Origin of the sequence: Thalassobius sp. Cn5-15, from assembly GCF_022347685.1 — a bacterium.
Taxonomy (GTDB): domain Bacteria; phylum Pseudomonadota; class Alphaproteobacteria; order Rhodobacterales; family Rhodobacteraceae; genus Thalassobius.
Window position 1 is genome coordinate 112884 of sequence record NZ_JAKRGF010000004.1, and the last position, 56552, is coordinate 169435.

General features: G+C 58.5%; 54 protein-coding genes and 1 pseudogene (2 of these 55 cut by a window edge). 22 read left to right on the top strand and 33 right to left on the bottom strand.

Annotated elements, in window-relative coordinates; all coding sequences use genetic code 11:
• A protein-coding gene (msrA, locus tag MHM86_RS10580; RefSeq protein ID WP_239198981.1) for a peptide-methionine (S)-S-oxide reductase MsrA crosses the window boundary here: on the top strand, positions 1 to 315 show its final stretch. The gene continues 345 nt to the left of window position 1, outside the view; the window shows 315 of its 660 coding nt (coding positions 346-660); its start codon lies off the left edge, out of view; the stop codon is at positions 313 to 315.
• Positions 316 to 439: 124 nt separating this feature from the next.
• On the opposite strand, the gene dnaJ is transcribed toward msrA, so the two are convergent.
• Positions 440 to 1594 carry a molecular chaperone DnaJ gene (gene dnaJ, locus MHM86_RS10585; protein WP_239198984.1) on the bottom strand — a complete coding sequence of 385 codons (1155 nt, stop codon included), beginning with the start codon at positions 1592 to 1594 and terminating at the stop codon, positions 440 to 442.
• A 78-nt stretch (positions 1595 to 1672) separates the two neighbouring features.
• Positions 1673 to 3601 (bottom strand): molecular chaperone DnaK, encoded by a 1929-nt coding sequence (dnaK, locus tag MHM86_RS10590; protein ID WP_239198987.1) that lies wholly within the window; start codon positions 3599 to 3601, stop codon positions 1673 to 1675.
• 231 nt (positions 3602 to 3832) lie between these two features.
• Here dnaK and MHM86_RS10595 point away from each other — a divergent pair, with 231 nt between their 5' ends.
• On the top strand, positions 3833 to 4438 hold the full coding sequence (locus tag MHM86_RS10595; protein ID WP_239198990.1) for an alpha-ketoglutarate-dependent dioxygenase AlkB: 606 nt from the start codon (positions 3833 to 3835) through the stop codon (positions 4436 to 4438).
• Between the two features lie 10 nt (positions 4439 to 4448).
• On the opposite strand, the gene MHM86_RS10600 is transcribed toward MHM86_RS10595, so the two are convergent.
• Positions 4449 to 5270 (bottom strand): ABC transporter permease, encoded by an 822-nt coding sequence (locus tag MHM86_RS10600; protein ID WP_239198993.1) that lies wholly within the window; start codon positions 5268 to 5270, stop codon positions 4449 to 4451.
• 174 nt (positions 5271 to 5444) lie between these two features.
• Here MHM86_RS10600 and cysQ point away from each other — a divergent pair, with 174 nt between their 5' ends.
• From cysQ to MHM86_RS10635, 7 genes are all read left to right on the top strand, one after another.
• Positions 5445 to 6242 (top strand): 3'(2'),5'-bisphosphate nucleotidase CysQ, encoded by a 798-nt coding sequence (gene cysQ, locus MHM86_RS10605; protein WP_239198996.1) that lies wholly within the window; start codon positions 5445 to 5447, stop codon positions 6240 to 6242.
• Complete coding sequence (locus tag MHM86_RS10610; RefSeq protein WP_239198999.1) at positions 6242 to 7501, top strand: glycosyltransferase family 2 protein; 1260 nt, start codon at positions 6242 to 6244, stop codon at positions 7499 to 7501. Before cysQ ends, MHM86_RS10610 begins: the two co-directional genes overlap by 1 nt.
• A gap of 161 nt (positions 7502 to 7662) precedes the next feature.
• Positions 7663 to 8556 (top strand): UTP--glucose-1-phosphate uridylyltransferase, encoded by an 894-nt coding sequence (locus tag MHM86_RS10615; RefSeq protein WP_239199002.1) that lies wholly within the window; start codon positions 7663 to 7665, stop codon positions 8554 to 8556.
• Positions 8557 to 8666: 110 nt separating this feature from the next.
• Positions 8667 to 9923, top strand: coding sequence for a glycosyltransferase family 1 protein (locus MHM86_RS10620; protein WP_239199005.1), 1257 nt, complete (start codon positions 8667 to 8669; stop codon positions 9921 to 9923).
• A gap of 69 nt (positions 9924 to 9992) precedes the next feature.
• On the top strand, positions 9993 to 11003 hold the full coding sequence (locus MHM86_RS10625; protein WP_239199008.1) for a glycosyltransferase family 2 protein: 1011 nt from the start codon (positions 9993 to 9995) through the stop codon (positions 11001 to 11003).
• 13 nt (positions 11004 to 11016) lie between these two features.
• Positions 11017 to 12717, top strand: coding sequence for a beta-1,6-N-acetylglucosaminyltransferase (locus tag MHM86_RS10630; RefSeq protein ID WP_239199011.1), 1701 nt, complete (start codon positions 11017 to 11019; stop codon positions 12715 to 12717).
• A 6-nt stretch (positions 12718 to 12723) separates the two neighbouring features.
• Positions 12724 to 14148 carry a nodulation protein NodH gene (locus MHM86_RS10635; protein WP_239199014.1) on the top strand — a complete coding sequence of 475 codons (1425 nt, stop codon included), beginning with the start codon at positions 12724 to 12726 and terminating at the stop codon, positions 14146 to 14148.
• Between the two features lie 41 nt (positions 14149 to 14189).
• Here the strand turns inward: MHM86_RS10635 and MHM86_RS10640 are convergent, their stop codons facing one another.
• The 8 genes from MHM86_RS10640 to MHM86_RS10675 all read right to left on the bottom strand — a co-directional run bounded on the left by MHM86_RS10640 (position 14190) and on the right by MHM86_RS10675 (position 20398).
• Positions 14190 to 14657, bottom strand: a complete 468-nt coding sequence (locus MHM86_RS10640) for a PTS sugar transporter subunit IIA (protein ID WP_239199017.1) — start codon at positions 14655 to 14657, stop codon at positions 14190 to 14192.
• Between the two features lie 44 nt (positions 14658 to 14701).
• Entirely contained in the window at positions 14702 to 15268 is a 567-nt protein-coding gene (gene hpf / locus MHM86_RS10645; protein WP_239199020.1) for a ribosome hibernation-promoting factor, HPF/YfiA family, read from the bottom strand.
• Between the two features lie 322 nt (positions 15269 to 15590).
• On the bottom strand, positions 15591 to 16349 hold the full coding sequence (gene lptB, locus MHM86_RS10650) for an LPS export ABC transporter ATP-binding protein (RefSeq protein ID WP_239199023.1): 759 nt from the start codon (positions 16347 to 16349) through the stop codon (positions 15591 to 15593).
• Between the two features lie 4 nt (positions 16350 to 16353).
• Complete coding sequence (lptA, locus tag MHM86_RS10655) at positions 16354 to 16887, bottom strand: lipopolysaccharide transport periplasmic protein LptA (RefSeq protein ID WP_239199027.1); 534 nt, start codon at positions 16885 to 16887, stop codon at positions 16354 to 16356.
• Positions 16888 to 16915: 28 nt separating this feature from the next.
• On the bottom strand, positions 16916 to 17515 hold the full coding sequence (lptC, locus tag MHM86_RS10660; protein ID WP_239199030.1) for an LPS export ABC transporter periplasmic protein LptC: 600 nt from the start codon (positions 17513 to 17515) through the stop codon (positions 16916 to 16918).
• An 18-nt stretch (positions 17516 to 17533) separates the two neighbouring features.
• On the bottom strand, positions 17534 to 18160 hold the full coding sequence (locus MHM86_RS10665) for a ribonuclease D (RefSeq protein WP_239199033.1): 627 nt from the start codon (positions 18158 to 18160) through the stop codon (positions 17534 to 17536).
• 653 nt (positions 18161 to 18813) lie between these two features.
• Positions 18814 to 19425 carry a response regulator transcription factor gene (locus MHM86_RS10670; RefSeq protein ID WP_239199036.1) on the bottom strand — a complete coding sequence of 204 codons (612 nt, stop codon included), beginning with the start codon at positions 19423 to 19425 and terminating at the stop codon, positions 18814 to 18816.
• 193 nt (positions 19426 to 19618) lie between these two features.
• On the bottom strand, positions 19619 to 20398 hold the full coding sequence (locus MHM86_RS10675) for an IclR family transcriptional regulator (RefSeq protein ID WP_239199039.1): 780 nt from the start codon (positions 20396 to 20398) through the stop codon (positions 19619 to 19621).
• A gap of 131 nt (positions 20399 to 20529) precedes the next feature.
• Here MHM86_RS10675 and MHM86_RS10680 point away from each other — a divergent pair, with 131 nt between their 5' ends.
• Positions 20530 to 22677, top strand: coding sequence for a malate synthase G (locus MHM86_RS10680; RefSeq protein ID WP_239199042.1), 2148 nt, complete (start codon positions 20530 to 20532; stop codon positions 22675 to 22677).
• Positions 22678 to 22710: 33 nt separating this feature from the next.
• Positions 22711 to 23133, top strand: coding sequence for a heme-binding protein (locus MHM86_RS10685; RefSeq protein WP_239199045.1), 423 nt, complete (start codon positions 22711 to 22713; stop codon positions 23131 to 23133).
• 160 nt (positions 23134 to 23293) lie between these two features.
• Here the strand turns inward: MHM86_RS10685 and MHM86_RS10690 are convergent, their stop codons facing one another.
• A complete protein-coding gene (locus MHM86_RS10690) occupies positions 23294 to 23845 on the bottom strand; it encodes a carboxymuconolactone decarboxylase family protein (RefSeq protein WP_239199048.1) in 552 nt (183 codons plus the stop codon).
• Positions 23846 to 24111: 266 nt separating this feature from the next.
• Here MHM86_RS10690 and MHM86_RS10695 point away from each other — a divergent pair, with 266 nt between their 5' ends.
• Positions 24112 to 24567 carry a hypothetical protein gene (locus MHM86_RS10695; protein WP_239199051.1) on the top strand — a complete coding sequence of 152 codons (456 nt, stop codon included), beginning with the start codon at positions 24112 to 24114 and terminating at the stop codon, positions 24565 to 24567.
• A gap of 13 nt (positions 24568 to 24580) precedes the next feature.
• Here the strand turns inward: MHM86_RS10695 and MHM86_RS10700 are convergent, their stop codons facing one another.
• Positions 24581 to 25096, bottom strand: a complete 516-nt coding sequence (locus MHM86_RS10700; protein ID WP_239199054.1) for a hypothetical protein — start codon at positions 25094 to 25096, stop codon at positions 24581 to 24583.
• Positions 25097 to 25303: 207 nt separating this feature from the next.
• Here MHM86_RS10700 and MHM86_RS10705 point away from each other — a divergent pair, with 207 nt between their 5' ends.
• The 5 genes and pseudogenes from MHM86_RS10705 to MHM86_RS17150 all read left to right on the top strand — a co-directional run.
• A complete protein-coding gene (locus MHM86_RS10705; RefSeq protein ID WP_239199057.1) occupies positions 25304 to 25999 on the top strand; it encodes a hypothetical protein in 696 nt (231 codons plus the stop codon).
• 110 nt (positions 26000 to 26109) lie between these two features.
• Complete coding sequence (locus tag MHM86_RS10710) at positions 26110 to 27498, top strand: O-antigen ligase (protein ID WP_239199060.1); 1389 nt, start codon at positions 26110 to 26112, stop codon at positions 27496 to 27498.
• Complete coding sequence (locus MHM86_RS10715) at positions 27495 to 28319, top strand: metallophosphoesterase (protein ID WP_239199063.1); 825 nt, start codon at positions 27495 to 27497, stop codon at positions 28317 to 28319. The genes MHM86_RS10710 and MHM86_RS10715 overlap by 4 nt, the downstream gene beginning before the upstream one ends.
• Before the next feature lie 12 nt (positions 28320 to 28331).
• Positions 28332 to 30584: a GNVR domain-containing protein gene (locus MHM86_RS10720; RefSeq protein ID WP_239199066.1), complete on the top strand. Its 2253-nt coding sequence runs from the start codon at positions 28332 to 28334 to the stop codon at positions 30582 to 30584.
• Positions 30585 to 30921: 337 nt separating this feature from the next.
• Positions 30922 to 31056 (top strand): annotated as a pseudogene (locus MHM86_RS17150) (IS3 family transposase); the annotation flags it as partial.
• Positions 31057 to 31326: 270 nt separating this feature from the next.
• On the opposite strand, the gene gyrB reads toward MHM86_RS17150, so the two are convergent.
• The 7 genes from gyrB to mutM all read right to left on the bottom strand — a co-directional run bounded on the left by gyrB (position 31327) and on the right by mutM (position 40635).
• Positions 31327 to 33744, bottom strand: a complete 2418-nt coding sequence (gyrB, locus tag MHM86_RS10725) for a DNA topoisomerase (ATP-hydrolyzing) subunit B (RefSeq protein WP_239199069.1) — start codon at positions 33742 to 33744, stop codon at positions 31327 to 31329.
• Between the two features lie 166 nt (positions 33745 to 33910).
• Positions 33911 to 35014 carry a DNA replication/repair protein RecF gene (gene recF, locus MHM86_RS10730; RefSeq protein ID WP_239199072.1) on the bottom strand — a complete coding sequence of 368 codons (1104 nt, stop codon included), beginning with the start codon at positions 35012 to 35014 and terminating at the stop codon, positions 33911 to 33913.
• A 70-nt stretch (positions 35015 to 35084) separates the two neighbouring features.
• Positions 35085 to 36203, bottom strand: a complete 1119-nt coding sequence (gene dnaN / locus MHM86_RS10735; protein ID WP_239199075.1) for a DNA polymerase III subunit beta — start codon at positions 36201 to 36203, stop codon at positions 35085 to 35087.
• Between the two features lie 211 nt (positions 36204 to 36414).
• Positions 36415 to 37878 carry a chromosomal replication initiator protein DnaA gene (gene dnaA / locus MHM86_RS10740; RefSeq protein WP_239199078.1) on the bottom strand — a complete coding sequence of 488 codons (1464 nt, stop codon included), beginning with the start codon at positions 37876 to 37878 and terminating at the stop codon, positions 36415 to 36417.
• Between the two features lie 582 nt (positions 37879 to 38460).
• Positions 38461 to 38724 carry a 30S ribosomal protein S20 gene (rpsT, locus tag MHM86_RS10745; RefSeq protein ID WP_239199081.1) on the bottom strand — a complete coding sequence of 88 codons (264 nt, stop codon included), beginning with the start codon at positions 38722 to 38724 and terminating at the stop codon, positions 38461 to 38463.
• A 218-nt stretch (positions 38725 to 38942) separates the two neighbouring features.
• Positions 38943 to 39719, bottom strand: a complete 777-nt coding sequence (locus MHM86_RS10750; protein WP_239199084.1) for an enoyl-CoA hydratase — start codon at positions 39717 to 39719, stop codon at positions 38943 to 38945.
• Positions 39720 to 39783: 64 nt separating this feature from the next.
• Positions 39784 to 40635, bottom strand: coding sequence for a bifunctional DNA-formamidopyrimidine glycosylase/DNA-(apurinic or apyrimidinic site) lyase (gene mutM / locus MHM86_RS10755; RefSeq protein ID WP_239199087.1), 852 nt, complete (start codon positions 40633 to 40635; stop codon positions 39784 to 39786).
• 85 nt (positions 40636 to 40720) lie between these two features.
• On the opposite strand from mutM, the gene ubiE reads away from it, so the two are divergent.
• Together ubiE and ubiB are read left to right on the top strand one after the other, a co-directional pair.
• Positions 40721 to 41473, top strand: coding sequence for a bifunctional demethylmenaquinone methyltransferase/2-methoxy-6-polyprenyl-1,4-benzoquinol methylase UbiE (gene ubiE, locus MHM86_RS10760; RefSeq protein WP_239199090.1), 753 nt, complete (start codon positions 40721 to 40723; stop codon positions 41471 to 41473).
• Positions 41474 to 41476: 3 nt separating this feature from the next.
• Complete coding sequence (ubiB, locus tag MHM86_RS10765) at positions 41477 to 43009, top strand: 2-polyprenylphenol 6-hydroxylase (protein ID WP_239199093.1); 1533 nt, start codon at positions 41477 to 41479, stop codon at positions 43007 to 43009.
• Here the strand turns inward: ubiB and MHM86_RS10770 are convergent.
• Together MHM86_RS10770 and MHM86_RS10775 are read right to left on the bottom strand one after the other, a co-directional pair.
• Entirely contained in the window at positions 42997 to 43899 is a 903-nt protein-coding gene (locus MHM86_RS10770) for a phosphotransferase family protein (protein ID WP_239199096.1), read from the bottom strand. The two genes, ubiB and MHM86_RS10770, sit on opposite strands and share 13 nt — an antisense overlap.
• Before the next feature lie 101 nt (positions 43900 to 44000).
• Positions 44001 to 45143 (bottom strand): alpha-D-ribose 1-methylphosphonate 5-triphosphate diphosphatase, encoded by a 1143-nt coding sequence (locus MHM86_RS10775; RefSeq protein WP_239199099.1) that lies wholly within the window; start codon positions 45141 to 45143, stop codon positions 44001 to 44003.
• 68 nt (positions 45144 to 45211) lie between these two features.
• On the opposite strand from MHM86_RS10775, the gene MHM86_RS10780 reads away from it, so the two are divergent.
• On the top strand, positions 45212 to 45907 hold the full coding sequence (locus MHM86_RS10780; protein WP_239199101.1) for a DUF1045 domain-containing protein: 696 nt from the start codon (positions 45212 to 45214) through the stop codon (positions 45905 to 45907).
• On the opposite strand, the gene phnN is transcribed toward MHM86_RS10780, so the two are convergent.
• Genes phnN through phnG form a run of 8 tightly spaced genes read right to left on the bottom strand, consistent with a single transcriptional unit; the run spans position 45889 to position 51539 of the window.
• Positions 45889 to 46446 carry a phosphonate metabolism protein/1,5-bisphosphokinase (PRPP-forming) PhnN gene (gene phnN / locus MHM86_RS10785; protein WP_239199103.1) on the bottom strand — a complete coding sequence of 186 codons (558 nt, stop codon included), beginning with the start codon at positions 46444 to 46446 and terminating at the stop codon, positions 45889 to 45891. The genes MHM86_RS10780 and phnN overlap by 19 nt on opposite strands.
• Complete coding sequence (phnL, locus tag MHM86_RS10790) at positions 46443 to 47126, bottom strand: phosphonate C-P lyase system protein PhnL (RefSeq protein ID WP_239199106.1); 684 nt, start codon at positions 47124 to 47126, stop codon at positions 46443 to 46445. Before phnL ends, phnN begins: the two co-directional genes overlap by 4 nt.
• 14 nt (positions 47127 to 47140) lie before the next feature.
• On the bottom strand, positions 47141 to 47911 hold the full coding sequence (phnK, locus tag MHM86_RS10795; protein ID WP_239199109.1) for a phosphonate C-P lyase system protein PhnK: 771 nt from the start codon (positions 47909 to 47911) through the stop codon (positions 47141 to 47143).
• Positions 47908 to 48777: an alpha-D-ribose 1-methylphosphonate 5-phosphate C-P-lyase PhnJ gene (locus MHM86_RS10800; protein ID WP_239199112.1), complete on the bottom strand. Its 870-nt coding sequence runs from the start codon at positions 48775 to 48777 to the stop codon at positions 47908 to 47910. The genes phnK and MHM86_RS10800 overlap by 4 nt, the downstream gene beginning before the upstream one ends.
• On the bottom strand, positions 48774 to 49388 hold the full coding sequence (locus MHM86_RS10805; RefSeq protein WP_239199115.1) for an HAD family phosphatase: 615 nt from the start codon (positions 49386 to 49388) through the stop codon (positions 48774 to 48776). Before MHM86_RS10805 ends, MHM86_RS10800 begins: the two co-directional genes overlap by 4 nt.
• Positions 49385 to 50479: a carbon-phosphorus lyase complex subunit PhnI gene (locus tag MHM86_RS10810; RefSeq protein WP_239199118.1), complete on the bottom strand. Its 1095-nt coding sequence runs from the start codon at positions 50477 to 50479 to the stop codon at positions 49385 to 49387. The genes MHM86_RS10805 and MHM86_RS10810 overlap by 4 nt, the downstream gene beginning before the upstream one ends.
• Positions 50479 to 51072: a phosphonate C-P lyase system protein PhnH gene (phnH, locus tag MHM86_RS10815; protein ID WP_239199121.1), complete on the bottom strand. Its 594-nt coding sequence runs from the start codon at positions 51070 to 51072 to the stop codon at positions 50479 to 50481. Before phnH ends, MHM86_RS10810 begins: the two co-directional genes overlap by 1 nt.
• The gene (phnG, locus tag MHM86_RS10820; RefSeq protein WP_239199124.1) at positions 51072 to 51539 is read right to left on the bottom strand and encodes a phosphonate C-P lyase system protein PhnG; all 468 of its coding nucleotides are present in this window, start codon (positions 51537 to 51539) and stop codon (positions 51072 to 51074) included. Before phnG ends, phnH begins: the two co-directional genes overlap by 1 nt.
• A gap of 115 nt (positions 51540 to 51654) precedes the next feature.
• Between phnG and phnF the strand changes: the two genes are divergently transcribed.
• Together phnF and MHM86_RS10830 are read left to right on the top strand one after the other, a co-directional pair.
• Positions 51655 to 52362, top strand: coding sequence for a phosphonate metabolism transcriptional regulator PhnF (phnF, locus tag MHM86_RS10825; protein ID WP_239199127.1), 708 nt, complete (start codon positions 51655 to 51657; stop codon positions 52360 to 52362).
• 105 nt (positions 52363 to 52467) lie between these two features.
• Positions 52468 to 53652, top strand: a complete 1185-nt coding sequence (locus MHM86_RS10830) for an alpha-D-ribose 1-methylphosphonate 5-triphosphate diphosphatase (RefSeq protein ID WP_239199130.1) — start codon at positions 52468 to 52470, stop codon at positions 53650 to 53652.
• Between the two features lie 164 nt (positions 53653 to 53816).
• Here the strand turns inward: MHM86_RS10830 and MHM86_RS10835 are convergent, their stop codons facing one another.
• The 3 genes from MHM86_RS10835 to phnE (MHM86_RS10845) all read right to left on the bottom strand — a co-directional run.
• Positions 53817 to 54437: a chloramphenicol acetyltransferase gene (locus MHM86_RS10835; RefSeq protein ID WP_239199133.1), complete on the bottom strand. Its 621-nt coding sequence runs from the start codon at positions 54435 to 54437 to the stop codon at positions 53817 to 53819.
• Positions 54438 to 54515: 78 nt separating this feature from the next.
• Positions 54516 to 55814, bottom strand: a complete 1299-nt coding sequence (gene phnE, locus MHM86_RS10840) for a phosphonate ABC transporter, permease protein PhnE (protein ID WP_239199136.1) — start codon at positions 55812 to 55814, stop codon at positions 54516 to 54518.
• Positions 55811 to 56552: the 3' portion of a phosphonate ABC transporter, permease protein PhnE gene (gene phnE / locus MHM86_RS10845; protein ID WP_239199139.1), read on the bottom strand. The gene runs 140 nt beyond the window's last position; only the last 742 of its 882 coding nucleotides appear in the window; its start codon lies beyond the right edge, outside the window; the stop codon is at positions 55811 to 55813. Before phnE (MHM86_RS10845) ends, phnE (MHM86_RS10840) begins: the two co-directional genes overlap by 4 nt.

The window sequence follows — 56552 nt, forward strand, 5'->3', positions numbered from 1 at the left end:
CAGTTCTGTGACCGTGGTGCCAGCTACCGCACTGCTGTGTTCGTCTCTAACCCAGCGGAAAAAGCCGCGGCAGAGAAGGCCAAGAAAGAAGCGCAATCAGCGTTGGGCCAGAAGGTTGTGACACCAATTCTGGATGCCAAGACTTTCTATGAGGCTGAAAAATACCATCAGGACTACTACAAGGGATCGAAGATTGTGATCACCCGTTTTGGTCCGCTGAAACAGGCGAAAGCTTACAAGAAATACCGCGATGCCTGCGGTCGTGACCAGCGCGTGAAAGCGCTGTGGGGTGATGCGGCACCTTTCGCCAAATAAGGCCCTAATCCAGCTGAAACACGCGGGCGTCAGATGGCTGTCGCCCGTTTTGTCGCGCATCGTTCAGCGGACAGTAAAAAGGGCGCAGTAGCGCCCTTTTAGATTTTTGCCCGTTAGACCAGGCTTAGCCCTTCATCGAATCCCAGAAGTTTTTCACCGAAGAAAAGAAGCTGGAGCTTTCAGGATTGTTGTCCTCGGACAGGTCTTCGAACTCTTTCAGCAGTTCTTTTTGGCGCGACGTCAGGTTCACTGGGGTTTCAACCGCCAGTTCGATGAACATATCGCCGGAATGGTTGCCGCGCAGGGCGGGCATGCCCTTGCCGCGCAGGCGCATCTGGCGGCCGGACTGGCTGCCACCGGGGATTTTGACGCGTGACCGACCACCGTCGATGGTAGGCACCTCTATGTCGCCCCCCAGCGCCGCTGTGGTCATCGACACCGGTACGCGGCAGAACAGGTCTGCGTCTTCGCGTTCAAAAATGCCGTGCGCTGTCACCTCGATAAAGATGTAGAGGTCGCCTGTGGGGCCACCGCGCATGCCCGCTTCACCTTCGCCAGCCAGACGGATACGGGTGCCGGTTTCCACGCCTTTGGGGATGTTCACGCTGAGCGAACGGTCCTTTTGCACGCGGCCCTGACCACCACAGCTCTTACAGGGGTTCTGGATGATCTGGCCCAGACCTGAACAGGTCGGACAGGTGCGTTCAACCGCAAAGAAGCCCTGTTGCGCACGGACCTTGCCGATGCCGGAGCAGGTCGGGCATGTCTGCGGTTCAGCGCCGCCTTCAGCGCCGGAGCCGTCACAGGAAGTACAGCTGACCGAGGTGGGCACCTTGATCGTTTTCTGCATGCCGGTGAAGGCGTCTTCGAGCGAGATGCGCAGGTTGTAGCGCAGGTCGGCGCCCCGGGTTGCGCGGGATCGGCCACCGCCGCCGCCGCCCATGCCGCCGCCGAACAGGTCATCAAAGATGTCCGAGAAAGAGCCGAAGCCTTCCTGTCCACCAAAGCCGCCGCCCATGCCGCCACCGGGACGGCCGCCGCCCCCCATGCCACCTTCGAAGGCCGCGTGACCGTAGCGGTCATAGGCAGCTTTCTTTTCGGCGTCTTTAAGGCAGTCGTAGGCTTCGTTGACCTCTTTGAACTGCGCTTCCGCGTTGGGATTATCCTTGTTGCGGTCAGGGTGCAGTTCTTTGGCCTTGCGACGGTAGGCCTTCTTCAACTCATCAGCCGAGGCCCCTTTGGAGGTGCCTAGAACGTCATAGTAATCGCGTTTTGCCATTTGGGTACTCCCTCTTGCAGAACGTCGAAGGCCGGCCCGGGTGGGCCGGCCCCGATTGTGTTCTTGGGAAAACGCGGATTAGGCGCGTTTGTCGTCGTCCAGATCCTCGAAGTCGGCGTCGACGATGTCGTCGTCACCAGTTGCAGGACCTGCGTCGCCGTCTACGTCAACGGGGCCTTCTTCGTCTTCTTCCTGCGCGGCCTTGTAGATGGCTTCGCCCAGCTTCATCGCCGATTCGGTGACGTTCTGGATGCCGGATTGCAGCTTGTCAGCCTTTACGTCGTCTTTGGCCAGATCGTCCTTCAGCGCGGCGATAGCCAGTTCGATGGCTTCAATGGTGGTCGGGTCCACTTTGTCCGAATGCTCTTCCATCGACTTTTCGGTCGACAGAATCAGGCTTTCGGCTTGGTTGCGGGCCTCTACCAGTTCACGGCGCTCTTTATCCGCTTCGGCGTTTTCTTCCGCGTCCTTGACCATCTGTTCGATGTCGTCATCCGACAGACCGCCCGAAGCTTGGATGGTGATCTGCTGCTCTTTGCCGGTGGCCTTGTCCTTGGCGCCAACGGATACGATGCCGTTTGCGTCAATGTCGAAGGTCACTTCGATCTGGGGCATGCCGCGCGGTGCGGGCGGGATATCTTCGAGGTTGAACTGACCAAGGATTTTATTGTCCGCAGCCATTTCACGTTCACCCTGGAACACGCGGATGGTCACGGCCGACTGGTTGTCTTCGGCGGTCGAGAAGACCTGCGATTTCTTGGTGGGGATGGTGGTGTTGCGGTCGATCAGACGGGTGAACACACCGCCCAAGGTTTCGATACCCAGCGACAGCGGGGTCACGTCCAGCAGAACAACGTCTTTCACGTCGCCCTGCAGAACACCGGCCTGAATGGCGGCGCCCATGGCCACAACTTCGTCAGGGTTCACACCCTTGTGCGGCTCTTTGCCGAAGAACTTGGTCACTTCTTCGATGACCTTCGGCATACGGGTCATACCACCCACCAGAACGATTTCGTCGATGTCGCCCGTGGTCAGACCAGCATCTTTCAGCGCTGCCTGACAGGGTTTGATCGAGTTTTTGATCAGGTCGGCAACCAGGCTTTCCAGTTTCGCACGGGTCAGTTTGACAACAAGGTGCAGCGGCTGGCCGGTGGAAGCATCCATCGAGATGAACGGCTGGTTGATTTCGGTCTGCTGAGCAGAGGACAGTTCGATCTTGGCTTTCTCTGCGGCTTCTTTCAGACGCTGCAGGGCCATCTTGTCCTTGGTCAGGTCGGCGCCATGCTCTTTTTTGAACTCATCCGCCAGATAGTTGACGATGCGCATGTCGAAGTCTTCACCACCCAGGAAGGTGTCACCGTTGGTGGATTTCACCTCAAACAGGCCTTCGTCGATTTCCAGAATGGTTACGTCGAAGGTACCACCACCAAGGTCGTAAACGGCGATGGTTTGGGTTTCTTCTTTGTCCAGACCATAGGCCAATGCAGCGGCGGTCGGTTCGTTGATGATGCGCAGCACTTCCAGACCGGCGATTTTGCCGGCGTCTTTGGTGGCCTGACGCTGGGCGTCGTTGAAATATGCAGGAACCGTGATCACCGCCTGAGTGACTTCTTCACCCAGATAGGATTCTGCGGTTTCTTTCATCTTGCCCAGAATGAAGGCCGAGATCTGCGAGGGCGAGTAGGTTTCGCCTTTGGCTTCGACCCAAGCATCGCCATTGCCACCGTTCACAACGGCGAAGGGCAGGTTTTTCTTGTCTTTGGCCAGATGCGTGTCATCTGCACGACGACCGATCAGGCGCTTTACGCCAAACACGGTGTTGGCGGCGTTGGTGACGGCCTGGCGTTTCGCCGGCTGGCCCACCAGACGTTCGTCGTCGGTGAAGGCGACGATTGACGGGGTGGTGCGAGCACCTTCCGCGTTTTCAATTACTTTCGGTTGCGAACCGTCCATCAGCGCAACACAGCTGTTGGTGGTTCCAAGGTCGATACCGATAACTTTCGACATTTTTGATCCCTTTTCACGTCAAGGCGATTGCACGAGGCGAAGACCCGTTGCGGCGTCCTGCCCCGATCTGGTTTGTGTGCCGGACAACTTGGATGGCCAAGGTGGTCCTACACGCTTCTCGGCGTATATAGGGAGGGTGGCGGCACCCTGCAAGCACTGCAAAAGGAGGGAATCGGTGATTCTGACGGGATTTTTTAACCATCTGATGCTGCAGCCGTGTGCGTGGGCGTTATGACCGTCCCTGTCAGCCTGCGCGGTGTCCAGATTTATCAAGGGCTGCTCACGCCAGAGGTGCAGGCGAATCTGGTCGAAGATCTGCGTGCCTGCGCCCGGCAGGCGCCGTTTTTCACCCCTGTGACTGCCTCGGGCAAAGCGATGTCTGTGCGGTTGACGTCTGCGGGGCGCATGGGGTGGGTCAGTGACCGGCGTGGCTATCGCTATGAACGCCGCCATCCATCCGGTGCCGTATGGCCCGCGATCCCTGAGACAGTTCTGGGTCTGTGGCGCGATTTGGTCAGTCGGGATCGTGACCCCGATTGCTGTTTGATCAACTACTACGGTGAAGGCACCAGAATGGGCCTGCATCAAGACCGTGATGAGGCGGATTTTCACTGGCCGGTTCTGTCCATATCGCTGGGAGACGAGGGGCTGTTTCGTGTTGGCAATACGACACGAGGCGGCAAGACCGACTCGGTCTGGTTGCGGTCTGGTGATGTGTTGCTGATGGGCGGTGAGGCGCGGCTGGTCTATCATGGCGTCGACCGGATCCGGTTTGGATCCAGCCGTCTGTTGCCACAGGGCGGGCGCATCAATTTGACCTGTCGGGTGGTGACCTGAGGCGTGCGATTTAGCGTCGTGCGCCCCAACTGATCGAGGAATGGCGTCTTGTATAAAATTCGCCAATCAGACCCAGCATCAGGATCACGCCATATACGATCAGCGCATATTTGATCGATGAATAGCGCGGCGTGTAGTTGATAAATACAAAGCCGCGCGCCTGATCAATTGCGTGGAATAGCGGATTCCAATCAAACATTGCCAGCATGAAACCGGGCAGGGTGTTGGCCAAGAACATCTTGCCCGATGCGATCATGTTGGCGCGCTGGTAGACCAGCGTGATAATTTGCACTGGCCCGGGGAACCACGGTTTCAGTGCCAACAGCACTGTGCCAATTGCCATGCCGCCAAACCACGCGAGCAGTAGCATGCCAAAGGCGCCTGCAGCATCCTCAATCACGAACCGGTTAAAGCCCATGTAATAGATGAATAGAATCAGTGTCAGCGCCAACACTTGCAAATATAGGGCGCTAAGGGCTGAGGACAGGATCGCGATGATTGTATTCATCGGCGCATGTAGCATCATTGGCGATGTCGGCCCCTCTGACCCTGCCACCGCGCCCAGCGTTTTGGTGTGGGTCATGTAAAGGAAGATGCCGGACATCAAATACAGCAGGAAATCGCCCCGCACCGCCGAGCTGCGCAGCCCGAGGATTGAGAACATCAGGAAAAAGGCGAACACCATGATCGCAAGCTGCAAAAGGTTTACAAGAATCGACAGCACAGCATTGCCGTGGGTGTTGCGCACTTTGCGCGCAATCGAATGGTACGTGAGCCCCGCCATGGTGGTGGCGGCCTCAAGGCTGTTTTCCTTGCGACTGTTGTAAAACATTTCAGCGACTGCTCCCGCGGCTTGCGGTCATTAGAACGGACAAACCTTGCCGTTTCGTTAGCCTGAGATCATAAGAGGGTGGCAAATTTATGGCAACATCTGCCCCTGTCGCATAACCTCACAGCTGTGAGAGGCGTGATATTGTGGGCAGGTCCGGCGTGAAAGGGTGAAAGCTTGGACTATCAGAAACTGACCGAAGTGATGCGCAAACTGGCGCTGGAAGCGGGTGATAAGATCATGGAGATCTACAACTCCGACAGTTTCGAAGTGAAGGTGAAATCCGACGAAAGCCCGGTGACCGAAGCGGATGAGGCTGCCGATGCGCTTATTTCGGCCGGTTTGCGGGCGGCGTTTCCTGATGTCCTTTTGGTCACTGAGGAACAAGCCGACAGTCACAGCCAGCGTGCGGACACTTTTCTGATCGTGGACCCGTTGGACGGGACCAAGGAGTTTGTGCACCGTCGTGGCGATTTCACCGTCAACATCGCCTATGTTGAAAACGGCGTGCCGACCCGCGGCGTGGTTTACGCTCCGGCCCGTAACCGCATGTTCTATACGCTGGCGGATGGTGCTGCGGTGGAGGAAACCGGCGCCTTGGCCAAGGATCAGATCGGTGAAACCGCCCCAATCCGCGTGTCGGATGCAGACAACACCGCGCTGCTGGTTGTGGCGTCAAAATCGCACCGGGATCAGGCCACCGATGACTACATCAACAAATACAGTGTTGCGGATAGCAAAAGCGCGGGGTCGTCGCTGAAGTTCTGTCTGGTCGCCTCTGGTGAGGCGGATATCTATCCCCGTGTTGGTCGCACAATGGAATGGGATACAGCCGCCGGCCACGCGGTTCTGCATGGCGCAGGCGGCAAGGTTGTGCGTTTTGATGACCATAGCCCGTTGACCTACGGCAAGGCTGACTATGCCAACCCGTTTTTCATCGCCTATGCCCCCAGCGTTGAGCTGAAAGAGGCGTAATGCCTATCGCCACGGCCTCATTTGATCCAGATGCAGCGGTCATTTCGACCTCTGTCATTGTGGTCAGTCGGGGCCGTGGCGCGGATCTGCAGCGCTGTCTTTCGGGACTCAGCCGGCTTTGTTACAGCGCCTATGAGGTGGTGGTTGTCACGGACCCCGAAGGTGAGGCGGCGATTGACGCGGCGGGCCTGCGGGACGAGGTGAAGCTGGTCCCCTTTGATACCCCCAATATTTCTGCCGCGCGCAACCTCGGAATTGGGATTGCTGCCGGTGATGTTGTGGCCTTCATCGACGATGATGCGGTGCCGGAACCTATGTGGCTGGCCCATCTGATTGCGCCTTTTGCAGATGATCAGGTGGCCGCCACTGGCGGTTATGTGCGCGGCCGCAATGGCATTAGCTATCAATGGCGCGCGCGTACGGTCGATACGCAGGGTGTTGCGCATGCGCTGGAGGTTGCGGGCGATGCCCCGCAGCGGATCAACCCGCCTGCAGGCCATGCGATCAAGACCGAGGGCACCAATATGGCGGTGCGCCGCGACTGGTTGCTGCGGTTAGGTGGGTTTGATGAGGCGTTTCAATTCTATCTGGATGAAACCGATCTGAACCGGCGGCTGATGTTGGCCGGCGGGGTAACCGTTCTGGTGCCGCTGGCTGAGGTACATCATGCCTATGCGTCCAGCCCGCGCCGTCGACCGAATCGCGCGGTAACTGATCTGTTTGATGTAGGCGCTAGTACGGCGGTGTTTCTGCGCAAACATGATGCGGATTGTGATCCTGCCGCCGCGCTGGCGTGGTTGCGTCAGGAGCAATGGGATCGCTTGCAACGACAGGTATGGCGGCGGTTGATCAAGCGATCTGATATGGTCGATGTGCTGTCCTCGCTAGAGGCGGGGTTGCAGGACGGCCAGGTACGGGATTTTGATCTGTCGCCTGACTGGCCCGCACCGCAAGAGGCTTTTCGACCCTTTGCATCCCGCGCAAATGGTCAGCACGTCGTTCTGTCTGGCTGGATCTGGGCGCGTCGCCGTCTGATGCGGCAGGCCACCGATTCGGTGAAGGCTGGCGCGACCGTCTCTCTCTATCTGTTCAGTCCTGACAGTCGCTATCACCGGCTTGGTTATCATCTGCCCGGTATCTGGTTGCAGCGTGGTGGATTGTTCGGTCGCAGCGTCCGCAGCCAAAGACTGGTACGGTTCTGGCGAGTCAAAGACCGTGTCGCAGCGGAAATTAACCGTTTGTTTAGAATTCGGTTCTAAGACGGCCGGCGTTTCTTAATTGGTTTAGGGTCGTCTGCTGTGTTCCTTGGCGGGAATGTGTGCGACAGAGCGGTATGGAGCCGTTCTCGGCGGCAATTTCCCCGAAGTCCTTTATTTTCAGATTTGGCGCAGGTATGAAAAGCCTAGCTTAAGAGGTACTTATGACACGTAAAATCACCAAGGCCATTTTTCCGGTCGCCGGTCTGGGAACACGCTTCCTTCCTGCCACAAAATCCGTTCCCAAAGAAATCATGACATTGGTGGACCGCCCCCTGATTCAATACGCCATCGATGAGGCGCGGGCAGCGGGAATCGAAGAGTTCATCTTTGTGACCTCGCGTGGAAAATCTGCGCTGGAGGATTATTTTGACCATTCTCATCAGCTGCAGGCAGATCTTGCTGCCAAGGGGAAGGATGACCTGCTGGAAATCCTGAAATCCACGAACATGGACAGCGGACAGATTGCTTACCTGCGACAGCACAAGGCGCTGGGCCTTGGACACGCTGTTTGGTGCGCTCGGCGCCTGATCCATGACGAACCCTTTGCGGTGATCTTGCCGGATGACGTGATCGCAGCCGAAAAGCCCTGTCTGAAACAGATGGTTGAGGCATACGAGGAAACCGGTGGTTCTATGGTCGCGACGATGGAAGTGCCACGCGAAAAGGCCAATGCCTATGGCGTGCTGGACGTCGCCAATGATATGGGTGCGGTGGTTGAGGCCAAGGGCATGGTTGAAAAACCGCCACTGGGGACTGAGCCGTCGAACCTCGCTGTGATCGGCCGTTACATCCTGCACCCGAACGTGCTGAATTCGCTCGACAAACAGGAAACCGGTGCAGGCGGTGAGATTCAGCTGACCGACGCCATCGCCAAGGAAATTGGTACCGATCGTGGCGTCTATGGCTACCGTTTCAATGGGCAGCGTTTCGACTGTGGGTCCAAGGCGGGTTTCCTGCAGGCGACTGTTTCTTTCGGCCTGGCACGGGATGAGTTGAAAGATGACCTGCGTGAGTATCTGCATGAGGTGCTGGCGGTTGATAAGGCTGCGCAGTAAGCGCATCACAAAAGCAAATCCTTGTATTTGCTGTGACAAATGATGAACATGGCCCGGCATTGTCCGGGCCTTTTTCGTGGTATTTCAACCGCCCGGTGCTAAGGATGTGTATGCCTGAACAAACCCGTCATACATCAGCCTATGTGCTGGATATCACCCGCAGCCTGCGGCGGGTGGGGCGGTTGCCGACGGGTGTGGATCGGGTGGAGCATGCCTATATCCGCTGGATGTTGGCGCAGCCGCAGCCGGTCTTCGCTTTGGCGCGCACGCGTTTGGGCTATGTGTTGTTGGGCCGTGCAGGGCTGCAGGGGATCTGGGATCGGATCGATGGGCGTGTGCCCTGGGGGCGTGCGCGCCCTTTGTCCCTGTTCGGGCGTAGTGATCCGGCAAGGCGACGTGGTGAAAGCGATCTGCGGCGATTGGCGATTGCCCGCAGTGTTCCGCGGCGGTTGCTTAGGATGCTGGCCGCGCATCTGCCGCAGGGGACGACCTATCTGAATCTTGGTCATTCCAATCTGACCCCGCGGGTGTTGGGGGCCCTGCGAGATCAGAACGCGCGGGTGGTGGTGATGCTGCATGATTTGATCCCACTTAGCCATCCTGACACGCAGCGGCCACAGCTGCGGGCGCAGTTTGCCGCGATGGTGGATCGGGTCCAGCAGGGTGCCGATCTGATCCTGTGCAATTCTGCCGCAACAGAGGCGGAGGTGACCGCGCACATGGCTGCCCATGGTGCCGCTCTCGGCACGGTGCCACAAACGTTGGTCGCGCCCCTTGGCCTTGATCTGGCGGCGCAAACTGCGACGCAGCCAGTCACTATGCCTGCGGGTTTCGACCCGAGCCTGCCCTTTGTGATGACCCTTGGGACCATTGAGCCGCGCAAAAACCATGCGATTCTGCTGGATGTCTGGGATCAGCTTTTGGCCGACAAGGTGTCGCTGCAGCTGGTGATTTGCGGCCAGCGTGGTTGGTTGAATGAGGCGGTATTTCAGCGATTGGACCAGTGGAAGGCGCGCGGCACGGGGGTGTTTGAAATCGCGGGCCTCAGCGACGGGCAGCTGGCAGAGTTGATGGGGCGGGCGGAGGCGCTGGTCTTTCCCTCCCTCGCTGAAGGTTATGGTCTGCCTGTCCTAGAGGCACGGGCGCGGGGATGTCCGGTGATTTGCAGTGATTTAGCTGTATTTCGCGAACACCTTGGAAACAATGCCGTTTACCTGCCTGCGAATGATGCCTATTCTTGGATAATAACGATGACCGAACTGGCACAGGCAGCACAGGCTTCCCCGCATCAGGCGCGCGCTGAACTGGCACGATTTGTGCCACCCAGATGGCAGCAGCATTTTGATCTGGTGGCGCAGTATCTGTAGGCCACGTCCAAAGTTCGGTCGCAGGTGCACAGTTTGGGTCGTGTATGATCCGCGTTGGGGGAGAGGCCATTGGGTGTCTGGACGGCATATCGGTTGAGGGTGAAGCGGCAGCGCTATTTGGGGCGTGCCATCCGCAAACGGCATGAGCTGTCTTCGGTGGTGAACCGTACCAAGGCGATCAAGCCAGGTGATATCCTGTTGTTCTGCACCCAGCGCAACGAGGCGATTCGCTTGCCGTATTTCCTGCAATATTACCGCGATATGGGGGTCAATCATTTCATCTTTGTCGACAACGACAGTGATGATGGGTCGATTTCCTATCTTCAGGATCAGCCGGACGTGTCGCTGTGGCATACCCGCGCCAGCTACAAGCGGTCGCGTTTTGGGGTAGATTGGTTGAACTGGCTGCAATGCAAATACGGCCATGGCCACTGGACGCTGGTGGTCGATCCAGACGAATTCCTCGTCTACCCGTTCTGTGACACCCGCCCGCTCAGGGCGCTGACGGATTGGCTGGACGCTTCCTCAATCCGGTCGTTTAGCGCGATGATTTTGGATATGTACCCCAAAGGCCGCATTGATCAGCAGCCTTATAGTGCCGGTCAGAATCCGCTGGAGATTGCCAATTGGTTTGACAGCGGCAACTACGCGCTGGAACGCAACTGGAAATTTGGCAACTTGTGGATACAAGGCGGACCGCGCCAGCGCGTTTTTTTTCCCGACGCGCCAGAACAGGCGCCTGCGTTGAACAAGATCCCGTTGGTTAAGTGGGATCGGCGCTATGTTTATATGAGTTCAACCCACATGTTGCTGCCACGCGGTCTGAACGCGGTCTATGACGAATGGGGCGGCGAAAAAGCCAGCGGCGCACTACTGCACACCAAGTTTCTGGACACCTTCAACGACAAGGCCAAAGAAGAGCTGGAGCGCAAACAACATTACTCTGGCTCGGTCGAATACAAAGCTTATGCCGCCACGCTGGATGAAAACCCGGATCTGTGGTGCAAGTGGTCAGAGAAATACATCAACTGGCGCCAGCTAGAGATTTTGGGCCTGATGTCCAAAGGCAACTGGGCGTGAGAGGGGCCAAGCGATGAGCAGTGTTGGGGTTCTCATGCTGGTGCACACCGCGCTGGGCCGCGCCGAACAGGTGGCGCGGCACTGGTCTGCGGCGGGCTGTCCGGTGGTGATCCATGTGGATGGCAACGTGGGCCAAGGCACTTACCGGCGTTTCGTCGATGCGCTGTCGGATCTGCCGGACGTGAAGTTCAGCCCGCGCCATCGCTGCGAATGGGGCACTTGGGGATTGGTTGCCGCAACGCAAAGCGCCAGTGAGATGATGCTGGATCACTATGGTGAGGTGCGCCATGTCTATCTGGCTTCCGGGTCTTGTCTGCCGCTACGTCCGGTTGAAGAACTGATCGATTATCTTGCCGATCGCCCGATGACTGATTTCATTGAAAGTGCGACCACCGCAGATGTGCCCTGGACCGTTGGCGGTCTGGATGAGGAACGGTTCAACTTCTCCTTTCCGTTCAGCTGGAAACGGCAGCGGTATCTGTTTGATCGTTGGGTGAACTTGCAACGGTTGGCAGGGCGCAAACGGGCGATGCCCAATGGCATTATCCCGCATATGGGCAGTCAGTGGTGGTGCCTGACGCGATCCACCCTGTCGGCGATCCTGGCCGACCCAGATCGTGAACTTTATGACAGCTTCTTCAAACGGGTCTGGATCCCCGATGAAAGCTATTTTCAGTCACTCGCCCGCCTGCATGGCAGCCAGATCGAAAGCCGCTCGTTAACCCTGTCGAAGTTCGATTTTCAAGGCAAACCACATATATTCTACGACGATCACCTGCAGCTGTTGCGTCGATCTGACTGTTTTGTCGCGCGCAAGATCTGGCCGCATGCGGATCGCCTGTATGACAGTTTCCTTGGTGATCCCACCAATATGGTGACGGGTGCTGAACCCAACCCGGGCAAGATTGACCGGATTTTTGCCAAGGCGGTAGACCGCCGGACCCGTGGGCGTCCGGGCCTCTATATGCAGTCGCGCTTCCCTCATGATGGTTGGGAAAACGGTGTGACCTCTTCACGCTATTCGGTGTTTCAGGGGTTTGGCGATCTGTTTGAGGGTTTCGACCAATGGTTGACACGGGCGGTGGATGTTCGGATGCACGGTCACCTGTTTGGCCAAGAGCGGGTGGAATATGCCGACGGGCAGACGGTGATGAACGGTGCGCTCAGTGACAGTGCGGCGGTGCGGGATTACAACCCGCAGGCCTTTCTCACCAATCTGATTTGGAATTCCCGCGGCGAGCGGCAGTGTTTCCATTTCAGCCCGCGCGACGCGCAGGACATCGGCTGGATCTTTGCCAAGGATCCGAATGCGCAGGTCTCGGTCATTTCGGGCGCATGGGCGGTGCCATTGTTCCTGTCTAATCGCAGCTTTTCCGACCTGCGCCGCGAGGCCGCCGCGCTGCAGAAGATCGAGGCGGAACATCTGAAAATCCTGCGGTCACCCTATGCCACCGCACGGATCCGTATCTGGACTATGGCTGAATTTATTGAGGCGCCATTAGAGCCGCTGCAAACCATTATCGATGAGATCGGCACCCGCCCCGGTCCCCGTCTGGCCGATGCGCCCAAGATGGTGGACCTGACGGGCTTCGGTCAGTTTTTGCAAAACCTCAAAAATCAGGGGATGCACCCCTATCTGATGGGGGATTTTGCCGTAGAGCGGGGGCTGAATGGCAACAAACGTCCCAAACGCAAACCATATTTGGCACGATAGGTAGTGATGAGCGACAGGTTTGATTATTTTGTTGTGTTTGCGGAAATGCGCACCGGCTCCAATTTTTTGGAGGCGAACCTGAACGCCTTCCCGTCGCTGACTTGTCATGGTGAGGCGTTCAATCCCCATTTCATCGGTTACCCGAACAAGACCGAGATTTTGGGCGTCACGCAGGATATGCGCGATGATGATCCGCAGCGTCTGCTGGACACGATCCGCCAACACAGCGATGGGATGGGCGGCTTTCGATATTTCCACGATCATGATCCACGCATTCTGGACGCAATGCTTGACGATCCGCGCTGCGCCAAGATTGTGCTGACCCGCAACCCAGTCGAAAGCTACGTCAGTTGGAAAATCGCGCAGGCCACCGGCCAGTGGAAACTGACCAATGAGACCAAGCGCCGTGACAGCAAGGCTGTGTTTGATAAGGCTGAATTTGAAACCCATCTGGCCGATTTGCAGGCGTTTCAGGTCATGCTCTTAAACCGGTTGCAGGCGGCGGGGCAGACGGCATTTTATGTCGCCTATGAGGATCTGCAGGATCTGGATGTGACCAACGGTCTGGCCCGCTGGCTGGGGCAGGAGGATCAGCTGGAAGAGCTGGACGGTAAGCTGAAGAAGCAGAACCCCGCCCCGCTATCCCAGAAGGTGGAGAATTACCCGGAGATGGAGGCCGCGCTGTCCCATCTGGATCAGTTCAACCTGACCCGCACCCCGAATTTTGAACCGCGCCGTGGTGCTGTGGTTCCGTCCTACGTGGCAGCCAAGGACGCGTCGCTGTTGTTCATGCCGCTGCGCAATGGCTGTGACGATGCGGTCCGGCGCTGGATGGCGGCGCTGGATGATGTGGGCGCGGGGCAGTTGCAGGACGGTTTTTCGCAGAAAACGCTGCGGATGTGGAAGAAGGACCATGCAGGTTTCCGCAGCTTCTCGGTGCTGCGGCATCCGGTGGCGCGGGTGCATGATGCGTTTTGTTCGCGCATTCTGGCCACTGGCCGCGGCACCTACCCCAAGATCCGCAAGACGCTGAACCGCCGCTTTGATTTGGGCCTGCCTGATGAGGTGGACGCACAATATGATGCGCAGGCGCACCGCGCAGCCTTCCTTGGGTTCCTTGACTTCCTCAAGATGAATATGGCGGGCCAGACCGCGATCCGTGTGGATGCCACATGGTGTAGTCAAAGTCAGACTTTGCAGGGATTTGCCGATATCGCCCAGCCGGACATGATCCTGCGCGAAGATGAATTGGCGGATATGCTGCCGGTTCTGGCGGCGGCTGCCGGCCGCCTGGAGGCGCCAGAGTATGCCCGTCCGCCAGAGATGTCCCCAATCGGGTTAGAAGCGATTTATAACGCCGATCTGGAGGCACGCGTGGCCGCGATTTATCAAAAGGATTACGTCAGCTTCGGCTTCACTAGCTGGGCCTGATCGCAACTGCTGAACAACTCTATGTGGGTCTATGGGAGGCTTCAGGCCGCCTGTTGGCCGCCTTGTTCTGCGGTCAGGATAGTATGTAGCGTTGCCGGATCGGCATTGGCCCGCAATTTGGTGCACAGCGCCGCCTCGCGCAGCGAACGCGACACCAACGCCAGCGCTTTCAGGTGTTCAACACCCGCATCTTCGGGGGCGAAGAGGGCAAAGATCACGTCAACCGGCTGACGGTCTACCGCTTCGAAATCGATCGGCTTTTCCAGCAGCACGAATACACCGACCACGCGGTCGATGTCGGCGATGCGTGCGTGGGGCAGGGCCACACCGTGGCCCACGCCCGTTGGTCCCAGGGTTTCGCGCTCCAAGAGCGCTTCAACCGCAGCTTCGGGATTGATACCGTAGGCTGACGCGGCCAGATCACCCAGATCATGCAACAGTCGTTTCTTACTGGAGGTCGCGCCAATAACCTTGACGGCCTCCGCTTTCAGGATGGTCGAAAGTTCCATGTGTGTCTTCAGCGCTCCGCTGGACGGGGGGGCCCGACCTGTGATTACTGAGGATCAATCCAGCCTATATTGCCGTCTTCGCGACGATAGACCACGTTCACCCCATCTTTACCCTCATTCCGGAAAACAAGAACCGGTGCTCCGGCCAATTCCATCTGCATGACCGCTTCACCGACGGACAAGGATGGGATCTTGGTTTCCATCTCTGCGACGATGATCGGCTGCAGATCCGCAGGTTCCGAGTCAGTTTCGTCGGCCTCAGATGCGAGGATATAGGACGAAGCTCCGAATTGTTCAACAGGTTCCGAGCGCACGCTGTGGTGGTCTTTCAGTCGACGCTTGTAGCGGCGTAGCTGTTTTTCCATCTTGTCACAGCATTTTTCAAAGGCAGCGTAGATTTCATGGTCGTGGGCTTTGGCCTGCGCTGTCAGGCCGGTGGACAGATGCACGGTTGCTTCGCAAACGTATTCGTTTGCCGACTTGGAGAAGATGACATTGGCGTCCGTAGGACGTTCTGCATATTTCTGTACAGCGGCCCCCAGGCCATCCTGCACGTGGGTTTGCAGCGCGTTGCCGATATCAATCTGTTTTCCAGTGATTTGATAGCGCATCAGGTCTCCTTTTCGTGACACTCCACCAATAAAAACACAGCCAGTCCCGTCAGACGGGATCGGTGCGGTTAAATGGGGAGGTGGGATTGTAAAATGGCCGAAACTCGCACGTCGGATCGACGCAGGGTCAAGTGCAAGGATGTGGCCTGCGTGCGGACGGGTCTTGTTGCCAAGACCGACCGTTTCAAAGCTGCACATGCAAGAGTCGCCATACCCCAATCGAACCCCTTTGTTGCGCCGGTGTCAATCAATCTGTGCAAGTTTTTTGAACTGACTTGCACAGCCAGCAAGCGACTGTAAGATGGGTTCGCTGATCAGAGGATTAGGAAATTTTGAAGTTGTCGCCCAGATAGACGCGGCGCACGTTTTCGTTTTCCACCACTTCCTCCGGCGTGCCGGACATCAGTACCTTACCGTCATGCAGAATGTAGGCGCGGTCTACGATTTCCAGTGTTTCGCGGACATTGTGATCTGTGATCAACACGCCGATCCCGCGTTTTTTCAGATCCGCCACCAGATGGCGGATATCGCCGACGCTGATCGGGTCCACACCGGCGAAGGGTTCATCCAGCAGCAGGTATTTCGGGTTTGCCGCCAGACAGCGGGCAATCTCTACCCGTCGGCGTTCACCGCCTGATAGCGCCAGCGCAGGCGCGCGGCGCAGGTGTTCGATTGAAAATTCTGACAGTAGTTCTTCCAGCCGTTCACGGCGCTTGTGGCGGCTTTTCTCCGCGATATCGAGGATCGAGGCGATGTTGTCCTCAACGCTCAGTCCACGGAAAATCGACATCTCCTGCGGTAGGTAACCAATGCCCAGTTTGGCGCGGCGATACATCGGCAGGCCGGTGACATCGCGCCCGTCGATCTTCACATGGCCACCTTCCGGGTAGACCAGACCGGCGATGGAATAAAACGTTGTGGATTTGCCGCAGCCGTTCGGACCCAGCAGGGCGACAACCTCACCCCGGTTCAACGACATGGAAAAATCGCGGATCACCACGCGGGTTTTGTAACTTTTGCGCAGGTTCTCAACGCTCAGCCCCTGACTGCCTTCGGTCAGGGTTAGGTCCGGGGTCGCCATGTCGTCAGTTCCCTGTCTGCAGGGTGGTGCGCACACGGCCGCCTGCGGTTGCAGTGCCGGTGGTCAGATTGATGGTCACCTTTTCGCCGGTGATCACATTGTCGCCTTGGGCCAGCAGAACCTTACCGGTCAGCACCACAAGGCCTGTGTCGATGTTATAGTCGGCAGCCTGCGCCTCTGCCGCGTCTGGACCGCTGGCCAGCGTTACGCCGCCTGTGGCCTTCAGGGAGGCGATTTTCTGGCTGTCCTCTTTGTAGACTACCCGCACATTGGCAGCGGACAGCATCATGTCGCCCTGTTCGATGACGACATTGCCACTGAAAATCGCGGTGCCATCTGCCTGATTGACCGATAGGCTGTCAGCAGCCACCGATACTGGCGTGTCCGCCGAGGGGCGGGTGCTGCCAAAGGCCAGTTCCTGACCTGCGCCCTGGGCCACGGCTTGCGCACCCCATGGCACCATAGCGGCCAGCGTCATTGCCGTTGCGGTCAGCAGCGAAAGGGTCTTGGATCGGGGCAATATGGTACGGATCATCATCGTCTTGGTCCTATTGGGGGCCAAAGGTTCAGGGCTGATATATCAGCTTTACGCCATTTGTGAAAAGCAAATGGACATCACCGGTTTGTGTGTCCTGCGATAACTCCATCCGGCCTGCGTCCAGCGTTCCGGCGGGGCCTTGGGCGGTGACTGGACCGGGCGTATGGGCTGAAACGGCGGCCATGTCGCTGGTCAGTGCATCGGTTTCGATGTGATAGCCAGTGGAGCTGTAGATCATCACGTCGCCAGCCATTTGCGCCACCTGATCGCGGGTGTTCAGCGTGCCAGAGTGAGCGGAGAAGGTGACGCGCGTGCCGCTGGTCAGGTTAATCTGTGCCCGCAATGCCTTGGCCTGCGCCATGTGTGGGATCACCGGATCAGGCTGGGCGGTATCCGCGGCAAAGGTGATCAGATCGCCAGATGTGCTGGCACCGGCAAAGCGCGGGTTTGACACGACTTCGGCACTGGCACGTTCCTGTAGATCGTTCAGTGCAAAAGGCAGATCGCCTGACGGGCCGCGCCTGTCGGAAAGCAGAAACAGCGTTGACAATAGTCCCAGCGCCGCCAGCGGTAGCAGGATCTTCGCCAAGACGACAAAGCGGGAATAAAGTCCGTTATGTGTTGCCATCCGCCAACGCCCTTTGGGTTAGTGCGAAAAGATATCGACGTCAGACCAGCCGGCCAGATCCAGCTGGGCGCGGGTGGGTAGGAAATCAAAACAGGACTGCGCCAAGGCGCTGCGGCCCTCACGCTCCAGCATACGGTCCAGTTCGGCCTTTAGGCGGTGCAGGTACAAAACGTCAGAGGCAGCATAATCCAACTGCGCTTTGGTCAGCTCCGATGCGCCCCAGTCGCTGCTTTGCTGCTGTTTGGAGATGTCTTGTTGTAGCAGCTCCTGCAGCAAGTTTTTCAGCCCATGACGGTCGGTGTAGGTACGAACCAGTTTGCTGGCGATCTTGGTGCAGTAAACTGGTGCGGCCAGCGTGTTAAAGGCGTTGTACATTGCCGCAATGTCAAACCGGCCGTAGTGAAACAGTTTCACCACATCAGGGTTTTCCAAAAGCGCGCAGAGATTCGGCGCAGCTGCCTTGCCCTTCCCGATCTGATCCTGACTGATCTGCACGATATGCGCATGCCCGTCGCCGCCCGACAGTTGCACCACGCACAGTCGATCGCGATGCGGGTTAAGCCCCATGGTTTCGCAGTCGATGGCCACCATCGGGCCAAGGTCCAGCCCATCGGGCAGGTCATTGTGGTAAAGGTGGTTGGTCATGCGGGTCTTTCGGGCCATAGAATCAGCGGTGCCGTCATCAGGATATGTGCGCTATACCCTTGCGGTTCTAGGGCCCTCAGCCCGATTTGCCAAGTTTGCCCCCCACATCTGCCTGCGGGGAATCGCCTAAAAGTATGAGAATACGGCCCAGATCGAACGGTCTAGACCAAATTGACGAGAATTAGGCCTTTTCTGCGTTGATCCACGCTTCTGTTAAGGGTTTGGAAATACTTTGAAATTACAAGGTGTCTGTAACTTTCGGAAAATGCGCCACTTACCAAAGTATGTATGCACATACCAATACCCAGATACCCAAGTTGGGCGGTCTTCGGGTAAAAACAATACCAAGGTACTGGTGATGAGTTCCAAAGTTGTAAGTAACCTGTATCTAGTTCTGTAACGAGTAATCAGGAGCGCGAGAGTTAGAAAACACACTAGGCAGTCAACCGTTGTTTTCGATGTCCCCCCCCTCGCTCGCGCTCCTTTTAAACAGTTTGTTTTCTCTCCTGATCAAGTCCAAACCCCGGTCCACATGACCGGGGTTTCTTGTTGCGGCGCGCGCATGCTGGGAGCGTTTATCCGTATCTACAAACCATAGAAAAAGCCCCGAACGCGCGTTCGGGGCCGCTCAGAAGCTAAAAAATTTCAAAGCCTTACAGCAGCCCGTGATCACGTGCCAGCAGTGCCGCCTGTGTGCGGTTTTGCACGTTTAGCTTCTTGTTGATCAGGGTCACGAACTGTTTCACTGTGGTTTCGCGGATGCCCAGCTCATAGGCGATGCTTTTGTTCGTCTTGCCTGTGGCAATTTCGCGTAGGATCTCTGTCTCTCGCCGTGAGAGCTGTTCGAAGAACGGGTTCTGCCCCCCCTCCGCGCCTTCGGCAAATTCATCGGGCATATGTTTGCCGCCCATCGCCAGATATTTCAGCGTCTGGACGAAGTAGTTGGCCGATACCGATTTGGCGATCACGCCAACAGCACCCAGGCGGAAGGCTTCGCGCGCCTCAGTTGCGGGGATCTGGCCGGACATCAGCGCCACATGTTTTACATTCTCTGCCTCTAACACCTGTTTCAGGCCCAAGAGGCCGTTCATGCCGGGCATCTGGTAATCCAGTACGACAAGGTCGTAGTCATGGCCGCTGTTCAGCAGCTGCATCGCCGCAGGCAGCGTAGCGGCCTTGTCGACCGCAACAGTGTCATCCTGACACAGATAGGTTGCGATCATCTCGATAAGTAGCAGATGATCATCAGCAAGAAGGATACGCATGATCTGTCAAACCTGCCTTTCCGGCTACCATAGAACTTAATAAAACTGCGTTTAGTATAGTCTGGCACGACCTTTGCAGGAAGCGGCGCGAGTCAGGTCATTGGGCGAATGCGGCCCGAAAAAGGTGGGGCGTGTCCCGTCAAACGGGTGGCTGTGCCCCATAAAGATGGGTGATTTTTTGTGATCTGCCGAGTCACTCGGGCGGACGGCCACCCAGTACCGTGGTCAGTTCTGTCGCCAATCGCTTCACCGTTTCGCCTGTTTCCGCCACCTTCTGCGGGGTCATCCGCGCGGCAAGGCCAGAAACGGAGATGGCGCAGGCCGGATCGCCTGCAGGCCCCCAGACCACGGCGGCGACACAGCGCAGGCCGATCACAAACTCTTCATCATCCAGTGCATAGCCACGGCTGCGAATGCGCTTAATCTCATCATGCACCGCCGCTGGATCGGTCAGCGATCGTTTGGTCATTGCCCGCAGCCCGTGGCGGTCGATCACGCGGTTGATGGCGTCATCTTCCCATGTCGCGATGATCGCCTTGCCCATGCCGGAACAGATTACCGGCACCCGCCCGCCGGGGGGGGATATTGTGCGCTTTACCTCGCGGCTTTCCACCTGGCTGAGGGTGATCACCTCCCCATCCTCAATCACGCCGAGGTTGGCGGTTTCCCGCGTCGCATCGCGTAGACGGCGCAGGAAGGGCAGGGCGGGAGCAACGAAACTGCGCTGTTTGGTGTAGGCGGATCCCACAGCAAAGGCGCGCTGCCCGACATGCCAGCGATTGGAGGCGGCATCGGAATAGACAAAACCGCTGTGCTCCAGCGTGGTCAACAACCGGTGCACGGTCGACGGTGCAAGTCCTGTGGTTCGCGCCAGGTCGGTCAGGCGTGCGCCACCCGGCACCTTTGACACCTGCGTCAGCAGATCCAGCGCCCGCTGCACGGACTGCACGCCGTTGGTCTGTCGGTCTGTCACTGGCTTTCTCCCTTTGAGCTAGCGCATCCTCAAGCGCTATTTTTCCACGATGTGGAAAAAATTTCCGATAGGCAAGACGACTCGGCCCTCGGGGGGTAGGAAAGGCGTAAAGATCATGAGGAGTGATAGAGATGACCACTTATGTGGCCCGCGCTGGGTTGGATGTGGCTGCTGAATTGGCAGACCTGATGGAAAACGAAGTCTTCCCGGGACTAGGTCTTGAGGCGGATGTGGTTTGGTCCGGCTACGCTGCGATGCTGGCCGACATGGTTCCTGAAAACCGCCGCTTGTTGGCTGTGCGTGCTGAAATGCAGTCGAAAATCGATGCTTATCTGCTGGAGCGTAAGGGCCAACCGTGGGAGGCGGCCGAGTATGAAGCGTTTCTGCGTGACATTGGCTACCTTCTGGACGAAGGCGAAGCGTTCGAAATCGATACCGGCAATGTAGATCCTGAAATTGCCACCATCGCTGGCCCGCAGCTGGTTGTTCCGGTGATGAACGCTCGTTTCGCGCTGAACGCCGCGAACGCGCGGTGGGGTTCGCTCTATGATGCGCTTTACGGCACTGATGCGCTGCCCGGCGTGCCCGAAGGCAAAGGCTACGACCCCAAGCGCGGTGCACAGGCTGTTGCGTGGTCGGCAGACTTCCTCGACAAATCGGTGCCGCTGGCCAAAGGCAGCCATGCCGATGTCACCGCCTACCGTCGTGACGGCGCTGCACTGGTGGCAGAGGTCGCTGGTGAAACCGTTGGTTTCGCCGATGCCGGCGCATTTGTTGGCTACAGCGAAGAGGGTGACAAAGCGTCCTACGTTCTGGTCAACAACGGCATGCACATTGAGCTGCTGATCGATCCCGGCCATCCGGTTGGCGCAGCGCATGCAGCTGGCCTGCGAGACGTGGTACTGGAAAGCGCGCTGACCGCGATTCAGGATTGCGAAGACTCGGTCGCTGCAGTGGACGCCGAAGACAAGGTCACGATCTACAGAAACTGGCTGGGCCTGATGAAAGGCGATCTGTCAGAGACTTTCACCAAAGGCGGTCAGGAAATGACCCGAAGCCTGAACGGTGATAAGATTCTGGTTGGCCCCGAAGGTGGCGAGGTTGTCTTGCCCGGCCGCGCGGTTCTGCTGGTCCGTAACGTTGGTCACCTGATGACCACCGATGCTGTCAAACTGAACGGCGAAGAAACCCCCGAAGGCATGTTGGACGCGCTGTGCACGGTTGCCTGCGCCATGCACGACCTGCAGAAAACCGAAGGTCCGCGCAATTCACGCGCTGGCTCGGTTTATATCGTGAAGCCCAAGATGCACGGCCCCGAAGAGGTGGCCTTTGCCAACACCATGTATGGCCGTGTTGAGGAAATTTTGGGTCTGGCGGCCAACACTGTCAAGCTGGGCGTCATGGATGAAGAACGCCGCACTTCGGCCAACCTGCGCGAATGTATCCGTCAGGTGAAAGAGCGTCTGGTGTTCATCAACACAGGCTTCCTTGATCGGACCGGCGATGAAATCCATACCTCGATGCATGCAGGTGCCTTCATCCCGAAGGATGAGATGAAAACCGCACTGTGGCTGATCACCTATGAAAACGGCAATGTAGATGCAGGTCTGGCGACGGGCATGCAGGGTCAGGGCCAGATTGGCAAAGGCATGTGGGCGAAGCCTGACATGATGGACGAAATGCTGGGTGCCAAAATCGGTCACCCGAAATCCGGCGCCAACACCGCTTGGGTTCCGTCGCCGACCGCGGCAACGCTGCACGCCACACATTATCATCAGGTTGATGTTTTCGCGGTACAGGACGATATGAAATCGCGTGAGGCTGCCAGCCTGACCGATCTGCTGACTCCGCCGCTTCTGGCGGGTCGCAATCTGACCGACGAAGAAGTGCGCCGTGATCTGGACAACAACTGTCAGGGTATCCTTGGCTACGTTGTGCGTTGGGTTGATCAGGGTGTTGGCTGTTCCAAAGTGCCGGACATCAACGATGTGGGCCTGATGGAAGATCGCGCGACCTTGCGTATCTCGTCTCAGTATCTGGCCAACTGGCTGCTGCACGGTCTGGTGACCGAAGAGCAAGTGATGGATAGCCTGAAGCGCATGGCGCTGGAAGTGGATCGCCAGAATGTTGGTGACACGGCCTACAGGCCGATGGCACCGGGCTATGACGGTGTGGCCTTTGCCGCCGCTTGTGATCTGATCTTCAAGGGTGTGGAGCAACCCTCGGGTTACACCGAGCCAGTCTTGCATGCCCGCCGCCGCGAAGCCAAAGCGCAATAAGCGGCAAAACGAAGTGGTAAGGACATACAGACAATGATGACTGTACAACGACTGGACATCTCGGACGCCCGTATCTTGATTGCGGGCGCACGGGCCAAGGCCGAAGAGATCGGCGTGCCTATGTGCATCGCCATCACCGATGACGGCGGTAACCTGATCGCCTTTGAACGCATGGACGGTGGCAAGGTGACCTCGACCCATATTGCGATCGATAAATCCTACACCGCCTCGGGTGCCAAAAAAGCGACCCACGAATATGGCGAGGTTAGCCAGCCGGGCAAACCGGCCTATGGAATTGCCTCGGCTATCGGTGGCCGTCTGATGGTGGTGGGCGGTGGCTTGCCGGTGATTGTAGATGGCGCTGTTGTTGGCGGCATCGGCATCTCTTCAGGTACACCAGGCCAGGATCAGGAAGTCGCACAGGCCGGTATCGACGCCTTTCTGGCGCAGCTTTGATCTGACGTTTCGTGATTGAGAAATAGAAAACGGCGCTCCATTGTGAGCGCCGTTTTGTTTGAGGTTAAGTGTGCTTTGCCCTCTTGGCCGTACGGCCAGCGCTACGTGCGTTTGGGGCTAATTGTTTTCCCCCAGAGCATTTGAGCAATGCTGAAAGCATTTAGGGGTCGAAAGGCGTTTCGGTTAGCGCGGCGGCGATGTCATCATCCAGCGGCGTGTCAAAGCTGTTCAGGATATAGCCTAGCGTCGAGTAGAAGCCGACGGTTGCAATGACGTCGAACATACCTTCGGTGCCGACCAGATCCACCAGTGCCGATTGGGTGTGGGGCGACAGGCGTTTTTCATAAAACAACTCATCCACCGCGCGGGCGATTGTGGCGTCATCTTTGCGCATGCCTTCCAGTGGGCCGCGGACCTTGTTGATGCGGGAATCGCTCATGCCGATGGCGCGAGAGCGGTGAACGTGCTGCGCCCATTCGTAAGACGATCCCAACCGGTGGCCAGTGCGCAGAATCGCAACCTCTGACAGCTCTGCGCCCAGTGCGTTGTCTTTCACCACATGTTGGCGCAGCGGTGCCCAGGCCTTCAGAAGGTCCGGGTTGTGGGCCATGGTGCGGTAGATGTTCAGCTGTGTGGCAAATCCGCCTTGAAGATCGGCGATCTGATCCGGCCAATCGTCATCGTGACGGGGTGGATAGGGGCGAGCTGTCATGGGGATGTCCTGTATTGGTCCGGCACGGGGTGATTAGCCGCCGACATGCGCGGCGTATGGGCGAGTGTCAAGGTAGCTGTCTTGCGAATGTGATTCTGCAGCGGGCGCTGGCGGCGTAGGTTCATCCTGCTGAAGTGGCGTTAAGATTGCGTTAACCATTTCATTTTATGGTCCTGCTCTGTGTGCGCCCTGAGGGGTGTAGAGGGGTATGTGTGCAATCGGTTCTTGCCGTGTGTGCTGCATTTCAAATTGAACAGGGACAGACTATGAAACGATTTTTAGGGCATAGCTTTGCCGTTGCTGCGATGGTGCTGGGAACTTCGGTTGTGGCGCAGGAGGCTGCGCCGATTGATTTTGGTGCCTTGCTGGACAGCTGTAATGAAGCGCCGGCAGAATGTCAGGCCGCGTTGAGTGCGCAGATCGCCGCGATTGAGGCACTGCCTGTCGCCGCTGCGGTGAAGACGGAATATCTGCAGACCATCGCAACGGTTGCCGCAAGTGCAGCTGGGACCAATAGAACCCTTGGGCGGCAAATGGCTGACGTTGTCGCGAAAACGGCTGTTGCAGTGGAGAAGGTGGCGAAAACTGCTCCATCGTCCGGCACAGTGGCCACGCCTGTTGAAGCAACGCAATCAGTGGTCGCGGCATTGGAAAATATTTCCAGCCAGCTGGAAGCAGGCGATGCGGTCGATCTGTCAGCTATTGGTGGCAGTCCCAGTTAAGCCAGCGCAGGCGTCAGGCGCATTGTGGAATGCCCATACGGATCAGCTCTGCCCCGCCGATTGTGATCAGATCGTCTGAATGGCGGGCGGTGCTCATGAACCACTGGCGCAGCGGTGAGGGATAGTGGGTGGCCATCTGACGGGACCAGCGATCGAAGTCGTGTGGCAGCATCCGCAGGCCCTTGGTGGCCAGCTGGGGGCCATGAAACCCGAATCTTGCGCGCGGCGAAACACAGGTGGTGCTGAGGCCAAGGTAGAGTGTGCAGGCAGAGTTGCAGTATCCGCGCCGGATCGCCACGTGCTGCCCGCTTTGGCGTAGGGAAGCGATCTGATCGATCCGCGCCTGCAGGCTGCCGCCGGCGTCATTTCGGATCTCCAGCACAGGGCTCTCTAGCACAGGGGTCGGGGTTGCAAGGATGGGCTGGGGAGTCAGCACGCCAAATGCCAGCAGGCAGAGGGGCAATAGCCATCCCAAACAGTGCAGGCCAAAGCTGCGCCGTTCGGGGTCCAGGGTCGGATCCCGTGTCATCGTTACACTCACTGATAGGGACGGCACGCCGCCCGAAAAGGCGTTCTGCCATCAGGTTAAGAGGCCGCGCACAGTCTGCAACGGCGCATCGGTCTGGTGTTGGCAGCCTTTGGTAGGGCGGTGCCGCACGTTGGGGGTGGGGCAGTGTCTTGTACGGACAGGATCGCGTCTGAATGAGGCGGGATTAGGTGGGAAAAGAGGGGTCGGATGTGGCGAAAGACTAAAACTCTATCCGTTTGGCGGTGGGGGCTTGTTGGTGGCTTTGTGTTGGCTGCGGCCGTAGCGCTGCGCCTTTTTGTTGATGAAGCAAAGGGACTGCAGGGCACAGTCTTTGATGTTCCGTCGACGCTGTTGCAAGCACGCAAGCAAGCGATAGACATCCCGCGCCCGCGTGGTTGGAAACAACAACAGCAGCTCTTGGTGCGTTGTGAGGATTTGCTGTCTTCTGTCTATTTGCAACTGGCGACGCCTGCGGTGCGTCGGAACGTTACCGTTCCCTGTCTGTCTTTTGCTGACGATGTGTTGCGCGGTGCCCCGACAGTTGCGATTGCGCATCTGATCCGCGCCGAGGTTTATGCGCTGCGCAACGCAGAGGAACAGGCGCGCGCTGCCTATCACACCGCGCAGCGTTTTGCCCCAGAGGAAGGCTGGCTTGCCGCGCGTCGGCTGCGTTTTGCCCTGCCGTTGTGGGGGGGGCTGGCTCGCGCGCCAGATGAGCAAGAGGCGTTGGTCAAGGATCAGCGATTGGTTCTGGCAACTGACAGATATCGCCCGCTGTTAGCACAACTTTACGACCAGAACCCGCAGGCGCGTGATTGGATGATTATTCATCTTGAGGCTGCTCCTGCGCGACAGAAGGCGCAGTTTTTGAATGATATCCGGCAGCGTAGCAGAGGGCTGTGAGGATGGATTTCACCACGACACAGCCCCGCAAAATCAGGTCGAATACGCCGCCTGCGCCTGCCGTTTCTATTGGGACAGGGACAGGGATAGGCACAGGGGCAGCCGCAGAAATGCCGATCGTTTATGACGTCATCCCATTGAAACGCTGGGACGGGCGTGCACGCGCGGCAGTGATCAGCCGATTGAACGGGCGTCTCGCGCCGATACTGGCGATTTTCCTTACGTTGATTGCGGTGCCTTTTGGCGCCAACAACAGCCTCAGTTGGCTGGTCGCGGCGCTGTTTCTAACGTTGCTCTGTGCGGTCTATATGGGGGCTGTGGCCCACTATGATCCGTTGCGCCCGTCAGCGCTGCGCCAGTATAGGCTTTCACTAGCGCTGGGCGCACTGGTTATCCTGAGCGCGATGGCGCAGTTGTTGCCGCATGACCTTTTGCGGCTACCGGACGTGGCTGCGGGCGCGCCGCCGCGTCTTGGGACGATGACGCGACCGGCGACGGAATTGGCTGTGTTGCGGCTGATATCCTACGCGGCGCTGTTCATTTTGGTGGTGGAGTGTTGTCACAATCGACGACGCGCGGTGCAGATGCTGCGCTGGATTTACGCGGGAGTTGTTCTGCATGCGATCTGGGCGCTGATTTCCCTCTCTGTGTTGCAGGACCAACTCTTGTTCACCGAGAAGGTGGCCTATCACGGTATGGCTACGGGCACCTTCATCAACCGCAACTCTTTTGCCACCTATCTGGCTATGGGGGCCACGGTTGGGACCGGTTTGATGTGGGTGGCCCTGCTGCGCCCAACCCAGCGGTCGGCGCGGCGCAGGCGGATGCCCACGTCGGTGGCGTTGCAACTGGGGGGGCTGGTGGTGGTTTTGGCGACTTTGGCGGCGACAGGATCGCGCATGGGGGCGTTGGTCGGCTGTTTAGGCGTTGGCAGCGTCAGTGCCTTGATGCTGTATCAGCATAGGGTTGCGCTGTGGCGTATCGGTCTGGGGACGCTGGCAGGTCTGTTGGTGCTGATTGCGGGTGCGGTGTTGAGCGGGCAGTCGGTGACAGTGGAACGGCTGTTCTTTGCCCTTGCAGAAGGCGAGGCGCGGCCAGAGCTGTTCCGTCAGACATGGCAGATGATCGCCGCGAACCCGTGGTGGGGCTATGGGGTGGACAGCTATCCGCTGGCGTTTGAGCTCTACCGCAGTGAAGGGTTGCGCCCGGACCTGACTTGGCAGGCACCGCACAACACCTATCTGACGCTGTGGGTCGAATACGGAGTTGGGTTTGGCTCTGTGACGCTTCTGTTGGTCGCAACTCTTCTTTATTGGGTGGTTCAGGGTCTAAATGGGGCAGAGCGCGACATCTTGCCGGCAGCGATTGCAACGGCGGTTATTGTATTAACAGCGGTGCATGCCCTGGTCGATTTCAGTCTGGAGATTGCGGCAAACACCTATCTTTTTGTCGCGCTGGTGGCGCTGGGCCTGCCGTCTGGCGCACGGGGGGACGCATGAACTGGTTTCGCCGTCGCGCCGCAAACGTCCCCGCCGTGCGCCACGCTGCGGTTGCGCCGCATATCCTGCGTTTGGCGACTCCACCAGCTGCGGTTTATGCGGTTGGGGATGTGCATGGCCAACTTGCCCTCTATGAGGCGCTGGAGGCGCAGATCGTGGCCGATGGCGCGGCGATAGCCGGGGTAAAGCTGATCGTGATGCTGGGCGATCTGATTGACCGTGGCCCCGACAGCGCCGGTGTGGTGGCGCGGATGCTGGCACCGGCGCCTCAAGGTTTTCAACGGCTGGTATTGTCGGGCAATCACGAATGGATGTTCCTGCAGTTTCTGCGTGATCCGGCCCGCCATTTGGAATGGCTGACCTGCGGTGGGTTAGAAACGCTGCGCTCCTACGGGATCGCCATTGTGCCGGACGAAGATCCGGCGGCAGACATTGCCCTGTTGAAACATCGGTTGGCGTTATCGGTGCCACAGGCGCACCGACAGTTTCTGGCGACGCTGGCCTTCGGGTTGGAAATGGGACGCTACCGTTTTGCCCACGCGGGCTATGATACAGGTCGTACTGCCGCTGCGCAGGATCCGCAGACACTGCTGTGGGGGCCGCGGCCTGTTGGGGCGGAACAGGCTCTAACGCTGGTGCACGGCCATGTTCCGGTACCAGAGGTGCAACAGACTTCCCAAACAATTGCGCTGGATCTGGGCAGCTATCGTACCGGCCGTCTCGCGGCGCTGCGCATTCTATCGGATGACGCCAACGCCTCGCCTTCCGTCTCCTCCCATAAGGTGTTGCTGGTCGACAGTGCACCGCCCCATTTCACTTAAGGTATTTAGAAAATGACCCAACCCCGCGAAGACATGGTTGATATCCGCGAAACATTGGCGATCCTACGGCGTCAGGGGCGTTTGATCCTGATGACTGTTCTGCTCTTGCTGACACTGGCCTTTGTCTATGTGGTGCGGGCCACGCCGCTTTACACTGCGACGGCGCTGGTGCGGATTGATCCGCAGGAAACCAACTTGTTGGACCCAGAGGTAGCAGCGCGCAGCAATGCGGCTGTTGAAACCTCGCGCCTTGATACAGAGGTGGAGATTTTGCGTTCATCGCGGTTAGGGCTACAGACCATCGCAGAGCGGCAGTTGCACAAAACGGAGGAGTTTGGGCCGACTGTCAGCCTGCTGGACAAGGCGCGGTTGGCCGTCGGGTTAGAGTTGCGGCGCATGCCGTCGCCCACGCAACTGACCAACCAGACGTTGGAGCGTTTCTTTGACGTGCTTACCGTGCGGCGCAAGGGGCTGACCTATCTGGTCGCGGTTTCTGTCACCAGCGCAGATCCCGATATGGCAGCTGATCTGGCTAATACGCATGCCCGCATCTACATCAGTGATCAGGTCGCCGCGCGGGTGGAGGCGGCGGCAATGGCCAGTGAGGTGCTGCGCAATGAGGTCACCAAGGCTGAGCGGCGGCTGTCGGTCAGCAATGCAGCACTGCGCGTCTATGTTTCGGACAATCTGGATCGGCTGACCGTTGAAGCCAATTCCGAAACCCTCAACGTCCTGAGTGCGAATTTCAAAACCAGCGTTGATCGGTTGGCTCAGGCTGAGGATCTGCTGTTGCAGGCGGACGGTGCATTTGGTCGGCGCAACTGGGAACAGCTGGCAGCGCAGATCGGGGATCAGAGCCTGCAGTCGTTGGAAGAGGAACGTCAGGCCCTGCGCACCCGGCTGCAGGGCAGCACGCTGGACCATCAAAAGGCATTAGACCTGGAGTCAGAGATTGCGCGGCTGGAGGCCGATCTGGAAGCGCGCGCCGCCGCCTCTGTCGCCGGATTGCAGGGGGAGGTGCGGCAGGTCCGTCAGGATCAGGACGGTGTACTGGACCGCATCCAGAAAGAGCTGACGCAGGCGGGCCTTAGCGCGCAGACGCTGACAGAGGTTTACGCACTCAATCAGGACGCACTGATTTCGCAGCGCCAGTATGATCAAATGATCAATCGCCTGCGCGATTTTGAGGCTCAGGCAGTGGTGCAGGTCGCAGACAGTCAACTGGTTGCAGAGGCGTTGCGGCCTAACAGCCCATCCTATCCGAAACCGGAATTGGTGATCGGTGTGGCGCTGTTGCTGGGTTTGGGTCTGGGCGTCGCCTTGGCGTTGGTGAAAGAGTTCTACTTTGGCGGCGTGACCTCTGCAAATCAGCTCGCCAACGTGATCGGTGCCAAGGTTGGCGCGGTGGTGCCACGGGTCAACGGTGGGACTGAGGGTCGCACGCTGGCCGATAAGGTTGTCGTCGAACAGATGAGTCAGTTCGCCGAGGCGTTTCGCAAATTGCGCGCAGGCCTTGATCAGGGATTGGGTCGCCGCAAGGATAAAGTCGCAGATGTGTCGGCAACGCGGGGGGCCGTCATACTGGTGACATCGGCCATTCCGGCAGAGGGCAAATCAACCTCTGCGCTGTCGCTGGCGCGTACCTACGCCTTGGCGGGCAAGCGGACGTTGTTGATCGATGCAGACCTGCGCAAACCCAGCATCCATAGTTTCGTTAAAGAAGAGCCAGAGATGGGGCTGCTGGAATATTTGCAATCCTATGATCTGGCGCAGGATCTGCCCCCAAACCCACCCCAAGAACCGGTCGGTGGAACACCGAAAAGCCTATCTGCAGCGGCACCGGGCGATCCGTCTGAAGGTCGTCCTCAGACCGCCACGCCTGCGGCGGATGCGCAGTTCTATGTGCTGGATCCACTGAGCAAGCTGGGCATTATCCTGGGGGGACGTCGCGCCAATGTGCCCACCGACGCGCCGCTGCAATCGGTGGCTTTCCGAAATCTGGTCGAAAATGCACGCGGGGCTTTTGACATCGTGGTGATCGACACCGCGCCGTTGCTGCCGGTGGTTGACACGCAATATATCGCCCCGATGGTAGATGCTGCGGTGGTCTGTGTGCGGTTTGCTGAATCTACTCAGGCCGAGCTGCGCACAACGATGGCGCATCTGCGCGATGCCTTGCCCGAAGGTGCGGTGGTGATGGGGGTTCTGAGTTGTTTTGAAGGCGGGCAACAGGGCGGGCGTTACGATGGGTACTATGGCGGTTAACGTCACATCGCTTTCGATGATATAGGCACAATCACTGATCTGATTGTACTCAGTCTGGAAATCCCGCCGGGAATGACGGTACAGATGCCGATCATACGGCTGAGCACGAACATCGACATGATGCCAAGCCCCGACCGGGCAAGCATGGCGAAGATAACGAGTGCGTTGAGGGCAAATCCTATTTTGAGGTTGCCTTATGTGCAGCTGTTGGGCGCCGGACCTCACCGCTCTGACTAAACGAAGATTCCGGAACCGATTGGGTCTGTGCTGGATTTGGACTTGTCACGGAATTGTTCCGTTCCTTGGACTTGGTATTTTGCCGACAAGGAGAACGGAAATGGCAAATGGGCACAGCGAAGAATTCAAGCGCGATGCGGTGCGCATTGCTTTAACGAGCGGTTTGACACGATGCCAGGTTGCGCCCAACCTGTTGGATCAAGGCGTCTCAGCAAGTGGGCCAAACCAGAAGTGGGCTGGCTTGAACCTCAATTGCATTGAATGCAATGGCACCAATGCATAGGTCAGCAAAGGCAGACTCGCCTCGAAAAGCACAGCTCAATGAAGAATATTGGCGGTGCCAACAAAGCTGACGTCCGACTTCGTCAATTCTTCAGATTTTGGCGAATTTCGGGGCATTTTTGCCTGTCCCGAAACTCGCCCAATTTCATAAAAGCGAACGACTTTGCGTGCTTCGCGAACGCTTATGGGTGTCGCGAACGATTGTGGAGCATCCTACAGCAGATTAGAAATCCAGATTTTCCACGCTCAGCGCGTTTTGTTGGATGAATTCGCGGCGAGGTTCTACCACGTCACCCATCAGCTTGGTGAATATGTCGTCCGCTTCGGTCATGTCCTCAATCTGCACTTGCAGGAAGGTGCGGGCCTCTGGGTCCAGCGTGGTTTCCCACAGCTGATCAGGGTTCATTTCGCCCAGACCCTTGTAGCGTTGCAGTGACAGACCTTTTTCACCCTCTTTCAGGATCGCGTCCAACAGACCCAGCGGGCCGTGGATCAGCACGCTACGGTCCTTGCGGTGCAGGGTACCGGTTTGGCTGTAAACCTCTTGCAGGTTTTGAGTAAAGCTGCCGGTTTTGCGGGCCTCGCCCGAGCGCAGCATCGGGCCATCCAGCGTGCGCACTTCCTCAACGCCGCGCAGGATGCGGGCCAGACGGATGCCGTGATCCTGAGTGATCCGACCCTGCCAGCCGCGCTCATATTCCAGCGCAATTTCGTCCAGACGCTTGGCGACCTTGTCAGCCACGCCTTGTAGGTCAGCATCCACCGCACCGGGGACAAAGGCGCCGGCAATAGCAGCCTGTTCCAGGATGTGGCGCGGGTAATGGGTGGGGAAGGCATCCAGCAGACGTTTCAGGCTGCGCGCCTCTTCGACCACACGTTTCAGATCAGCACCGGCCATTTCCATGCCATTGCCCAGTTTCAGAACCGTGTCCTGAATGCCCTGTTCGATCAGGTAATCATCCAATGCCGCCTGATCCTTCAGGTAGACCTCGGATTTGCCCCGGCTGACCTTATAAAGCGGCGGCTGCGCGATATAGAGGTGGCCCGCCTCGATCAGCTCGGGCATCTGGCGGTAGAAGAAGGTCAGCAGAAGTGTCCGAATGTGGGCACCATCAACGTCCGCATCGGTCATGATGACGATCTTGTGGTAGCGCAGTTTGTCCAGGTTGAATTCATCCCGGCCAATCCCGGTTCCCAGTGCCATGACAAGGTTGCCGATCTCTTGGCTGCTGAGCATCTTGTCAAAACGGGCGCGTTCAACGTTCAGGATTTTTCCACGCAGGGGCAGGATCGCCTGTGTCAGCCGGTCACGGCCTGTTTGCGCAGATCCACCGGCCGAGTCACCCTCCACCAGGAAGACTTCGGTTTTGGATGGATCTTTTTCCGAACAGTCTTTTAGCTTACCGGCGAGGAAGTTCACATCCATCGCGGTTTTGCGGCGGGTCAGTTCGCGTGCCTTCCGCGCGGCTTCGCGGGCCAATGCGGCCTCAATGATCTTGGATACGATCATTTTCGCGGTGTTTGGGTTTTCCTCAAACCATTCGGCCAGTTTTTCACCCGCCAGCGATTCCACCGCAGGGCGTACCTCGGAGGACACCAGTTTGTCCTTGGTCTGGGACGAGAATTTGGGATCCGGCACCTTCACCGACAGAACGCAGGTCAGGCCTTCGCGGGCGTCATCGCCGGTGAAGCTGACCTTTTCCTTTTTGCCGATACCGTTGTCCTGCGCGTATTTCGACAGGGTCCGGGTCAGGGCGCCACGGAAACCGGCAAGGTGGGTGCCGCCATCACGCTGTGGGATGTTGTTGGTAAAGGGCAGCACGGTTTCGTGGTAGCTGTCATTCCACCACATCGCCAGTTCAATGCCGATGTCATCTTTTTCGCCGCGCACATAAATCGGATCCTCCATCAGGGAGGTTTTGGAGCGGTCGAGGTATTTCACAAACTCTTTCACACCGCCGTCGTAGTACAGCTCGGTGCGCAGCGCCTCGGCGGGGCGTTCATCTTCCAGGATAATCCGCACGCCAGAGTTCAGGAATGCCAGTTCGCGCAGACGCTTTTCCAGCGTTTCAAACGAATATTCCAGGTTCGAGAAAGTATCGGTCGACGCAAGGAAACGCACCTCGGTGCCCTTTTCGCCCTCGGCCTCACCGACAACACGCAGGTGTTCGGTGCATTCGCCATGCTCAAACTTGGCCCAATGTTCCTTGCCGTTGCGCCAGATGCGCAGTTCCAGCCAGACCGACAGGGCGTTCACAACGGACACGCCCACGCCGTGTAGACCACCCGAAACCTTGTAGGAGTTGCTGTCAAACTTACCACCAGCGTGCAGCTGAGTCATGATGACCTCCGCCGCAGAGACGCCTTCTTCCTCGTGGATGTCGACGGGAATACCACGACCGTTGTCGCGCACAGAAACAGAGCTGTCGGCGTGGATTTTCACCTGTACGAAGTCGGCGTGTTTCGCCAACGCTTCGTCGATGCCGTTATCCACCACCTCATAGACCATATGGTGCAGGCCCGACCCATCGTCGGTATCACCAATATACATGCCGGGGCGTTTGCGAACCGCCTCCAAGCCTTTGAGAACCTTAATGGAATCTGCGCCGTATTCTTGCGAGTTTTGCTCGGTGTCGGACATGCCGGCCTTCCTACTTCTTGGGTCCAAAAGATATACGAAACCTGAGGTGGGATGTCACGCCCCTTAGGCGATTTTGGGCCAATGGCAAGGCGTGCTGTCGTGGCTGTGTTTGGTGGTGTGTTTCAGGGCTTGCTGTGGGCGTGGAAACGGGTTGCTGCGCTAGGTGTTAATGCTGGATCACGGTTGAGGTGCCGGCGTCATCGCGCACCTCCAGATACTGTGCGCGATCGCCCAGCTTATTGAACAGTTCCGGTCCCGTGCCGGTCATCCACGCCTGGGCTCCAAAACCGCAAATCTCATCATAAAGCGCGGCCAGGCGGGTAGCGTCCAGATGCGCTGCGACTTCATCCAGTAACAGGATTGGCGGCATACCGATCTGATCTGCCAGTGCCCGCGCATTGGCCAGGATCAACGAGACAAGCAGGGCCTTTTGCTCCCCTGTTGAACAATCCTTTGCCGGAACGCCCTTGGCGGCGAAAACACCATAAAGGTCGGTGCGATGCGGTCCGATTAGCGTGCGTCCTGCGCTCAGGTCGCGGAACCGGCTTTCGGACAGTGCGGTTAGTAAGTCATCCGCGTTTTGTGGCATTTCACCTTCGCTTTGGGTCAGTTCCAGATCCGCAGTGGGAAAGGCGGTTTCCGCCCGCATCTGCGCGGCTGCGATGAAGGCAAGGCTGCGCTGGCGGTTGTCATGAATGACCGCACCATGTTCGGCCATCTGCGCTTCTAGCGCCTTGTACCAAAAGGCATCGCGCTGCTGATCCTTCAGCAGACGGTTGCGTTCGCGCATCGCTTTTTCATAGGCCAGCGTCGCCTCGCCGTGGTTTGGGAAAAATGACAGCGCCATACGGTCCAGAAAGCGGCGGCGGCCTTCGGCGCCTTCGATCCATAGTCTGTCCATCGACGGGATCAGCCACAGGATCCGCGCCTGTTTGGCCAGTTCCAGCTGCGGCTGTGATTTGCTGTCGATCTTCAGCTGCCGCGCCGCACCACCTTCGGACCAGATCTCAATATCGGAGACTTGGCTGTCGCGGTGCAGCAAGCCGGTCAGTTTCCACCCCAACGCTTCTGGGCGGCGCGTCATCTCCTCTGCCGAGGCACGGCGCAAGCCCCGACCGGGCGAAAAGAGCGAGACCGCTTCTAAAATACTGGTCTTGCCGGCACCATTGCCGCCATAGATGGCTACAGGCCGGCCATCACAGTCAATCTTCGCCCGCTTGTGCGACCGAAAATGGGATAAGGTGAGGGATTTAAGTGCAAGTTCTGCCATAGAGGGCGTTTTCTGGACCAGAAAACGCCAGCGGAGTTTGGAGGAAACCCCGCCAGCGGGACCGTTTGGGTCAGACGCGCATCGGCATCACGACATAGACGGCAGAGGTATCACTGCCCTCTCGCATCAGGGTCGGATCACCGGAGGAGTTGAACATAAAGACCGCGTTTTCGCGATCAACCTGACTGGCAATCTCCAGCAGATATTTTGCATTAAAGCCGATCTCTAGCCGTTCGTCGCTGTAGGCGACGGCCAGCTCTTCTTCGGCGGCGCCACTGTCGGGTGCGTTGACGGACAGGATCAGGCGATCCTCTTCCAGCGACATTTTCACGGCACGCGAGCGTTCGGACGAAACGGTGGCCACACGGTCGACGGCAGATGCGAATTCAGAGGCGTCCACTTCCATCTTGCGGGTGTTGCCCATTGGAATGACGCGGCTGTAGTCGGGGAAGGTGCCGTCGATGACTTTGGAGGTCAGGGTGATGTTAGGGGTTGCGAAGCGGATCTTCGTTTCGCTTACAGACACCGCGATCAGCATGTCGTCGTCATCAAGCAGCTTGCGCAGCTCACCCACGGTTTTGCGCGGCACAATGACGCCGGGCATGTCGCCCGAATCCATTGGCAAGTCGGCGTCAATGCGAGCCAGACGGTGACCATCGGTGGCCACGGCGCGCAGGACCTTGCCGCCGTCGGCGTCTGCAACGTGCAGATACACACCGTTCAGATAATACCGGGTTTCCTCGGTTGAGATGGCGAATTTCGATTTATCGAACAGGCGGCGCAGCATCGGCGCGGGCGCCGAGAAGTTGCTGGCATATTCCGCGCTGGCCATGACAGGGAAATCTTCCTTCGGCAGGGTTGCGAGGTTGAAGTTCGAGCGGCCCGCCTCAACAGTCAGGCGACCGGCAACACCGTCTTCTGTCAGGGTGACCAGTGCGCCGTCAGGCAGTTTGCGAACGATTTCATGCAGTGTCACTGCGGACACTGTGGTGGCCCCGGCTTTTTCCACCTGCGCGGTGGCTTTATCCACGACTTCGATGTCCAGATCCGTGGCGCGGAACTGGACGGTGTCGCCTTCTGCCTCGATGAGGACATTTGCCAGAATCGGAATGGTGTTGCGGCGCTCGACAACTGATTGCGCCTGAGAGACGGCCTTCAGAAGTGTCCCGCGTTCGATGCTGAATTTCATTCCCTCGCTCCTATCCCTGTGTGGCCGTTCCGGGGGGATGCCCGGGGGATGCAAAGTATCGCAATCTCGTGCGGCCTCAAGCCTTTTCTTGGTTTCTGGGGGTGTTTGGCGGGGCCGTCAAGTAGATGGGCGCCGCAAGCGGATGCTGCGACGCCCAATTGTGCGGTTCCGGTGACGGTTTTGTCGTTACCGGGCTGTATCGGTCTGCACTTTATGCTTCCAGTGCGCGGCGCAGCAGTTCCAGATCTTCGGCGATCTGGCCGTCCTGCTGGCGCAATTCCTCGATGCGTTTCACCCCGTGCATCACTGTGGTGTGGTCACGACCACCGAAGCGACGCCCGATTTCTGGTAGCGAGCGGCTGGTCAACTGCTTGCACAGGTACATTGCCACCTGACGCGGGCGGGCATAGGTGCGCACACGCTTGGGGCCGATCATGTCGGACAGGCGGATATTGTAATGTTCAGAAACCTTACGCTGGATCTCTTCTACGGTGATCTTGCGCTCGGATGCGCGCAGCACGTCGGCCAGACAATCCTGTGTCAGTTCCATGGTGATCGGGCGGCCAACCAGAGACGCGAATGCGAACAGACGGGTCAGCGCACCTTCCAGCACACGAACGTTGGTGCTGATGCGGTGGGCAAGAAACTCCAGCACACCGGGTGCCAGTTCCAGACCGGGGTATTGTTGCGAGTGCTGCTCGACCTTGGACTGCAGAATGCCGAGGCGCAGTTCATAGTCGGTGGGGTGCAGGTCAACAACCAGACCACACTGCAGACGCGATTTGATTCGATCTTCCAGATCTTTGATTTCACCCGGCGCGCGATCCGCCGAAATGATGATCTGTTTGTTCTGATCAACCAGCGCGTTGAAAGTATGGAAGAACTCTTCTTGTGTGCTGTCTTTGCCAGCGATGAATTGCACATCGTCGACCATTAGAACGTCAACCGAACGGAAAAGCTGTTTGAAGTCCATCATCTTGCGGTCGCGCAGCGCTTGAACGAAACGGTACATGAATTGTTCAGCCGACAGGTAAACCACGTTGAGGTCGGGGCGTTTGGTCTGCAGTTCCCATGCGATGGCGTGCATCAGGTGGGTTTTACCAAGGCCAACACCGCCATAAAGAAACAGCGGGTTAAAAGTGACGGGACCACCTTCGGCGACGCGACGCGCGGCGGCGTGGGCCAGTTCGTTTGGCTTGCCCACCACAAAGGTGTCAAAGGTGAACCGCGCATCAAGTGGGGCGCCGGGCAGTAGGTCCTGCGCGATGGTCGTGCCAGAGGGGGCGTCGGTTACAGAATCGATCGTGGCAGGGCGGATGGTTTCGGGGGTATCGGCCAGACGGGGCTGGGCGGTGGCCGATGCGGTAACGGTTTCATAAGCGGCGGGCGCTGCAGCAGGGCGCGCCGCGGAGGCTTTAGCGCGTGGTGTGTTGGTGGTGCCCACGCGGAAATGGATGCGACGCACGTTTGCGCCACCTTCGTTCAGCTTGTGGACAATCAGGTCGCCGAAGTTCTGCGAGACATAATTGCCCAGAAAGGTTGTCGGTGCATGGAAGCTGGCAACACCATCGACGATCTCGACAAATTCGAGTGGTTCGATCCATGTTGCGAAATTGTTCTTACCTACTGTGTTCAATAGGTTTTGTTTGAGTTGGCCCCACTGATCCTGCGTCATATTCCCCTAATCCCAGCCTGTCTAATCTTCGCCATATCTTCTGTCGACGCTCTACCTGCGCCGCAAAACTCGTACCAACTTGGCCTCAGACAAAAACAATCCTTTCCGTTGCAGCATTGTTGCAACGGTTAGATCGTCCAGATCTGGACCGAACGTCACGCCACACACCACGATCTGCGCATGCCTGTCCCCCAACGGACATGCCTATGGTGCGCTGAAAGCGCGTCTTTACATTAGGACCGGCGGCAATAGCCTAAGGTGCCGCGCAATACGTTGTTCACTGCTTGAACAACCCTCACACGGAGCCGATGAAACCCTCATGGTACCATTCGCAGTCGAATGGAATCACTTAGGCGCCTGTCCCCCCAAGGCGATGTGGAATCGCTGTAGGGAGAAGGTATCAACTCGGCGCCTCGAGTCGCAACTGAACTTCTGGGCTTGACTCCGAGAATCCGAAAAAGAATCTCTCGGCCGAAATTTGCCTGCACCCATCGATAGAATTTATCTCAACCAGAATGAAAAAAGACGCCACCGTAGGGTGACGCCTTTTTCATTTGTTTACAGCGCATTGCTGGGGTGCTGTTAGCCCAGAGCCTTCACGCGGGACGCGAGGCGCGACATTTTACGCGATGCGGTGTTCTTGTGAAATACGCCTTTAGAAACGCCACGCATCAGTTCGGGCTGGCATTCGCGCAGAGCGGCAGTTGCTGCCTCTTTGTCGCCGGATGCGATTGCTTCTTCAACTTTGCGCAGGAAGGTGCGGATGCGAGAACGACGTGCTTTGTTTACTGCAAAACGGGTTTCGTTCTGACGGGCGCGTTTTTTTGCCTGAGGCGAGTTTGCCATTGCGATGGTCCCTATGGTTCGGGGTTAGATGTAATCAGCACGTGCCCCACCTGACAGCAGAGTTCTGTCGGGAATCATCTAGCCAGAGCGGGCTTCACGCGCATGTCTGGCGCCCTTTTAGCTAAGATTCGCCGGGATGCAACTGAAAAACGGGCAGTCAGGCCGCCCGTTTCCCTTATTTTTATATGTCCTAACCTTTGGGGTAGGGGGCGATCGTGTTACTTGTCGCGGAACTGCGGGGTGCGCTTGTCCACAAAAGCGGCCATGCCTTCTTTCTGATCCTCGGTCGCAAAGAGCGAGTGGAACAGGCGGCGTTCAAACAAGAGGCCCTGATCCAGCGGCATTTCAAAGGACTGGTTCACCGCCTCTTTGATGGCCATCAGCGACACCATACCCTTTTCAGCGATTTTGCCAGCGGCGCTCATCGCTTCGTCCATCAGCTTCTTGGCGGGTACGACGCGGCTGACAAGGCCTGCGCGCTCTGCCTCTTCAGCATCCATAAAGCGGCCCGTCAGGTTCATATCCATCGCCTTGGCTTTGCCAATGGCATGAGTCAGACGCTGGGTGCCACCGATGCCGGCCATCACGCCCAGGTTCACCTCGGGCTGGCCAAATTTGGCGGTGTCGGAACAGATGATGAAGTCACACATCATCGCCAGTTCACAGCCCCCGCCCAGCGCATAGCCGGAGACGGCAGCGATCACCGGTTTGCGGACATTGGTGATTTCGGCGCATTCAGCGCCAAACAGATCTTCGGTGAAAACCTCTGTGTAGGTCTTTTCACTCATCATCTTGATGTCAGCGCCGGCGGCGAACGCCTTTTCGCTGCCAGTGAGGACGATGCAACGCACTTTGTCATTTGTCTGTGCGGATTTCATCGCATCAGCAAGTTCGCTCATCAACTGCGCGCTGAGCGCGTTCATAGCGTCAGGGCGGTTCAGCTTGATCAGTGCGATGTGGTCTTCTACTTCGACGATGATCGTCTCATAGGCCATGAATTCAGCTTTCCATTGTTCCGGTCAGTGCTGATTACTGGCCAATACCGTCGCCCGGATCAAGCTATCTTTGACAAGTGGGGCAGTAAAAACTGGATCTGCCCGATTGAACCACACGTTGCACGGTGCCTGTGCAGCCCTTGCGTTTACAGGGTTTGCCTTCGCGATCGTAGACGTCAAACTGGTGTTGAAAATAACCCAATTCGCCGCCTGCACTGCGAAAGTCTTTGAGGGAGGAGCCGCCCGCCGCAATCGCATCCTGCAGCACTTCGCGGATAATTGGCACCAAACCGGCAACTTTCTGCTGAGCGATGGCGCCTGCTTTGCGCTTGGGGCTGATGCCAGCACGGTAGAGGGTTTCACAGACATAGATGTTGCCGAGGCCTGCGATGATTCCCTGATCAAGCAGTGCGGTCTTTACTGGGCTTTTCTTGTTTTCAAAGGCGTTGATCAGGTGCTGTTCGGAAAACTGGTTGCCCAGTGGTTCCGGCCCCAGCACGCTGAGGAGCTTGCTGTCCTCTGCCGTGGCGGTGTCCAGCAGGTCCATCGCCCCGAACCGACGCGGATCATTGAAGGTGATGCGCGCGCCATTGTCCATGTCTAGCACCACATGATCGTGCTTTTCCGCCGTCGGATGGTCATGCACAAACTGGCCTAACGGATCACCGGACACCAGCATCCGCCCCGACATCCCTAAATGGATTAGCAACGTTTCTCCTGACGCCAGATCGACGAGGATATATTTTGATCGCCGCCGCAGACGATCTACTCGTTGCCCCATCAGCCGATCCGCCATCCGGTCGGGAAACGGCCAGCGCAGATCGGGACGGTTCACCTGTGCCCGCGCGATCACCGCGCCCTCCATCGAGGGGGCAAGGCCGCGCATCACGGTTTCAACTTCGGGCAATTCAGGCATTCGTGACTCCAATGACAGATAGGCGCATTGCAGCGCCCTGTGAGCACTCTATAAGAAAGGGGAGATTAACGGACTGGCAAGGCCTATGACCCAGAACAGCGAAAACACCACTCACTTTGGTTTTGAAACCGTGCCCGAGTCGGAAAAGGCCGGACGGGTTCAGGGGGTCTTTGGCTCTGTGGCGTCGAAATATGACGTGATGAACGACGCGATGAGCATGGGCATCCACCGCATTTGGAAGGATGCGATGATGGATTGGATTGCCCCGCGTCCGGGGACCAAGCTGCTGGATGTTGCAGGCGGTACAGGGGATATTTCCTTTCGTTACCTGAAACGTGCAGGCCATGGCCATGCCACCGTCTGCGATCTGACCGAACCGATGCTGATTGCAGGGCGCCAGCGGGCAGAGGCGGATCAGATGGCCGACAGTCTGGATTGGGTCACTGGCGATGCAATGGCGCTGCCGTTTCCAGATAACACCTTTGACACCTACACCATCAGCTTTGGCATTCGAAACGTGACCCGCCCGCAGGAGGCGCTGAACGAGGCCTATCGCGTGCTGAAACCCGGCGGGCGTCTGATGGTGCTGGAGTTTAGCCAGATCCCTAATGAGATGATGCAGAAGGTTTATGACCTCTATTCCTTCAACATCATCCCCAAAATGGGTCAGGTGATCGCGGGTGACAGTGACAGCTATCAGTATTTGGTCGAATCGATCCGCAAGTTTCCTGATCAGGACACCTTCCTGAGTATGGTGAAACAGGCAGGGTTTGAAAACGCCAAGTATCGCAATCTGACCATGGGCATTGCTTGTCTGCATTCGGGGTGGAAGATCTAAGCGATGCGTGGACCACATAACATTTGGCGTCTGGTCCGCACCGGCGCTACCTTTGAACGTACTGGCGCAATGGGGCAGGCGCTGGATGCTGTCGATGCGCCGCGCGCGATCCGCATCGCTGCCCGCGTGCTGGCATGGCCGTTTCGCTGGTTGGGATACAAGGGTGATCCCAACATGCCACCGGTGACCCGCGCGATCACTGCGCTGGGACCGGCTTATATTAAGTTCGGTCAGATCCTTTCGACCCGTCCCGATGTTGTTGGCCCCGAAATGGCCCAGCAACTGCGCGTGTTGCAGGACCAGCTGCCACCGTTTTCCATTGAGGAGGCCCGTCACTGCGTCGAAGAGGAACTGGGCCGCCCACTGGAAGAAGTCTATTCTGAATTTAGCGATCCTGTTGCCGCCGCCTCTATCGCGCAGGTGCACCGTGCGCGGCGTGTGGATACGGGCGAAGAGGTCGCGGTGAAGGTGCTGCGCCCCGGTATCGTGCGTGCGTTTCAGAAGGATATCGATGCGTTCTATCTTGCGGCAGACACGATTCAGTTGCTGTCGCCCGCCTCGCGCCGGTTGCGTCCGCGGGATGTGATCGAACACTTCGAGGGCGTGGTGAAGGGTGAGCTGGACCTGCGCCTTGAGGCGGCATCGGCGTCTGAATTTCAGGCCAACACCGAAAAGGACGAAGGGTTCCAGCTGCCGCAGGTGCGCTGGGGGCTGTCTGGTCGTCAGATCATGACAATGGATTGGGCCGATGGTCTGCCCTTGGGCGACAATGACGCGCTGGACGCTGCCGGGCTGGATCGCCGTGCGATTGGCGAACGGGTGCTGCAGCTGTTCCTCAGCCATGCGCTGCGCGACGGTTTCTTCCACGCCGATATGCATCAGGGCAACCTGAAGGTCGCCGCAAATGGTGACATCATCGCCTATGACTTTGGCATCATGGGTCAGATCGATGAATACACCCGTCGGGTCTATGCCGAGATTCTCTATGGTTTCATTCGCCGTGACTACAAACGTGTGGCGCAGGTCCATTTTGAGGCAGGCTATGTGCCCGCTGATCAGGACGTTGATGAGTTTGCCCGCGCCCTGCGTGCGGTGGGTGAGCCGATTTTTGGCATGGACGCCACCCAGATTTCGATGGGGCGGTTGCTGAACTATCTGTTTGAGGTGACAGAGCGGTTCGGCATGGAAACCCGCACCGAACTGATCCTGTTGCAGCGTACAATGGTTGTCGTCGAAGGTGTCGCGCGTTCGCTGCACCCCGAGATTAACATCTGGGACGTGGCCAAACCGGTAGTCGAAGATTACATCAAAGGCAGCATTGGCCCCCGCGCTGCGCTGTCCGATCTGGCCAAAACCGCCGTGGTGCTGGGCCGTTTCGGTCCCCGCCTTCCAGAGTTGGTAGAAGCTGCGTTGATCCGTCAGACGCAGGAAGAGGCGCTGCCTGTTGGAACCTCTACGCGCTCTCGTCTTGTGTGGCTGGGTGGAGGCGTTGTCTTGGGCGCATTGTCGAGTGGTTTGGTGCTTTACTGCATCTGATTGGCGCAGTGCTCTAACGCCGCCAGCTCAAGGGGCAGGGCCGCCGTGTAAGCCGCGCTGCCCTGTTTAGACTTCCATCCGCAATAGGTCGCCATGCGCCAGTGATGCCAGGGGGCCATTGCCTTTATCCGCGGGTGAATGGCGTCATTGCCATAGCCTGCCAGAAACGCTCTTTGCTCTGCTGCTGTCAGGACGCGACCGCGATAGATCTGTTGCATCGCAGGGGATAGGAATATCGCCAGATCTTCCACCGGATCACCGATGGCGGGGCATTGCCAGTCGATCAGCATGTCCTGCGCAGGGTGGTTGCCCGTCAGAATATTGCCAGGCACCGGATCACCATGCAGCAGGCAGGTGAGATCGCTGCCTGTGATCGTTGTCTGTGGTTTCAGTCGGGTCAGTTGTTCCTGCAATGGAGCACCTAACTGCGGCAACATCTGTGTCACCTGCGCCTCGACCATTGCTGAACCACCGAGGATCTGGCGCAGGCCTGTCGGGGCCGGTGACAGATGCAACCGCCGCAGCAATTGACCGGCGCGTGCGGCGTCCGTCTGCCAAGGGGTTCCCTCCTGATGAGCATAGATCAGAACCGCTCCAACCGCACACTGGCCGGAATGCAGCAGCGCGGGCGCCAAATCCTGTGGCGCGAGATGGCGTAACATTACAGCCTCTTGGGCTGGATCATTGGGAAACAGCGGGGTTGCGCCGGAGGCGCTGAACAGTTTCACCACGATCTGCGCCCCGCCACCGCAAAGGTGCCATAGCCGGTTTGTTTGCCCCCCTTGCAACGGATGCCAGACTGCATTCTGCGGTAGCAGGTCAAGGGATTTTATGTAGTCCGCCAAGTCGATTGGCACATGATCAGGCAATTTTTGGGGGGGCGGGGCCATAGCGCGTTCCGGTGCAAAACTGACGCGACGCTATGCGCTTTGGCCCTGATGGGCAAGCGCCGCTGCGATAGCCTAGCCCTGCCAGCCGCCCCACGCGCCGATCAGGCGACGCGGTTGCCCTGTACCCAAGTACCACGCAGTACGGGCGCATTGGTGATGCGTTTGACGCGGATCATGTCAGCCCGCTGCCCAATGGCGATGTCGCCGCGATCCTTGAGCCCGCTGGCGCGCGCTGGCGTCTGGGTGATCGTCTTGATCCCCCGCGCTGTATTGCCCCACATATCGCCCAAGAGCAGACCGGCGGCCAAAAGCGCGGCTGGAACATAGTCAGACGATATGATGTCCAACAGATCCAGTTCGGCCAGCTCGCCCGCCGCAACGTTGCCCGAATGCGATCCACCACGGATCAGGTTCGGCGCCCCCATCATCACGGCAATCCCGTGATCGCGGCAGGCCTGCGCGGCCTCAACTGTGGTGGGAAATTCTGCCAGATGAATGCCATGGCGCGCTGAGGTTTCCACATGACCACGGGTGGTGTCATCGTGACTGGCCAATACGGCACCGTATCGTTTTGCCTCCGCCACCGCGATGGCCTCATGGCGGTCGCCATTGCGGGCGCGCATATCCTGCAGGTTGGCGACGTGATCGGCGAACTCTTCTTCATTCAGGTTGTTTTTGCCCATCACATAGGTTTTCAGCTTGCTGATATCGCGAAACTGTCGCTGACCGGGGGTGTGATCCATTAGGCTGATGATGCCCACGCGATCCTCTGGTCCAAAGGCGGCCATTTCCTCTTCCAGCGTTTCAGAACAGACCTCTGCCCGCAGGTGCAGGTAGTGGCTGATCTTCAGCGCACCGGCGCTGCGCATATCCAGCAATTCGGTCGCTAGCGCGCGGGCGTAGGCACTATAGCGTCCTTTGCCCGTCGGGACGGATCCGACGCGCATCGCGTCAAAGACAGTGGTGATGCCAGTACTGGCCAGTTCTGCGTCATGTGCTACTAGGGCGGCGGCATGGGGCCAGTCGACTTTTGGACGTGGCTGAATGTGACGTTCCAAATTGTCGGTGTGCAGTTCTACCAGACCGGGGCATAACAGGTCGCCGTCGAAATCTTCTGCCCCTGCTGGCACGGAGGTGCCGGTGTCGATTGCGGTGATTACGCCGTCGCGCACGGTGACGGCACCGTGGATCACGTGATCTGGTAGAACGATATTGGCATTGGCGAAGATCTGCTCTTTTGTCATGGTCGCGTTACCTTTGCGCGGCATCTGGGCCGCTATTGTCGAAGTTAAGAAAAGGTGAGGCCAGCCCTGTGACCAAATCTGTAAGCGAGTTTAAGCGCTATGCCATCTATTACGCCCCCGAAGCGGGAGACTTGGCTGATTTCGGTGCCAGTTGGCTGGGCTGGGATCTGGCCGCTGGGGCGGCTGTAGATCATCCGGTCGTTGAGGGTTTGGATGTAGCCGCCCTTACTGATGTGCCGCGTAAATACGGGCTGCATGGGACGGTCAAGCCGCCCTTTCGTCTGGCTGATGGGATGACGGTTGAGGCGCTGATGGAAGCGACGCAGGCTTTTTGCGCCACCCGCGCGCCGGTGGTTCTGGATGAGTTGCAGCTGACGTCGCTGGGCCGGTTTTTGGCGCTGACCGTTCAGGGGAACGCAATGGCGTTGAATGATCTTGCGGGTGCCACGGTTGCCGCGCTGGACCCGTTTCGCGCGCCGCTGAACGCGGCCGAACTGGCCAAGCGTCGCCAGTCCCGCCTGAGTGAACGGCAGGAGGCGTTGCTGGCGCAGTGGGGTTATCCGTATGTGATGGAAGAATTTCGTTTTCACCTGACAATGACGGGCAAGGTTCCCAAAGCGCAGCTTGAAAACATACGGAAGCGTATGGAGCCATTGCTGACCCCGATCCTGCCGCGCCCGTTTGTCATTCGTGACCTCTGCCTTGTGGGTGAAGATCAAGAGGGCATGTTCCATCTGATCCACCGTTACGCCCTTTCCGGCTGAAGCGCGGCGTCGATCTGCGCGATGGCCTGCGACAGCGGGCCGTCATTTTTGATCACGATCGGGTTTAGCCCCTCAGCGATCTGAAACTGTGCCCGTTTCAGGCGGCGCGCCTGCTCTTCCACGCTTTCACGGCCACGGGCGGCCAGACGGGCGGCCAGCACCTCTTCGGGTGCAGTGATTAGCAGGATCGCAGAGCGCTCAAACCGTTCAGTCAGTACCGGCAGCACCGAACGGGACAGATTCGCCATCACATCGCGTCCCTCTGCAAGTGCTGCATCCACGCCTGTGGGGATGCCATAATACAACCCGTGTGCCTGCCAGTGCAGCGCAAATTCCCCTGCGGCTTCCATCGCCTGAAACTCGGTCACGGAAACTGCGTCAGAGTCCTCCCCCACAGCCTCAGCCGAGCGGGTGATCACCCGCCGCGTGCGCAGGACGGTCGGATGGACGGCGCAATAGGCATCCATCACACTGTCCTTGCCCACGCCTGACGGGCCGACCACGGCGATGAAACGTCCCTGTGGCTCTGTTTGGGTCATGCGGCACGCACGGGGGTGAACCCAGTTACGTCCACCACCCGATCACAAACACGATCGCGCGCGGCCTCATCATGGAAAATCCCGATAATCGCGGCGCCGCCGGCTTTTGCATCCTCAATTAGCGACAGCACCACTTCACGGTTTTTGGCATCCAGAGATGCCGTGGGTTCATCCAGCAGCAGGGCCGGATAGCGGTGGGCAAAGCCACGGGCGATGTTCACCCGCTGCTGTTCGCCACCGGAGAAGGTAGTGGGTGACAGCGACCACAGGCGTTCGGGGATATTGAGTTGTGCCAGCAGGTCTTGGGCCCGTGCCTCTGCCTCTTCCACCGGCGTGCCCAGCGCCAACAGCGGCTCTGCCACAACACTTAGCGTTGGCACCCGTGGCACCACGCGCAGGAACTGGCTGACATAGCCCAGAACCTCGCGGCGAAGTGTCAGGATCTCACGCGGCTCGGCGCGGGCGACATCCACGTCGCCCACTTTAATGGACCCACCATTGGCCAGATAATTGCCGTAGATCATTCGCATCAAAGTGGATTTTCCCGCGCCCGACGCGCCGGTCAGCGCCACGCATTCGCCCGCCGACACATCCAGATGCGCGCCTGCCATCACAGGGATCACCGCTGCGCCCTGATTGTGAAGGACAAAGCTTTTCTCAAGGTTCCGAATCTCAATCATTGTGCTTCCCCCTATCAAACCTGCAGAACCGAACTGACCAGCAACTGCGTATAGCCATGCTGCGGATCATCCAGAACCTGATCAGTCAGCCCCTGTTCGACCACATGCCCCGATTTCATCACCATCAGACGATCTGCCAGCAGGCGTACCACCGCCAGATCGTGAGTGACGATTATGGCGCTCAGCCCCATGTCACGCACCAGGCCGCGCAAGAGGTCAAGGAGGCGTGCCTGCACCGAAACGTCCAAACCGCCTGTTGGTTCATCCATAAAGACCAGACGCGGGCCGGTGACCAGATTGCGCGCGATTTGCAGCCGCTGCTGCATGCCGCCGGAAAAGGCGCTGGGGCGGTCATCAATGCGGTCACCTGCAATTTCGACCCGTTCCAGCCAATCTAGCGCCTGTGTGCGGATGTTGCCGTAGTTTCGTGCGCCGACAGCCATCAGCCGTTCTCCCACGTTGCCACCGGCACTGACACCCATGCGCAACCCGTCACGGGCGTGCTGGTGAACAAAGGCCCAATCGGTCCGCCCCAGCATCCGCCGCTCGGGTTCCGACATGGTCACGGTATCACGCTGCCCATCTGCGCGGGTGTCAAACAGCACCTCACCTTGATCAGGCGCCAGATGTCCGGCCAGACAGTTCAGTAGTGTGGATTTGCCTGACCCAGATTCGCCCACGATGCCCAAAACCTCACCGGGATAGAGGTCAAAGGACACATTGGTGCAGCCCACGCGGCCGCCGTAGAACTTTGCGATGTCACGCACTTGCAAAAGCGGGGTCATGCTGAAACCTCTTCAAACGGCACACCTTGGTGCCCCACGTGGCCAGCCGCACGGCGCGACTGGCAGTAATCGGTATCGGAACAAACAAACATCCGGCTGCCGCTGTCATCCATGATGACCTCATCCAGATAGCTGTCTTCGCTGCCGCAGAGGCCACAGGGGTGATCGGCCTTTGACGGATCAAATGGGTGATCCTCAAAATCCAGACTGACGACCTGCGTGTAGGGTGGCAGAGCATAGATGCGCTGTTCACGGCCCGCGCCGAACAGCTGCACCGCAGCCATTTCCAGTTTCGGGTTGTCAAACTTCGGGATTGGGGAGGGATCCATGACATAGCGCCCCTCCACCTTCACCGGATAGGCGTAGGAGGTGGCGATGGCGCCGTTGCGCGCGATGTCCTCGTAGAGTTTCACATGCATCAGCCCGTATTCCTCTAGCGCGTGCATTTTGCGCGTCTCGACCTCACTGGGTTCCAGAAAACGCAGGGGTTCGGGGATCGGCACCTGATAGACAAGGATCTGATCCTCGCGCAGGTCCTGTTCGGGGATGCGGTGGCGGGTTTGGATCACGTCCGCCTCCTTCGTTGTTTCGGTGGTGGCGACCTCTGCCGTCTTCTCAAAAAACTTGCGGATCGATACGGCGTTGGTGGTGTCGTCAGCGCCTTGGTCGATGACCTTCATCGTGTCCTCTGGGCACAGAACCGCGGCAGACACCTGCACGCCACCGGTGCCCCAGCCATAAGGCATCGGCATTTCACGGCTGGCGAACGGCACCTGATAGCCCGGCACGGCCAACCCCTTTAGGATGGCGCGGCGGATCATCCGCTTGGTCTGTTCGTCAAGATAGGCGAAGTTATAGTCGCTCATAGCAGGCCCCTTTGTTCCAGTGCCGTGCGCAGGGCATCCGCCCCGGTGAAGTGGATGGCATCCCAACCCGCCGCGCGTGCGCCGTCGACGTTTTTGGGGCTGTCATCAATGAAAACGCAGTCTTCGGGTGCCACATTTGCGCGGTCACACAGAATGTCGAAGATGCGGCGGTCGGGTTTGATCACGCCTTCACGGCCAGAGATGACGAGGGTGCCAAACACCTCATCCAGTCGCGGGTGAGCTTTCAGGCCCTCGGGCCATGTCTCTGCCGACCAGTTGGTGATCGCATGCACCGGCACGCCACGGGATTTCAGATCGTCCAAGATCTCCCACGTGCCAGCCACCGCGTTTTGCACGGTTCTGGCATAGTTTGGCACATAATCCGCCAGTCGCCGCTGGTCTGCGGGATCCGCCAGTTCCTGTGCCATATCGGCGAAGGTTTCGCCGTTGTCACCGCGTAGATTGCGGTCGTAGAAATCGACACGCTGCATAAAGGCGTGGATGGCCGCCAGATCGTCAAACTGATCGGCCCAGGCCAATTCCGGCTGCCAGTTGACCAGCACCTTGCCGATGTCAAAGACAACGACGGTGGGTTTCGCGGTCACGCTCATTCCGCCGCCTCCTGTTGCGGGGCGATGTTCGCCTCGGCCTCTGCACGCAGTTTACGCACCAGTTCCAGTTCGGACTGGAAATCGACGTAATGCGGCAGCTTGATATGTTCGAGGAAGCCGGTCGCCTGAATATTGTCCGCGTGGTAGAGGACAAATTCAACGTCCTGCGCCGGGGCGCCCATGTTGTCCTCGCCCAGCTCTTCCCAACGCAAGGCGCGATCAACCAGCGCCATCGAGATCGACTTGCGCTCCGACTGACCGAAGACCAGACCGTAGCCACGGGTGAACTGTGGCGGTTCGGTTTTGGATCCGGTGAATTGGTTCACGGTTTCACATTCGGTCAGCTCAACCTCGCCCACCTCTATGGCAAATCCCAGCTCGGGGATCTCCATCTCTACCGCACAGGTGCCGATGCGCAATTCGCCAACAAAGGCGTGGTTGCGTGCATAGCCACGCTGGGTGGAATAGGCCATGCCAAGGACAAAACCTTCATCTCCACGGGTCAGTGCCTGAAGACGCAGCGCGCGATCAGCAGGCAGTTCCAGTGGTTCGCGGGTCAGGTCGCGGGGGGTCTCGCCTGTGTCTACCTCTGTCTGGATCACACCCTCTTGCTTGAGGAAGGTGGTGATATGCGGCGTTGCTTCTTGCGGGGCATCGCGCGTCGGTGCTTTGGCCAGTTCACCATCGGCGGCCAGTTTGAAATCCAGCAGGCGGTGTGTGTAGTCAAACGTCGGGCCCAGAACCTGACCGCCTGGCGCATCCTTGAAGGTGGCACTGACACGACGGTCGCAGGTCATCTCGGCGGTTTCCACCGGCAGGGTGGCGCCGAAACGCGGCAACGTGGTGCGGTAGGCGCGGATCAGGAACACAGCTTCGATCAGATCGCCACGGGCCTGTTTGATCGCCAGCGCGGCCAGATCGGGATCATACAGCGATCCTTCGGCCATCACGCGGTTCACGGACAGCGCCAGTTGTTCGCGGATCTGTGCGACGGACAGTTCGGCGATGGCGGTATCCCCACGGCGTTCTTCCGCCAGCCAGGCGTGGGCGGCATCAATGGCCTTTTCGCCGCCTTTAACAGCTACATACATCAGACGGTCCTCACCTTGGTGGAACGGGGCAGGGCGGCCAGTTGGTCGCCTGCGCATAAAAACAAGTCATAGCCAAGAGGGAACAGTGCAGTGTTGGCGCGGGCAGCGGCGACGTCAGGTAGAGACAGCTGCGCGCTGTCCTTGATGCCGGGGCCGGTCAGGATGGCGCCGGTGTTGGAGAGCGCTGTCATCTCTACCACCAGTGTCGCGCTGCGGTCGGGGTATTCTGGCGTGCCGATGCGGTAGGCACTGACAGGCTGCAGCGCGTCCCAGTCTCCAAAGGCAAAATCGGCCTCTTCCGCAGTTGCGAAAGGTGCGCTGGTGTGAAATGTCAGCCAGTCGCGCACGGCCGCGCAGTCCCATTTCCCCGCCAGATAGACTGGCGTGTTGTGGTCCAGCAACGTCAGCGCCAGCGTGCCTGCGGCTACAGATAAGGGCGCGGGGGGCAAGGCGAGGTCCAGCGTTTCGATCATACCGGGACGAGCCATAACATTCATCACCGCGCGAAAGGCGCGGGCGGATTGCTGTGGGGCCTCGGTGAAACCACCGCTCAAGGTTGGGGTTTGGGCCAGAGTTTGGGTAAGGGTCTGCATCAGTCCTCTCCTCTCGCCATGGTGAAGAAATCGACCTTAGTCGCGGCGGCTTTGGCGGCGCGGACGGCTTTGGCGCTGGCGCGTGCTTCGGCCAAGGGCGTCAGAATCTCGGCATGGATCGACTCGGCAGCATCGGTTTGCATCATGGCGTCCACCAGTGCTGCAATCCGCGCCTTTTCCTTGCTGCGGCCCTGCACATAGGCGTGGCCAATAGGCCCATCGCTTAGTTGGACCGAACAGCGGGTTATCGTCATTTCGCCAAGGTTAAAAGCATTGCCGGTGGCGCCAATGCGGCCGCGCACCATGGTGCTGCCAAGTTCGGGTGTGCGCAGCATCTGGTGATCGGGGGCGGGGCGTTCCCCCCAAAGGGCCAGCACCTGCGCCTCTGGCGCTTTGGCCAGCAGGCTCATCCACGCCTTGCGCGCAGCCTGTTTTGGATCGCCGTTGAGGGCGGTTCTATCGCTCATCTAGACACCTTGCAGATTTGTCTATTTATCTATACAACTAGACAAGTCATAAGATTTTGTCGCCGCATGAGGCAAGTTTTGTTTTGTGAAACCTTGGTGACAGCGTGAGGGGCAGATGGCGAAGACACCGATCTGGAAATCGATTTCCAACACACTGAATGGCGAGATTGCGGCCGGCCATTATCGCGCTGGGGATAAGCTGCCGACTGAATCCCAACTGGCGGCGCGGTTTAGCGTGAACCGTCATACGGTGCGCCGCGCGTTGCAGGCGTTGCAGGAGCAGGGGCTGACGCAATCACGACGCGGCGCAGGTGTGTTTGTGATGGCTGAGCCGACTGACTATCCCATTGGCCAGCGCGTGCGCTTTCACCAAAGCCTGCAGGCGGCGGGGCGCATGGCGACCAAGAAGGTGCTGAACCTGCAAACCCGCCCCTCGAACAAGGCAGAGGCAGAGGCGCTGGGCCTCTATCAGGGCGATCCGGTGCATGTCTATGAAGGGGTCTCATTGGCCGATCACGTACCAGTGGCGCTGGCACGCACGGTGTTTCCTGCAGCACGTTTTCCCGGTCTGCCGGCAAGTCTGATGCATTTCGGATCAATAACCGAGGCGCTTGCCGCCGAAGGTGTGGCGGACTACACTCGCAAATCCACCCGCATCACGGCTGTGGTTGCCGATGCGACTCAAGCCAGTCAGTTGAACATCACCGAAGGTGCGCCTTTGTTGCGGACAAAGGCGATCAGCGTCGATGAACAGGGCAGTAGGGTTGAGTATGGTCATACATGGTTCGTCGGCGACCGTATGACGGTGGTGGTAGAGGGGTGAAAGTGACCCCTAGGCGCCATTTATTCGTGAAAACTCAACGGATCTGTCACCTCGCCGACACAGAAGTTGCGTAATAAGAAGGCAACTTGGTCATGAGGCAGGCAAATGCAGCACCGACTCCCCCCTGTGCGTCTGACCGGCGCAACCGTCCTGCGTGACGGCGAAATGCAGAACCGATCCGTGGTGATCGAGGATGGCCGGATCACCAAAGGTCCGCGCCCGGCGATTGATTTGTCGGGTTATTATATCTTGCCGGGCATCATTGACCTGCATGGGGACGCCTTCGAACGTCATATCGCACCGCGCCCCTCGGCGCCGTTTCCGATTGAAACTGGTCTGCAGCTGACAGATCGCGATGCGGCTGCGAATGGGGTGACCACAGCTTGGCTGGCGCAAAGCTGGTCATGGGAAGGCGGCATGCGCGGTCCCGATTTTGCCGAGGATGTGCTGGTCAAGCTGGCCGACTATCGGGCCCAAGCGTTGACTGACCTGCGCATTCAGATCCGCTATGAAACGCACATGGTCGACACGGTAGAACGGCTGCTGTGCGCGGTGCGCCGCTACGGCGTCGATTATGTGGCCTTCAACAACCATATTGATGAGGCATTTAGCAGCGCGCAGGTCAATCCGGCGCGTATCGCTCAATGGGCTGCGCAAAGTGGCCGCACCGCGCGCGAACATCTGACCGTGGTCGAAAAGGCCGCTGCCCGTGCGTCCGAAGTGCCGCGCAGCCTGTGCCGCCTGGCCGAGGCGTTTGATACGCTGGGTATCCTGTACGGATCGCATGATGACGCCACCGCCGAACAGCGCGAGCATTACGCAATGATCGGGGCACGGATCTGTGAATTTCCAACCGCCCGCCCCCCTGCCGCAGCTGCGGCAGCGATGGGGGATCCGGTTCTGTTGGGCGCACCCAATGTGGTGCGAGGAGGCTCTCAGGCGGGCAACATTTCAGCCACGCATCTGATCCGTGAGGGGCTGTGTGACGCCTTGGTTTCTGATTATTTCTACCCTGCGCTGTCGCAGGCGGCCTTTGCCTTGGTGGATCAGGGTGTTCTGTCTCTGCCCAAGGCATGGGCGCTGATTTCCCAAGGTCCGGCCGAAATTCTGCGTCTGGCGGATCGTGGGGCGATTGCGCCCGGCAAACGCGCCGATCTGACGATCGTGCACAAGGAACGCCGCACAGTAGAGGCGACGATCTGTGATGGGCGCCTGTCCTTCCTCAGTGGTGAGGCGGCGCAGCGGTTTATGATGATTGAAGATCGCGACATGAGGTTGGCGGCGGAATAACGGCTGCTTTTGCCTTGATCCAGTCACCGAATCGTCAAGAAAAGCAGATATCCATGAGGAGAGGCGAGTGAGTGCGCCTCTATATTTAAGCACCAAATCTTAGCCTATTCCCAAGCATGCGGCCCTTTCCCCAAGGGTCGCATTTTTGGTGTGCGGACGCTGCATTAAGCACCTTCATATTTTTCCAGAAATGCCTCAGCGGGCATTGCGCGAAAATGAGGCAGGGCCGCGCGCAGGCGGTCATGATCCCAATCCCACCATGCCAATGCGATCATGCGGTCTGCCACGTCCTCCGTAAAACGGCGGCGCAGGGGCTGGGCGCTGACGCCGGCGACGATGGTGTAGGGGGCCACATCCTTGGTCACGATGGCGCCAGATGCGATGATGGCACCATGGCCGATGGTTATCTCTGGCTTGACCTGCGCATTGTGGCCGATCCAGACATCATGGCCGATGGTGATGCAGCGGGAAGCCCGGTGGGCAAAGAACGCTTCGTCCACGCCTGCGCCGTCCCAATAATCATCAGAACGATAGAGGAAGTGGTGCATGCTGGCGGTGTGCATCGGATGATCAGTGGCGCCAAGGCGCACGTAGCTGGCGATATTTGCAAACTTGCCGACGTCCGCGTTCGCCACATCCGCGTAGCGGTCACAGTAGGAATAATCGCCAAAGCTACTGTTCTGGATGCGGCTGCCGCGTCCCACCTCGCAATAGCTGCCAAAGGTGCTGCCCCTCACCTCTGCATCGGGGTGCAGAAAGGGGGTGTCTGCGCTTAGTCTGGGCATTGGTCATGTCCTTTTCAGTAAAAAGGCCCGCCAGCGGTAAAGCCGGCAGGCCCTCGATCAACGGAAGGGGGAGGATCCTTAGCCTTTGATCAATTTGCGCCGCAGGATGCCGGACAGCCAGTCCATCATCATCACCATCACGATGATCAGCATGATGTAGTAAGACACTTCTTCCCAGTCTTTCTGCGTAATGATCGCCTGTGTCAGCAGCAGACCAATGCCGCCGCCGGTGATCGCGCCAATGATGGTGGCCGAACGGGTGTTACTTTCGAGGAAGTAGAGCACCTGACTTAGCAGGATTGGTGTCACCTGCGGCAGCACGCCGAACCGGTAGCGCTGCAGCGGCTTGGCGCCGGTGGACTGGATGCCCTCAATCTGTTTGCCATCGACGTTTTCCAGCGCCTCCGAGAACATTTTGCCGAAGCTGCCAGTGTCGGTGATCAGGATCGCCAACGCGCCGGTTAGCGGGCCGGGGCCGAAGGCGCGGGACAACACGATGGTCCAGATCAGCGCATCCACCCCACGGAAGAAGTCGAACACCCGTCGCATTGCAAAGCGCAGCGCCATCAGCGGGGCAAAGTTCTTGGCCGCCAGAAAGGCCAGCGGCAGAGATACCAGTGCCGCACCACAGGTGCCGAGGAAGGCCATCAGGATGGTTTCAAAGATCGCCCATGCCACATCCGCATGACGCCACATCTTATTGTTCCAGACATCACTGGCAATGGCACCCGCCTCGCCAGTGACGGCGCGGCTCAGCACCTCACCCCAGCCCATATTGTGATAGGGGCTGTCGAGGGTGAAGAAGAACAATTCCCAGCCATAGTTGTATTTGAACACTTCGGACCGGTTGCGGGTCACGGTCAGGCGGCCTGCGTCGGTGTAAACTGCCAGACGGTTTTTAGATGCGTTGATCCAGTCGGGCAGATCCCCTGCGGGGAATTGTGCCTGAACGCCGCGTCGGCCCGGTTCGGTGACGATCAGCCCGTAGTCCGGAATGTCATAGGTCACCTGCGTTTCGCCAAATGTCACGACGTGGCCGTTGCCCAGATCAATCACGGTGTCAGTGCCAAAGGTTACCCAGTCCGGCGATTGGCCTGCGGGGTAGGCGCCTTTGCGTTCGCCTTCGACAGCGATGGAAACGGTGGCATTGCGGTTGTCACGGGTGACGTGTGTTTTGTAGCTGTAGCTGTCACGCACCAGCGTTTTGCCGTTGTCCAGATTGGCGCGGCCTGACAGACCCGCGATATCAAAGGCAAAGAAGATATAGGCGAAATAGGCCAGTACCAGTGCGGGCAGGCCAAAGGCCAGAAGGCGCTTGCGCCAGAACAGCGTGTCGATCTGCGGTTTCAGCGCAGTTGCATCAGCGGTCATGGTCATTGGGTAGCCTCTTTCAGCTTTGCACCATGGGTCAGACGGTGTCGCACTTCGGATGACAGCTGATCCACGATCACGATGGTGGCAAACAGCAGGATAAAGATGGCGGCGGCCTCGTCATATTGACCTTTGCCCCAGGACATAGCGTTCTTCAGCTCATAGCCGATGCCGCCTGCACCGACGAAGCCCAGGATAGCGGAGGCGCGAATGTTCACCTCAAACCGCAACAGCGCGTAGCTGAGGAAGTTGGGCATCACCTGCGGCAGAACCCCAAGGATCATACGCTGCGACCAGCTGGCGCCAACCGATTGCAGACCCTCAACCGGTTTGAGGGAGGCGTTTTCATTGACCTCGGAAAACAGTTTTCCAAGGGCACCTACGGTGTGCAGTGAAATGGCGATCATCGCAGGCACCGGACCACCGCCAAGGATAAAGATAAGAATCAGTGCGATCACAATCTCGGGGATGGCACGGGTGATGTCCATCAGGCGCCGGAACAGTGGTATCAGGCGCGGCCACCGCGCCAGCCCACGGGTCGACAGTAGCGACAGAACAATCGCCGCCATCGCACCTAGCAGGGTCGAGGCACCGGCGATGTTGATCGTTTCAATCAGCGAGGGCAGGAATGTCACAAAATGGGCCGGCATTTCCGCCAGCTTTTGTCCTGCTTCACCTAATACTTCGGCGGGGAAGTCAAACAGACGGTGCATCCCGTCAAAGAAGCCGCCCGCGTTGCGGTCA

Bases quoted from the DNA above. Each gene is read 5' to 3' on its own strand.
- dnaJ (WP_239198984.1), bottom strand. From the start codon at position 1,594: ATGGCAAAACGCGATTACTATGACGTTCTAGGCACCTCCAAAGGGGCC.
- MHM86_RS10805 (WP_239199115.1), bottom strand. From the start codon at position 49,388: ATGAGCGTGACCGCGAAACCCACCGTCGTTGTCTTTGACATCGGCAAG.
- lptA (WP_239199027.1), bottom strand. From the start codon at position 16,887: ATGATGATCCGTACCATATTGCCCCGATCCAAGACCCTTTCGCTGCTG.
- lptC (WP_239199030.1), bottom strand. From the start codon at position 17,515: ATGGCAACACATAACGGACTTTATTCCCGCTTTGTCGTCTTGGCGAAG.
- gyrB (WP_239199069.1), bottom strand. From the start codon at position 33,744: ATGTCCGACACCGAGCAAAACTCGCAAGAATACGGCGCAGATTCCATT.
- MHM86_RS10710 (WP_239199060.1), top strand. From the start codon at position 26,110: ATGCCGATCGTTTATGACGTCATCCCATTGAAACGCTGGGACGGGCGT.
- dnaN (WP_239199075.1), bottom strand. From the start codon at position 36,203: ATGAAATTCAGCATCGAACGCGGGACACTTCTGAAGGCCGTCTCTCAG.
- MHM86_RS10600 (WP_239198993.1), bottom strand. From the start codon at position 5,270: ATGTTTTACAACAGTCGCAAGGAAAACAGCCTTGAGGCCGCCACCACC.
- MHM86_RS10810 (WP_239199118.1), bottom strand. From the start codon at position 50,479: ATGTATGTAGCTGTTAAAGGCGGCGAAAAGGCCATTGATGCCGCCCAC.
- phnN (WP_239199103.1), bottom strand. From the start codon at position 46,446: ATGACCCAAACAGAGCCACAGGGACGTTTCATCGCCGTGGTCGGCCCG.
- dnaA (WP_239199078.1), bottom strand. From the start codon at position 37,878: ATGACGCAGGATCAGTGGGGCCAACTCAAACAAAACCTATTGAACACA.
- MHM86_RS10640 (WP_239199017.1), bottom strand. From the start codon at position 14,657: ATGGAACTTTCGACCATCCTGAAAGCGGAGGCCGTCAAGGTTATTGGC.
- mutM (WP_239199087.1), bottom strand. From the start codon at position 40,635: ATGCCTGAATTGCCCGAAGTTGAAACCGTGATGCGCGGCCTTGCCCCC.
- MHM86_RS10610 (WP_239198999.1), top strand. From the start codon at position 6,242: ATGCCTATCGCCACGGCCTCATTTGATCCAGATGCAGCGGTCATTTCG.
- MHM86_RS10635 (WP_239199014.1), top strand. From the start codon at position 12,724: ATGAGCGACAGGTTTGATTATTTTGTTGTGTTTGCGGAAATGCGCACC.
- ubiE (WP_239199090.1), top strand. From the start codon at position 40,721: ATGACCCAGAACAGCGAAAACACCACTCACTTTGGTTTTGAAACCGTG.
- recF (WP_239199072.1), bottom strand. From the start codon at position 35,014: ATGGCAGAACTTGCACTTAAATCCCTCACCTTATCCCATTTTCGGTCG.
- MHM86_RS10595 (WP_239198990.1), top strand. From the start codon at position 3,833: ATGACCGTCCCTGTCAGCCTGCGCGGTGTCCAGATTTATCAAGGGCTG.
- phnE (WP_239199136.1), bottom strand. From the start codon at position 55,814: ATGACCATGACCGCTGATGCAACTGCGCTGAAACCGCAGATCGACACG.
- MHM86_RS10830 (WP_239199130.1), top strand. From the start codon at position 52,468: ATGCAGCACCGACTCCCCCCTGTGCGTCTGACCGGCGCAACCGTCCTG.
- MHM86_RS10690 (WP_239199048.1), bottom strand. From the start codon at position 23,845: ATGACAGCTCGCCCCTATCCACCCCGTCACGATGACGATTGGCCGGAT.
- rpsT (WP_239199081.1), bottom strand. From the start codon at position 38,724: ATGGCAAACTCGCCTCAGGCAAAAAAACGCGCCCGTCAGAACGAAACC.
- MHM86_RS10665 (WP_239199033.1), bottom strand. From the start codon at position 18,160: ATGACCAACCACCTTTACCACAATGACCTGCCCGATGGGCTGGACCTT.
- MHM86_RS10775 (WP_239199099.1), bottom strand. From the start codon at position 45,143: ATGACAAAAGAGCAGATCTTCGCCAATGCCAATATCGTTCTACCAGAT.
- MHM86_RS10750 (WP_239199084.1), bottom strand. From the start codon at position 39,719: ATGGCCTATGAGACGATCATCGTCGAAGTAGAAGACCACATCGCACTG.
- ubiB (WP_239199093.1), top strand. From the start codon at position 41,477: ATGCGTGGACCACATAACATTTGGCGTCTGGTCCGCACCGGCGCTACC.
- MHM86_RS10715 (WP_239199063.1), top strand. From the start codon at position 27,495: ATGAACTGGTTTCGCCGTCGCGCCGCAAACGTCCCCGCCGTGCGCCAC.
- phnL (WP_239199106.1), bottom strand. From the start codon at position 47,126: ATGATTGAGATTCGGAACCTTGAGAAAAGCTTTGTCCTTCACAATCAG.
- dnaK (WP_239198987.1), bottom strand. From the start codon at position 3,601: ATGTCGAAAGTTATCGGTATCGACCTTGGAACCACCAACAGCTGTGTT.
- MHM86_RS10770 (WP_239199096.1), bottom strand. From the start codon at position 43,899: ATGGCCCCGCCCCCCCAAAAATTGCCTGATCATGTGCCAATCGACTTG.
- MHM86_RS10705 (WP_239199057.1), top strand. From the start codon at position 25,304: ATGTGGCGAAAGACTAAAACTCTATCCGTTTGGCGGTGGGGGCTTGTT.
- phnF (WP_239199127.1), top strand. From the start codon at position 51,655: ATGGCGAAGACACCGATCTGGAAATCGATTTCCAACACACTGAATGGC.
- MHM86_RS10670 (WP_239199036.1), bottom strand. From the start codon at position 19,425: ATGCGTATCCTTCTTGCTGATGATCATCTGCTACTTATCGAGATGATC.
- MHM86_RS10700 (WP_239199054.1), bottom strand. From the start codon at position 25,096: ATGACACGGGATCCGACCCTGGACCCCGAACGGCGCAGCTTTGGCCTG.
- phnK (WP_239199109.1), bottom strand. From the start codon at position 47,911: ATGACCCCGCTTTTGCAAGTGCGTGACATCGCAAAGTTCTACGGCGGC.
- MHM86_RS10615 (WP_239199002.1), top strand. From the start codon at position 7,663: ATGACACGTAAAATCACCAAGGCCATTTTTCCGGTCGCCGGTCTGGGA.
- MHM86_RS10685 (WP_239199045.1), top strand. From the start codon at position 22,711: ATGATGACTGTACAACGACTGGACATCTCGGACGCCCGTATCTTGATT.
- phnH (WP_239199121.1), bottom strand. From the start codon at position 51,072: ATGCAGACCCTTACCCAAACTCTGGCCCAAACCCCAACCTTGAGCGGT.
- MHM86_RS10720 (WP_239199066.1), top strand. From the start codon at position 28,332: ATGACCCAACCCCGCGAAGACATGGTTGATATCCGCGAAACATTGGCG.
- MHM86_RS10620 (WP_239199005.1), top strand. From the start codon at position 8,667: ATGCCTGAACAAACCCGTCATACATCAGCCTATGTGCTGGATATCACC.
- phnG (WP_239199124.1), bottom strand. From the start codon at position 51,539: ATGAGCGATAGAACCGCCCTCAACGGCGATCCAAAACAGGCTGCGCGC.
- hpf (WP_239199020.1), bottom strand. From the start codon at position 15,268: ATGCGCTATCAAATCACTGGAAAACAGATTGATATCGGCAACGCGCTG.
- MHM86_RS10800 (WP_239199112.1), bottom strand. From the start codon at position 48,777: ATGAGCGACTATAACTTCGCCTATCTTGACGAACAGACCAAGCGGATG.
- MHM86_RS10695 (WP_239199051.1), top strand. From the start codon at position 24,112: ATGAAACGATTTTTAGGGCATAGCTTTGCCGTTGCTGCGATGGTGCTG.
- MHM86_RS10680 (WP_239199042.1), top strand. From the start codon at position 20,530: ATGACCACTTATGTGGCCCGCGCTGGGTTGGATGTGGCTGCTGAATTG.
- MHM86_RS10630 (WP_239199011.1), top strand. From the start codon at position 11,017: ATGAGCAGTGTTGGGGTTCTCATGCTGGTGCACACCGCGCTGGGCCGC.
- lptB (WP_239199023.1), bottom strand. From the start codon at position 16,349: ATGGCGACCCCGGACCTAACCCTGACCGAAGGCAGTCAGGGGCTGAGC.
- MHM86_RS10835 (WP_239199133.1), bottom strand. From the start codon at position 54,437: ATGCCCAGACTAAGCGCAGACACCCCCTTTCTGCACCCCGATGCAGAG.